This window comes from Bradyrhizobium canariense, from assembly GCF_900105125.1.
Taxonomy (GTDB): Bacteria; Pseudomonadota; Alphaproteobacteria; order Rhizobiales; family Xanthobacteraceae; genus Bradyrhizobium; species Bradyrhizobium canariense_A.
The window spans coordinates 1183269-1239699 of sequence record NZ_LT629750.1 but is presented as its reverse complement, the minus strand read 5'-3'; the positions used below and the strand labels follow the sequence as shown (position 1 = coordinate 1239699).

The window sequence follows — 56431 nt, the reverse complement described above, 5'->3', positions numbered from 1 at the left end:
CCACGAGGGACAATCTAGGCCTCGGGCTGCGAAAAAGGGAGAGCAGCATGAGCAAAGCGGGTCTCGACAATCGCCACCGCAACAAGGATGGCGAAATCAGCGGCAAGCACGGAAACACGCTTATACGCACGTTGCGCAAGATTTACGGACAGAGCTTTGCCGCCGGCTATCCCGAAACCGAAAAGCTGAGCGAAGTTTTGCTTCACTTGAACGAGACTTCGCTGAGCCAGCTCCGCCGTGATCATGAGACCGGGCATCTGGAGCACAAGATCACCAACGCTTCCAAGTAAGTTTGCAGGATCCACCCGCAAAGCCCCGCTTTCGATGCAGGATTGGCGGGGCCGCGCGCTAGCGGAAATCCGTCATCAGCTACGGAAGTCGATATTGGACTAGACGTCCGGGGCCTCTTCATCGTCAAGCCGATACATTCGAAGGCGATCGCAACACCGGCGCTCAGCTTAGCGAGCGGATGTTCACTCGCGATCAGATTTTCAGACCGTGGCAGACGGCTCTAGCGCGTGATCACAACGACCGATGTCAGCAAGCTTTACGTGGCATTCCGCGATGCTCTTCGAACGCAACGCTTTGTCGGCGTCCGCACCTTCCGAAATTTAGGTCAACTAAATAAGTCTGCGTAGCGAATCTAAAGGTTCGAATGATTTGTGGTTCGATCGCCGCCCCTCATCCGGCTGCGTCCACAAATGCGGATCGATCTCGCGCGCTTTCATGATCCTTCGTGCCCGCCGAAAGTGACGCAGCGCCCCGGCATGATCGATCGTTAGCATCGAGTCCGTTGTCAGAACTAAATGTCAGCCACGCTGTCCCAAGGCAGTCTTCCGAAAGATCTAACTTTTTGATAAAATTATGTTATTATATCATCTTTCATTCCCTAGTTTTTATATTGAGTATGACGATGAAATTTGTAGCGAGAGTCGTTTTATTTTTATTGGTTGCCGTTGCGCTCTGCAGTTCAAGCATTGCGCAAACTCGTCGAGCGTTGAGAGACTCTCGGCCTCTGTCGGACAACTCGACCGAGGCTCAGCTTCGAGATCGCCTCAACGCCTGGACCATAGGTCTGGCCGGCGGTCTTCTCGAGGGCGCACCAATTCACTTCGCGACAGAAATGGCACGCGTCGTGAACGATGGCGGCGCGATGCACGTTCTTCCGATCGTAACCCGTGGCCCGACCGAGAACGTCAATGATCTCCTGTATCTCAGGGGAGTTGATATGGCCATTATCAACAGTGACTCTCTCGAAGAGTACAAATCCCAGGTCCCGCAAATTCAGCAGCGCATCACTTATGTACTAAGCTTGTTTCCCTCCGAACTTCACATCTTCGTCCGACCGGAAATTCAATCACTCGCGGACCTGGCCGGCAAGAAAGTCAACTTCAATACGCAAGGCACCGCCGCCGCTTATTCCGGCCCGCTGATTTTCAGCCGCCTTGGGTTCGATGTTGAGAAGATGTTTATCCCGCACCCCGCGGCGCTGGAGCAAATGAAGCGCGGAGAGATTGCCGCCGTCGTCTTTGTAACTTCAAAACCGGTCGACGCGTTCGTGAAAGGAAAGTGGGAGGAAGGATTCAAGTTCCTGCCTGTTGAATACGGTCCGAAATTTTCTGATTACTATGTCGAGTCATATCTCGATTCTGCGGATTACCCGAACCTGATCCCCAAGGGTGAACGGATCGCCACGATTGCGGTTCCTACAATCCTGGCTTCGTTCAATTGGCGCCCTGCCTCGCCGCGCTATAATCGGGTGGCGCGGTTTGTCGACGAGCTTTTCGGCCGCGTCGACAAGCTGCGGTCGCCCGGCTTCGACCCCAAATGGAAGGATCTCAATCTGGCGACACCTGTCCCCGGCCTTGAGCGTTTTCCGGCCGCTCAGGCCTGGCTGGATGGTGCAACCAGGCAAAGCGGGAGCCGATGATGGGCGCCCGGCTCATCGTGATGGCGCTTTCGATTGCAGGCGGCGCCGCTTGTGCTCAATCCCTGGAGGAGAGCGTTACTGGACTGGATTCGTGCTTCCAGGCAGCTCGCCTTGCAAATGGCATCTGCGCCAACCTCGCCAATGATCCTGCTCGGCGATTTGAATGTTATCAGAAAGTACGCGATGACCATCTTGCATGCCTGGAGCATGTCCCGTCCCCAAGTTCGGCCGGGCTGGCGGCGCCGGAAACATCTTCGGCAGCAGCCGGAACAGGACCGCTCCCTAATACTGCGGCGCCCGAGGTTTCTTCCGGGAGCGTTCCGCCCGAGGAGCCGAGATCTGCTCGAACAGGTTCATTAGAAAGTCCCTCTGGGGATACCTCAGCCGATCAACCCAATGGGACGCTGCTGGCAACTCCCGAGACAGTCCCGTCGGCCATGCCCGCGCCCCTCCCACGCGACAGGCCGATCGAGGCTGCCCGGCCAGACATGCCCCCCAAAACGGCCGCCATTCCCGCAAGGCAGCCACAGCCGAACTGGGTGGTGAGCGAGACCACGTCTCCGGTGGATTATAGTCCGCTGGTCAGGGCCGTGATCCGCGCAACGACGAGCACGAAAGATGGACCCGACACGCTGACCGTTCGCTGTCGCGGACAACGCACCGAACTCCTGGTTCATACCGAAGGCGCATGGGTCACGCCGCGTCCAGGCCAACTTCAGGTCGACTATGAAATCAACGACCAACCCTTCGTTAGATCGCCTTGGACTTCCTCCGCGGATGGAAAGACCGCGACCTACAGTGGTGATACCGTCGGGCTTTTGCGGTCGTTAACAGATGGCGCACGACTGACGATTAGCGTAGCCGATCGGGTCGGTCCCCGCCATGAAGCCACATTCCAGCTCGGCGGATGGGACCCCATCCGGAGAAAAGTTGAAGCGGCGTGCAAATGGGCGCCTGTGGCAGCAGACAATATACCGCCAGAGAAACAGAGCGCAGTTACGGCCGGACGTAGCTCCAGCCCTTCTCCTGCAATTCCATTAACCGAACGACGCCCGACGGAACGATGACGGCCTCTGACACCACGGTGATCGGGTGGCCTTCCTTTTTTTCCATGCCTTCCTTGGTATTGTTGCACGCCGAAAACTGAATCTTGCTGGGAAAGGCGTGGTCCTTCAAATTCCTGATACGATCCTTCACCGGCGATGTATCGGCGCGCAGCATATGCAGACCAGGGCCATAGGTAACGACATCCACATCGACGTCCTCGCCCTTGGCGCGGTAATAATCGATCACATTGGTTGCGTTATTCAGCGCGAGATTCATAACCGCTGGATCATCCTGATCGACCTGAATGACCATGCGATGAGGATGAGATTTAATGACGGCCTCATGAGGCTTTATGGAATGCTGTGCTTTGGTATTCGCTGCAAACCCTTGGGAAATGAGCGACAACGAGACGAAAGCAACGATTGCTGCCAGACGAAATTCGGTACGCATAATATCCTCCCTAAAAAAATCAAAAATTACTTCCAGGAAATAACTTCCAACTGAACGAGTGTAACATCGGTCCAGTCAAACCAAAATGCAATTCGTGCGGACTAAGTGTCATTCGGCTCGCTACGCAATGTCGCTTGGCGACGATCTAACGTCAGATCGCCTTGTGTGGCGGCCCGCCATTGTGTCGTACAAGCAACGCTATCCTTGTTCCTTAGTTTGCAACCGGCTTTTTAACTTCACAGACTGCGCGGGTGCTGCATAGATGAAGCGCGCCAAGGTGACTGGGGATTATGATCGGCGGAGAACGGCGCGCATGCGCGGCTTGATGGCAAATCTTCATCAAGCCCGGAGAGACCGCCTTCGGGCGGTCTCTCGCTGCGCCTTCTAAGAAACTATAGTGGGTTACCGCCGACTTTCATCGTCGCAGCAAACTATTTTGTAAGCATTTGCTCGGAACTCTGCCGCCGTCTCAAGCAAGGCGCGGCGGAGCAGTTTATGAAGCGCGAAGAAGCGAAGCGTTTGATAATCCACGAGTGGGAAAAATGGATCAAAACGCAGCCGATCAAGCCTGACCAAGCAACCGGCAGAGACTCTCTAAAGTTCTATCTTGAACTGAAGGACGCGCAATCGCCTCTTTTGAAGTTCCAAGGAAGGGGGCGCGACAAATGGCACATCGTCCACGGCTGGTTAGTCAGCGACGGTCGTATCTCCAACTGAAATTTAGTTCGGATTTCGTTTTGACCGCCGCGCTGACAAGGGAATTCTCAGCCCTGCCCGTCCTCAAGGCCGTATTCGTGATAGATGGTCAGCGGATCGACGCCGGGGAACAACCTGCACTTTGCCTGAGCCAAATGCAGGTTGACCGTCCCGGGCTGACAGCCGGCGGCCAGGAGTTTCCGCACGTCGTCCATATGAGTGCGGGGCTGGTGTTTCGGCGGAAGCTGTTCCAGGGCGACCAGCGCCGTCGCCAATGCTTCCGTGACGACCCATTCGTCGTGGCCCGTAATTCCCTTTTTTGCCATCAGACCATCCCGCATGGTTGTGAAGCTCCGCCTGCCCTCTCATGCCGGCTGGGCTTTTTAACGGCGTTGCAGCCGGTACCGAAGGAGCCGAGCCGATAGCGTATCAGCAACGGTTCGGTTCAGGCGGGGTCTCGAAGGCCCAAGCCAAGACAGCCGGCAACGCAGCAACGCTTCGCTCGCTGCTCCCGGGAGCAACGAGCGGAGCGTTGCTCCCGGGAGGTCTGACATCAGGCGGTAATCCGCCAGCGATATGCCGATGCTGATATTCCACCATTTCAGCGACGGAGACGGCCTTGCAACACAGTTTTATCCTCAGCCTTCGCCTGCCCCCTCCCAAACGAGGAACAGGGGTCGTGATGAGCCTTGTCCTGGTTGGCAGTCTGGGTCTCTGCGGCATGACATCGTCGGCGCAGGCTGCGCCGAACTGCAGCGAATTTTTCTACAATATGGACGGCTCATGGAGCCCAACCCACCCCATTATGATGACGAGCCCGACAGCGGAAACCATGGTTGGCCCCAGCGATAAATTCCGTCCGGGAATGCCGGGGTTGGCCGGACGCATCGGTGGCTATCTCAATGTGCATTGTCGTAATATGGGCCTGTCGACGGGACCGAGAATTCCGCGCTCACCATAGAGCGTCAGCCCGGTGGGAACGTCACATCCTGTTCGGCGTGAAACATGCTGGATTGCACAGAGGATGCCTGCTCTCTTGTCGGGTTTTACGTGCGCCGCACCATCGCTCCGAGAACGCCCGGATCACCTTTTTAGCCGGGCTGATGCGATCTCACCCAACGCAAAAACTGCTCAAAGAGCCGCTCGCGTGTCTCAGGCGCCGGCGTCGTATCGTGTCGCTCGGCCGTTGGCTTTATGCGCAGGCGCAGATCCGCGGCATCCGCGTTCTCCGGCAGAAGTATCGCACAAGCCAATAATGCCAAGAGTCTCCCGACCTGCTTGAGGGCAGCCACTGAAGGCCATTTGCCAAACATCTTGATCCCCAGCGAACTGAGAGTTGGCCGACCAACTCGGCGACGCGGCGGTCCTGAATTCAGCCTGCCGATTTATGGTAAATTTTCCCCTAAGGGTTCCTTTTGACCGCAGCCCAAGCAGCAATCGCGAGCGGCGCGATGATCTATCGTTCGGTCAGCGAACGAAGGCGACCGGCGAGAGCTGCGATCACAAATAGCCGGGCGCACGCTGCCTGGGGTAGGTTGAAGGCGCGGCACCCGGCTATAGGCCGCTCGGCGGTGTGCGGCCCTTTCATAAAATCATCAAAGATTTAAAGAACCATCCTCGCCTTAATTGAAAGCCGGCGGAAAACCGTGATTCGCGGCCTTCGCGTGTTTTGCGATTGCCGATTGCGCTGATCGCTTTTTACCCTGCGAGGGCGCACGGCAACCTTAGCTGCGATGGCGTTCGCGTGCTGCGCCAGCTCGAGCAGACAACCGCAAAAAGGAAGCAGCGAGCCAGCAAGGCTGTCACCAAATTGGCGGGCTTGGCATGGTATTTTGCGGATTGAAGCTATCGGCCCGGCGGCCACATCACCTTCAATTGGCATAGCGTACACGTTCAGAAACACTTAAGTTGTCCATGTCACAGTGGAACACGAAAGCGTTAGTTGGCGCGGCGGCAGGCCAAACGCTTTCGACGTGGCTAGCCGATCGCTCCGATTGGTGCTGCCCACAACGTCCAGACCAGCGCGACCACCCCGAGCCCTCCCCGGGCTTGCCCTCCTTCTGAGGACGCGCTTTGCATGAAACAGAAAGAAGTAAGAACTCTGATCGTTCGGGAATGGGATCGCTGGCTTCAGGCGCAGTCCATTGAACCCGGCGGCCCAACTGGCAAAGACTCATTAAAGTTCTTTTTTGAGCTACAGGATGCCCGGTCTCCACTGCTCGATTTCCAATCGCGGGGGCGAGACAAATGGCGGGTCATCCATTCTTGGTTGCTGAGCGAAGAGCGCCTGTCCGAATGATGCTACCGCACCCCCGCCGACAACTTGGACCAGCTCGCAAGCTTGCAGGCGACGAGGCAGTTTCTTGCAGGGAATGCGGTCTATGTCGCTGATCCAAAAAACACACGAGGCCTGGAGTGCCTAGGAGTCCGGACCTCGTGATCTGCCCCTCCCCGGGGACGTAGAGTCGATGTCGTTAGAGGATGCAGGCAAAGCCCGCTCTCGAACCTAGGCAACGTGATCGGTGAATTTCGACCTGTCTCCTGCACCGTACGAATACCGGTGCATCAGGAACGCATTTTCCGCTTAAGATCGTCGTCCAAGACCAAGAAGTGCGCATGCCTGATCGTGGCGGTCGCAGGCCGCGAGGCGACGCAATCCACGCGACCGGCTCCCAAAAGAGAAATGTCGCGACCGCCAAATGACAAGCCGCCATAGAGCTATCTTGGCTGATCCAGGCGGGCCAACGATGTTATGGCGCGGATCGAAGGCCAAAATCGAAAATAGGGATCGGGAAACCCCGTTACCGGTCAAGTCATCCGCAGCATATCCACACCCTCAAAACCTGAGAATGTGATCCGTTAGCAGAGGCTTGCTGCACACGAATTCACAGAATACAGCGCTGAGCCCCCTGATCGGTAATCTTTTGTGGTTGAGATCAAGACGAGTATTGTTTGCCGCGATATCTTGATCGGATAGGTGCAGGTTCCATTGCTGGAACATTTCCCGAAGTCAGGGCTCCCTCCATGGCACAGCCGAGCCCGCCAAGGATCAAACGCCAGCCAGAGGGCACGGGATTGAGCGCAGAATTGGAACTGTCGCCCGAGGGCGAAGCGATCGCGGCATATGGTACTGCGACCATGGCAGCGTTCAAGATTTTGGTGGCTTGCCTTCAAAGCAACGGCGCACTTGAACACGGCCAGTTCGCAGGAGCGCTGCGGCTATTCACGGAAACAGCAAGGTCCGAGGTTGATAGTATGCCGCTCTCGATTCTGCACAATCTGCAGTCGGCGATATCGGATTAATTGGGATTCCGGCCGCCGGGTTCGATCATTTCGAAGAAAACCCGCCGCAGTGACCCTGCCGTCTGATCGCCTATCGTAGCGCCTGGGCAGCGCGAAAGTGTCTTTCAGGAAAGCTTAAGTTCGATCTGTCACGCTGGCTTCATGAAAGCGATGATCGGTGCGGCCGCTGGCTGGATCGCCTTTTATACCGCCGACCAAGCCCTTTTTGGAGGACGGCTGGTTCCAGCGTTACCGCAATTGGCAAAAGAAATACTCAAGGGCTTCGGCGTCTATTTTTAAGACGCGGATTGCGACGTCGCATTTTCAGCCTGCACCTCAAATTTTGAAATGCGTGTCACGCGACCGGCGAATGGCATCGAACGGCAGGCCGGCCGCGGCATATGGTTTGCATTTTATGGCTCGTATTGCAGTCTTTTCAGGAGGCAAAATTGAAATTTGTTATTCGCGCCGTGCTGATTGCCCTGATCCTTACCCCGTCCGTTTTTGCTCAGAAGCTCGTCGATCCGACAAAGGTCGCGCCCGAATACCGCGAGGCCGCGGAAAAGCGCCGGGCGGAGCAGATCAGGCAGAACGAATGCGCGCACAAGGCCGATGTCGAGAAGGTCGTGCCGCGGGACCGGACCGCCTTCCTGGTTCACTGCCTGGACGCGGACGCAGCGAAGTAAGAAGGCCATCCCTCTAAAGGCGCCAGATCGGCTGGCTGCCGAGTTATCCGCAGCATATCCACAACATATCCACACCTCGCACATCCCGAATGTGTTCGTTCGGACAACGACTTGCTGCGCACAAAATCACAGCCGTCGGCGATTGAGCGTAAGCCCAGCGAGCAGAGGAATACGCCGCCGAAATCAGACTCCCCGCCCTGGGCTGACGGAGCCGGTCCGGACCACGGTCATTGCGACTCTCAGCGACAGCGGCTTATACGTCTGAACAGGCCGTCCGGCCCCCCGCCGATTCTCCAGCCATCAACCGGCTCTCCCTTCGAAAGGAATTGACATGCGCGCGCTCGGAATTCGTACGACCCTCGCGGCCCTCGTTGCGATCGCCGGTGTGAGCTTATCGTCCGCGGCCCAGGCCGACAGCGGCACCATCCGCATCTCGGTGCTCAAGGGTGGCTGGTTTATCGGTGCGTCCGGCGGCAGTGGGACGCTTACGTTTCACGGTCGACGCTACCCGCTGTCGATTGGCGGGCTGAGCGCGGGCCTGGTGTTCGGCGCAGCGGAGACTTACCTGGCCGGCACGGTGACCAATATCCGCGGCCCGTCCGACGTGGCGGGCGTATATGGTGCCGGAGGCGCAGGCGCCGCAGTCGGTCGCGGCGTAAGCGGGATCGTCCTCAGCAATGAAAAAGGCGCCGTCCTCTCCCTGCAAGGCCGCCAGACCGGCCTGATGGTGAATGCCGATCTGAGCGGGTTGGCGATTTCGCTTCGATAAATCTCTCGAAATCATAATCCTCGGCCGGTTACGCGGAGGATCTTGCGCGCCGCCAGTCCGGTCAGAACTCGAACAGATCGGCGCTGCGCCGCGCAAGGTCTTGCAGGGCTCCCACGGTCCCGCGGACGGCGCCGCAACGTCTGCACTCGACCAGCGTGGTGACAGGGCAGTTCGCGGGATCCGCGACCTTGATCGAGAGCCCGCCGCAATCGCTGCAGACAATCTTGAATTCAGGCCGCTCGCGCGCGGGAAGTTGGTCGACGTTCATCGGTGCACCCGGCTCAGCAAGCGATAACCGAAGCAAAATAGATAACGTTGCGCGCCTTCCATCCGAGGCGATCAGCGGCCGCATGCACCGGCTGCCAAAATTGCGCCGCGGAAAAAGTCGCGCGGCCCTCGATGTAGGGGCCGTACAGAACGTCCATCCGACGCTCATAGGTCACCGCGGCAAACGTGGCAGCCGCAAAGACCGCGCCAGGAATTGCGATTGTTTCGATCGTCATTTTGAGCCCCCGCCCGTTTCTTCGACGGAGACTTGAATAAACCCAAACTTTTAAGGTTGGGATCGTGAACGGCTGGGCAATTGAGCGATCATGTTAGAGAAGTTTGAACCATTAGAAATAGCGCGTTGGCGGCGCGAACCCGCCCAAGCCCACGGCCAAGAACGGATCATAATAGAGCCCCTCCGCCGACAGCGACCGGCGAAGTATCGTCGTCACCGGTCGAGCCAAGAAAGGTCTGCCGGCGGTACCGGAGACTTCAGGCCGCGCGGACGGTGTTCATGAACTTTCCGACCTCGCGCTTCAGCCGATTGCTCTCGTTCGACAGCGACTGCGCGGCTGAGAGGACCTGTGACGATGCCATCCCGGTCTCGGACGCACCGCGCTGGACGTCGGAGATATCGGTCGCGACCTGCGACGTGCCTTCCGCGGCGCGCTGCACGTTGCGGGAAATTTCCTGGGTGGCAGCGCCCTGCTCCTCGACGGCAGATGCAATCGTGGAGGAGATTTCCGAAATCCGGCCGATGGTCGCACCGATTTCCTTGATGGCCGTGACCGATTCCTTGGTTGCCGACTGGATATCGTTGATTTGCTGGCTGATCTCGCCCGTGGCCTTGGCCGTCTGCTCGGCGAGCGTCTTCACTTCCGCGGCGACGACCGCGAAGCCTCTGCCGGCCTCGCCGGCGCGAGCCGCCTCGATGGTCGCATTGAGCGCGAGCAGGTTGGTCTGTCCCGCGATGCTCTGGATGAGATCGACAACGTCACCGATCCGGGCCGCCGCCTGTGACAATTGACTGATACGGGCGTCGGTCTTTTGTGCCTGCTCGACCGCCTCGCCGGCAATACGGGCGGACGCATCGACCTGGCGGCTGATTTCGGCAACCGAGGACGCCAGCTCTTCGCTGGCCGCAGCAACCGAGTGGACGTTCGCAGAGGCATCGCCCGATGCGTTCGCCGCCCGGTGACTGACCTTTTCAACGGTATCCGCCGTCTTGCTCAGGGTGCTGGACGAAGACTCCAACTGGCCGGCAGCCGTCGAGACCAGGGTGATGATTTCGCCCACTTCGCTCTCGAACTGATCGGCGAGACTATTCATATCGATCTTGCGTTGCTGCGTTTGCCGCTGCTCGACCGCCACCTGCTCCTCGCGCAAGCGGTTGGTTTCGATCATGGCATCCCTGAAGACCTGCACGGTGCGCGCCATCTCGCCTATTTCATCGGGACGATCGGCGTTGGCGACGGGCGCATTGAGTTCACCCGTACTGAGGGAGGCCATGCGCTCCTTGAGGCCGAACAGCGGCTTCACGACGCTGCGGGTAATCGCCCAGGCAATAGCGATTGACAGCAGCATCAAGACGACGATGACAATTGAGGCCGTCCGAGCCATTGACCAGAATGACGCGTCCACGTCCGACATGTATTCGGCCGTTCCGATCATCAAATGCCACGGCGCGAAACCGCGGGCGAAAGCGACCTTGTCGAGCGGGGTGGGATCCGTGCTGCTCCTGAGGAAAGTATAGCGAACGCTGCCCTGCCCCTGCCTTGCGATATCGATCAACATGGATGCGAAGGGAAGTCCATTGGCATCCTTGACCTGACGCATATCCTTGCCGAGCAGCGTCGGAACGCCGGGGTTTGAGATACAGATCCCGGTCTCGGTGTCATAGATGAAGACGTAGTTGGTGTGCCCCTCATACCAAACGGCGCTGGCGGCAGCGAAGAAGCTCGCCTTCGCCTCCTGCTCCGTCATCTGACCTGCGGCGGCCGCACGTTGGAAACTGTCGGCCATCTGCCAGACGGCGTCGACGATGGCATGGGCCTTTTCGACGCGCTCGGTGACCAGTTGGCTACGGGCGATCAGGAGCACGGTGGCAGCAACAAGCGCCATGCAAACGGCCCCCACGATGGTCATGGTGGCGAGCTTTGCGGCGATCGAGCGGTTCGAGAATATATTGAGCAGCTTTGGCATTCGCCATCCATCCAGTGAGTGCTATGCGCTGAACTGCGGCCTAAGCAGTTCGTGATTCCAGCAAGAAAAATTAGAGTGGAATCGTTAATATCTTAGCAACTCATGCTTGTGGCGTTGAAGCGGTGGAACCGCACCGCCGGGCGTTCGGTACCGCTGCTTACGGAGACCATTAACGAGTCTTTAAGCATAAGGAGGCAGGCTGAACGGCCTACTCTCCAGAGCGGACCGCTGATATGACCGAGCCGGATGTTTTAGAGCGCAGCATTCGTGAGCATCAGGAATGGCAGAGAGTTGCCTGGCAACATCTCAGCAGGCCATCGCTGACAACCTTCGAGAGCCGCGAACTTCGAAATCAGATCAAGCAGAGCGGCACCGAGTTGCGGCGATACCTCGCCATGAGATCGGAGCGCTTTCGCTTTGGAATTAAATCTCGCGAAAATGACGCGTCACCTTCGATCAACCTGAACTGAGACGAGGCTTGCGGCAAAAGCGTCAGCCAACTTGCCGCGCGTGCTGCAGCCGCTCGGCATAGTGCGCCTCATAATGAGCGATGGTGAGAGAAACGGCGCAGCAAGCAAATGCGACCGCGAGAACGATTCCTTTCATCATGACGACCTCCGTTTATGCTCAGATAGGTCGGCATTCTCTCCCCGCCAGTTCACGCTACCTCATTGTAATCCGCCGGTTCCACGCCGTCCGAGCCGTCGCTATTCCAACTGCATGCGGACGCCCTTGGCGCCATTGAGCAAACGCCGCAGGTGAAAGCCGGCGAGGCTATCTTCGGCATGAAGCCCGACGAGGGCGGCGAAGGCCGGCATTGCCGCGGCGTCCCCCGCTTCCAGCTTGGCAAAAGCTTCGGAATATTGCGCCGTTACCGGCCCCTCGAATGTCGCCGCAGGCAATGGTTCAAAGGCGCGCAGCGGCTCGCGGCGCCCGCGCAGCACGAGATCGCCAACCGGCCTGCCCTGAAAATTTTCTGCGCTATTGGCAACCGTGGCGCTGACGCAAATGCGTGTGCCGAGAAACTTGTTGGCGGCCTCAAGCCGCGCCGCCGTGTTGATGGTATCGCCATAGGCAGTGTAGTCGAAGAAACGGCTGCCGCCGAAATTGCCGACCAGCGCCGGTCCTGCGTGAACGCCAATCCGGGTGGTACCGAAATTCACCCCCCTCGAGTTCCAGCGCTCGCGGAAATCCTCGGCCCATCCATCGAGATCGCGCGCGCAGGCGATCGCGCGCGTCGCATAATCCAGTTGCTCTTCGGGGGCGTTGAACAGAATCTGGATTGCGTCGCCAATGATCTTCGCGACCGTCCCCTCATGGGCGAACACAACGTCGGTCATGCCGCCCACATACTCGTTGAGCAGCGTTCCCAGCACTTCGGGCGTGGCACTCTCCACCAGCGAGGTGAAGCTGGTGATGTCGGTGAAGATGGTCGCGACCTCGCGCCAATGCACCGCCATGCCGTCGGCTTCGCCATCGGCCGCCAGCCTGCTTGCGATCTGCGGCGAAAAATACCGCGAAAGCGATGCATGGGCGCGCTCGGCTTCGATCTGGCGGCGGCGGGCCTCCCGTATCATCTCGACATGGCGGATGGTCTTGTCGATGGTCAATTCGAGATCACCGAAATCGATCGGCTTGGTCAGAAAATCGAATGCGCCGCGATTCATCGCGGTGCGAATGTTGCTCATGTCGCCATAGGCCGAAACGATGATGGTCGATTTCTTGTCCTCGGCCTCCTGCAGTTTCTGCAGCAGCGACAGCCCGTCCATCCGCGGCATGTTGATGTCGGACACCACCATGTCGACATGGGGGTTCTGCTCGATCGACTGCAGAGCCTCGATTCCGTCACGGGCAAACATGAAATTGACCGCGCCGTCGCGGATCTGCCTGCGGAATTTCTGCAGCACCAGAGCCTCGAGATCGGGCTCGTCATCCACGAATAGGATCGTTGCGGTCGTCATGCGGCTTGCTCGAGCCTGGTGTCGATCTCGTGACGCAGCAGCGCAAAATCGATCGGCTTGGTCAGCAGGCCCACCGCGCCGCGCTCGATCGCCTTCCGGCGCGTTTCGGCATCACCATAGGCCGTGATCATGATCACGGGAACATCCGGGCGTTGCGCGCGCACCTTCGGCAGCATCTCGAGACCACTCATGCCGGGCATGTTGATGTCAGACAAAATCAGGATCAGCGACGGGTCGGCCACGTTGGCGGCACGCATCAATGCCGCGGCCGCGGAAGGCGCAAACTCCATGGTAAAACGGCCGGAGCGGAGATCGCGCCGGAACTGCTGCCGAAACAAGGCTTCGACATCGGGCTCATCATCGACGACGAGTATGTAAACGCTCAAGTCGTGCCTCCAGTATTGCCCTTTGCCGCCGCTGTGCGCGGCAACGTAATGATGAATTCGGTGAATGCGCCAGGCTCGGTATCGACATCGATCGTGCCGGCGTGCTGTTTCACCACGATGTCGTGGCTCATCGACAGCCCAAGACCGGTGCCCTCGCCGGCCGGCTTGGTAGTGAAGAAAGGATTGAACATTTTCTCCTTCACCTCCAGCGGGATACCAGTGCCGTTGTCGCGGATCCGGATTTCCACTTTGTTTCCCAGGTTTTTCGTGGTCGCGCGCACGATCGGCTCGAACGCCTCGCCATCCGTTTCCTTGCGTTTGGTGGCGGCATAAAAACCGTTTCCAATCAGATTGAGAAACACCCGCGTGATCTCCTGCGGGTAGACGTCGATCATGCCGGCCTTAGGATCGAGGTCGCGCTGCAGCGTGATATTGAAGCCTGACCTTTCCGCGCGTGCACCATGATAGGCAAGGTTGAGGCTTTCCTCGACGATCGCGTTGATATCGGTAAGGCGGTGCTCTCCCGATCCTTCGCGCGAATGCAGCAGCATGTTCTTCACGATAGAGTCGGCGCGCTTGCCGTGCTGCACTACTTTTTCGAGATTGCCTTTGAGCATGTGCGTCAGTTCGTCAATTTCTTCCCGGGTCTTGTCGTCGAGCGCGGCGGGCTTCAGCACATCGTTGAGTTCGTCGATCAGTTCGGCCGAGACCGCCGAGAAATTATTGACGAAATTAAGCGGATTCTTGATTTCATGCGCGATGCCGGCGGTGAGCTGGCCGAGCGAAGCGAGCTTTTCGGTTTGCACCAGGCGATCCTGCGCGGTTCGCAACTCGTCCAGCGAAAGCGACAATTGCTTCGTGCGCTGTTGAACCTGCTCGAACAGCCGAACGTTCTCGATAGCGATCACCGCCTGGTCGGCGAAGGTCTCGACCAGATCGATCTGGCGTTGGGTGAAAGCCCGCACCACCTGTCTTGCCAGCATGAAGACGCCGATGGTTTCGCCCTCGCGCCTCAGCGGCACGCCGAGATTGGTCCGGTAACCGCCCAGGCGCTGATATTCCCGGGCAAGCGCGCTTCGCGTCTCGTCGGCCAGCACGTCGACCACCTGAATCGCACCGCCGGATTCTACCGCGCGAGTCGTCGTGCTGCCGCCGTCGGTGGGATATGGGTTGGCCTTGGCAAAAGTCTCGAACTCGGCGGAAAAGCCGTAATTGGACACCAGGCGATAATTATCCTGCTCGTGAAGAAAAATCACGCCCTTCTCGGCCTCGCAGAGTTTTGCGGCGGAAGCGAGCAGGGTTGCAAGCACCGAGTCGAGATCGAAAGCCGAGCGGCTGATGACCTTGAGCACATCGGCGGTCGCGGTCTGCTGCTGCAGGGATTCGCTCAATTCGGTGGTTCGCAGTTCGACCTTCGTCTCCAGGTCGGTGTAGGATTCCTGCAGCCGCGCGCCCATGTCGTTGAACTGGTCGGCGAGGCCTTCGAGTTCGTCTCCGGTCTTGATCGAAATCCGCTGGCTGAAATCGCCGCCGCCCATGCGCTCGGCGCCAGCCCGCAACGCCTGGATCGGGCCGACCATGCGGCGGGCCAGGAATATCCCCGCAAGCACCGCAAAAATGGATGCTGCCGCCAGCACGATCGCAAGCCGCTGCAGCGCGGCGTAGAGCGAGGCGTAGGCCTCCTCGACCGGCAGCTCGACGAACATGGTCCAGCCTAGCGGCGCAATCGGCGCGGACGCCGTCAACACCTCCTGGCCCTGGATGTTTTTCGCGCCGTCCAGGTCGTCAGACACACCGCCGTTCGCCTGCGCCGCCTGCACCTGCAACAACTTCGACATATCGGTGTTGCGCAGCACCAGGCTGATGTCGGGATGCGCGATCAGCCTGCCCCCGGCGCCGACGACATAGGCATGGCCGTGCTCGCCGACCTTGATCTGGGACACCACGTCCCAGATCAGCTTCAGATTGACCTCGGCAATGCTGACGCCGGCGTCCTTCCGGGTGCCGGCCAGCGCCAATGTCATGTACGGTTCGGACTCCCGGCGGAAGTAGACCGGTCCATAATAGACCTTGTGGGCGACGGCTTCGGTGAACTTCGGATCCTTGGAAAGGTCGAGGCCGCTATCCACCACGTCCATCGCTAGCCGCGATACCCGCAGCCGTTCTTTACCAGTCGAATCGACCTGCGCCAGTTCAGTGATGGCTGGCACCTGCCGCAACAGCCGCAAGGCGTCGAACCGGCGCTGCTCGATCGAACCGGCCGACCACGGCAACTGCGTTGTCCACCCGACCTGGCTTTCGATTTCCTTGATGAACTGGCTGATTTTGGCCGCCGCCGCTTCAGCCTGTTCATGCTGAATGCGGATCAGGGCCGCCTTGTGCTCGCGATAATAGAAGAAAACCTCGAAAATCCCGTTCGACAACAGGGCCACACCGACCACCGCGACAAACAGCGCGACATATTTGGTGAACAGCCGGCTGCGGATCGTCGTTCGCGGGGCTCCCGCCTCCTGCACCCCGTCCGCCACCGGCGACGCCGCCAGCGTACGGCCTTCAGGTGCGTCGGAATGGAGGGAAATCGTCATCCCAGCCAATTTAGCAATAACGGACAGCGTTGTCTCTGCCGCAGTGCGAGAGGTCGACCGGTTGCCGGGCCTTTGGTATGTTAAATCAGCCTGGAGAACGTGGGGGACTTCTTGATTGGGGGGCGTGTCGAACGGCGGCTGGTGACGGACGTCGCCGGATGCAGCCAGTGATCGGCCGTCGGCTCGTCAAGATCGGCAACAACTTGCCGATCGCATTCGCAGGGATCGTCAACGCCGACCCGCTTGCGCTTCAGGGAATTCGCTGAATGACCTCTCCCCAAGATGCGGAAACCAATCTCAGGCAAACCGTTGCCGAGCTTGAGCGGTTGCTGCAGGCAAGCCGATCCGAAACCCGGGAAGCGTTGGACCAGCAGGCCGCGACCGCCGATATCCTGAAGGTGATCGCCAGTTCGCCGTCGGATTTGCAGCCGGTATTCGAAGCCATCGCGACCAGCGCCAACCGGTTGCTGGGTGGTTTCTCAAGCGCCGTATTTCGCTTTGTCGACGGCATTGCTTACCTGACGGCCTTCACACCGACCAGTCCGGCCGCCGATAAATTTTTGCAGGCTTCGTTTCCGATCCCGCTTGCCGATTTCGAACCCTTCAAGCTGGCGCAGAGCGGCAAGCCGGTCCAGGCCACGGATATCGAAAGCCTGACGCATATGCAGACCCGGGACATCGCGCGATTGCGCGGATATCACAGCATGCTGTTCGTGCCGCTGATGAGTAGTGGAGTGTCGATCGGCATCATCGTGGTCACGCGGGTTGATACCGGTTCGTTCGCCGACCATCACGTCCAGTTGCTGCAGACCTTTGCCGATCAGGCCATTATCGCGATCGAGAACGCACGGCTGTTCAAGGAAGTGCAGGAGAAAACGCGCGACTTAAGCGAGTCCTTGCAGCAGCAAACGGCTGTCGGCGATGTTCTCAAGACCATCAGCCGCTCGACTTTCGACCTGCAACCCGTGCTCGACACGCTGGTGCAGACTGCTGCCCGGCTGTGCGACGCCGACATGGCCTACATCATGCGCCGCGACGGAGATCTTTATAAGGCAGGCGCCGCCGTCGGATTTAGCACCGAATATATCGAGTTTCTCAAGGACCACCCGATTAGCCCCGATCGGGGGACAACCACGGGGCGTGCTGTACTCGGACGACATACCGTGCAAATCCTCGATGTCGCGGTTGACCCTGAATACACCTTGCGGGAATCGACCTCGCTGGCCGGTCAACGGACCGCGCTCGGTGTGCCACTGTTGCGCGAGAATGAACCGATCGGAGTCATCGTTATCGCGCGTCAACGGGTGCAGGCATTCACCCAGAAGCAGATCGATCTTGTCACAACCTTTGCCGATCAGGCGGTCATCGCGATCGAGAACGTCCGCCTGTTCGATCAGTTGCGCCAACGCACCGATGATCTCAGTGAATCTCTCCAGCAGCAGACAACCACCGCCGACGTGCTCAAGGTCATCAGCCGTTCGGCGTTTGACCTGAAATCGGTGCTCACGACGCTGACCCGGTCAGCCGTCGGACTTTGTGGGGCGAGTTTTGGGGTAGTCTTCTTGCGCGACGGCGAGGTCTTGCGGGTTCGGGCGGAATCGGGCAGTTCACCGGCCCTGTTTGATTTCCTGAGCGCCCATCCGATCCGGGCTGGCCGCGAGACGTTCACCGGCCGCGCCTTTTTGACCGGCGAAATCGCACATCTGCCGGATGTGCTCGCCGACCCTGAGTTCAACTTCGCTCTGGCGCCGCAGTTGGGAGAGTTTCGGGCGGGACTCGCCGTGCCACTGACGCGTGACGGTCGCGTCGAGGGCGCATTCTCGCTTGCCAGGCGAGAGGCAGGTCCTTTTACCTCCCGCCAGATCGAACTCGTTAAAACCTTCGCCGATCAGGCAGTGATCGCCATCGAGAATGCGCGGCTGTTCGACGAGGTGCAGGAACGCACCAGGGAATTGTCGCAATCACTGGACCACCTGCGCACCGCGCAGGATCGTCTGGTGCAGACAGAAAAGCTGGCGTCGCTCGGCCAGTTGACCGCCGGCATCGCCCACGAAATCAAAAACCCGCTCAACTTCGTCAACAATTTCTCTGCGCTTTCGGCAGAGCTGACCGACGAACTGAATGACGCGCTCAAATCCGCGACGCTCAGCGACAATGTCCGCGAAGAAGTCGAGGAATTGACCGGCCTCTTGAAGGACAATCTCCAGAAGGTCGTGCAGCACGGCCAGCGCGCCGATTCCATCGTCAAGAATATGCTGCTGCATTCCCGCGAAGGCTCTGGCGAGCACCGAACCGCCGACATCAATGCGTTGGTCGATGAAAGCCTCAACCTCGCCTATCACGGCGCGCGCGCGGAGAAGTCACAGTTCAATGTCACGCTGAAACGGGATTTCGATCCGAACGCCGGTCTGATCGAGGTGTTTCCACAGGAAATCACCCGCGTCTTCCTGAATTTGATCGCAAACGGCTTCTATGCGGTGACCAAGCGCAAGACCGGCAATGACACGAGTTTTGAACCGGTCGTGAGCGCAACCACGAAAGACCATGGCGACCATGTCGAGATCCGGATCCGTGACAACGGCACCGGCATCCCGCCGGAGGTGAAGGAAAAGATGTTCAACCCGTTCTTCACCACCAAGCCGGCAGGCGAAGGCACCGGGCTTGGGCTGTCGATGAGCCACGATATCGTCGTGAAACAGCATGGTGGCACGATCGAGGTCGATACCGAACCCGGAGAGTTCACGGAGTTCAGGATCATCCTGCCGCGGACAAGCAATCTTTCGAATAAAACCTAGGGGTTAGACGTGGGTGTTTTAGTTCTTGTTGTGGATGATGAGCCCGACGTTGAGGCTTTGTTTCGCCAGCAATTTCGGCGCGACCTTCGAGCGCAGCGCTTCGTGATGGATTTTGCCAATTCAGCAGCGGACGCGCTGTCGCGCATCGCCGGCACCATCGAACAATCGTTGATCCTGATCCTGTCCGATATCAACATGCCCGGAATGACCGGGCTCGAGATGCTGCCCAGGGTCAAGGAAATACGCCCGGACGTTCCCGTCATCATGATCACCGCCTACGGCGATCCCGATACCAAGCGCAAGGCGATGGAAAGTGGCGCGTCGGGTTTGTTGACCAAGCCGATCGACTTCAGCCTGCTCCGCGAAGAGATCGACACGCGCCTGCAACAGGCTGACTGACAGATTCTCATCGGCGTCTCGGCGACAGCCATTGGTGGCGCGGTAATTGCTTCGCTGCCGAGAGAAGCGATGAACTCACGCCGCAGCATGGACGCTCCTGACACGACGCCTTCTCCGAGAGCAAAGCTTGGCACCGCTCATGACAGCGGGAAAGAACGCATGGGTCCTTCCGATCGAGTTCAATCGTTGAAAACCGTTGGCCCGGCCAATCAGGGGAATTCATCCGTTCCCGCGAATGGCCGGCTCGTAGGCATCCAGGCGCCCCCTGTTGATAACCCGCCGCTCACGGATGCGGTCGGCGTGACAGGGCCTCCCGGCATGTTATCGACGGCCGACACTTGATCAGGACGGAGCAGACCTCATGCGCATCACCCTCGTCGGCTCCCGCCATTTTGGCGTGACGACACTGAACATGCTGCGCCAGCATGACACGGACATCGTCAGGGTGGTCGTCGCCGACGCCGAGGACCGCCTGGCCACGGCCGCCCGTGCCGCCGGGATCGAAGTCACCGTGCAAGCCAGCCCGAAGCTGGTCACAGCCTCCGAGATCGCTCCCGGTACCGACCTGATCGTGACAGCCCACAGCCACGCCCGCATCAGCAAGGAGGCGCTGGCCGCGGCGAAACTCGGGGGCATCGGCTATCACCCCTCACTGCTGCCGCGGCACCGCGGTATCGCGGCGGTCGAATGGACGATCCGGGAAGGCGACCCCATCGCGGGGGGCTCGATCTACCATCTGGCCGACCGCATGGATGCCGGCGCGATCGCCGCCCAGGATTGGGTTTTCGTCAAGAAGGGCGAGACGGCTCGGGAATTGTGGGAGCGCGCGCTGGCCCCTCTCGGTCAAAAATTACTGGCAGAGGTAATCGGGTATGCCAAAACGCATAAAACCCTGCCAGCCAAGCCCCAGGACGAGCAATTCGCCACCAATGCGCCAAAGCTCCCGCATTAACCAAAGACGCGGCGAAACGACGGACCGAATCCCTGTTCCGGCCTGGGAACTAACCTCACCGTTATGTGTTTGATTTGCAGGAACAATCCGCGCTGACGCGGCGCAGCAAATTTTGAACACATTCTATCTAAATAAGCCGCGTTATCACACACATCGAGGGATATTGTTTTATGCGCTGCAATCGCATTCGTTTGGCCCTTTTCGGCTCCTTTCTTGCTGCTGCCGCAGGTCTCACTGCCGCTCCCGCCACCGCCCAGACACCCTATGACGGACTGTGGAATGTCACGGTTGTGACCAAGACCGGCAGTTGCGAACCGTCGACGCGAACCACACTTAACGTCACTGATGGGAAGGTCTCGGCCCCCGGCGCCGATGTTTCAGGCAGCGTCGGACGTGAAGGTCTTGTACGTGTCTCAATCAATGGTGCATATGCGAATGGCCAGCTCAGTGGCAACGCAGGATCGGGGAAGTGGAATGGGGCATCAGCGGGCGTACCTTGCAGCGGTCGGTGGGAAGCGTCGCGATAATCAGACGAACCAGACGACAAGCAAGTTTTCAGTCGTCAGGGCATTGCTATTCGGGGCTATCGCGATGTGCGCGGCCTCGATCTTCAGCACAGCAACCTACGCCCAATCGGGACCGTTCACCGGCATGGCCGGTTTCTGGTCCGGCAGCGGCACCGTCACGCTCGACGATGGCTCGAACGAGCGAATTCGATGCCGCGCCTCCTATGCCGTCGGTGCTGGCGGCAATGGCCTTAACCAGACCCTCACCTGCGCCAGCGACAGCTATAAATTCGATCTGAGAACCAATATCGTCGCCGAGGGTGGCACGATTTCCGGAACCTGGAGCGAAAGCAGCCGGAACGTTAACGGCAGCATCCAGGGCCGCGGAGGCAACGGCAATTTCCAGGTCGAAGCCAACGCTCCGGGCTTCAACGCCAACATCTCCTTGACGACGCGTGGCAACAAGCAGTCGGTCGTGATCCGATCAGAGAGCCAATTTAAGGCCGCCACGATTGCGCTGACACGCTCCTAAGAACCCCTCGGTTCTGATTGAATCAGAACCGAGACTCCCGTCCTTTTTGACACGCTTTTTTGATGCGAGCCGGTGCGCTGCCCGAATCGCATCAAAGGCAGGATTCCGCTCGAAAAGCTCAGGGCGATCGGCTCTCAATCAAACCGTTTTGGGCTTCGCAAGCCGCGCCGCTGTGTCCTTCATGGTCTTTGCGATCAAGAGTGCCTGTTCCTTGTTCAGCGCAAAATCCTGGATGCCTTTGTGCGTGGTCAGCGAGAGCACCATGATATCGGGCTGGTTCTCCGGCCAGCCGGTGGCAAAGGCGGTCACAAAATCTGCGGATGTGGCTCGATTATTCATCGCAAGACGTCCTCTTCGAATATTTGAAACGGTGGTTGAATTCGCAGCAGCTTGCACGGAAACCTGCAAGCCGGAATCGGCTGCGACGCAAGCTATGCCGCAGGAACGAACGCGGTGACTTCGATCTCGACCTTGGCGCGGGCGTCGACCAGGCCATCGATATAAAGCAGCGTCGAGGGTGGAAAGTTGCGTCCTAGCGTTTCCTTCCACGCCGCACCGATGCCGGCGCCCGCCGCCTCATATTCGTTGCGGCTGGTCAGATACCAGGTCAAGCGAACGACGTGTTCCGGACCAGCCCCGGCCTCCGCAAGCAGCTTGATGATCCGTTTCAGCGCGACGGCGACCTGCCCGGCCATGTCGGATTGATATTCCCCCTTCTCGTCGCCGCCGGTCTGCCCCGCCAGGACGATCCATCGGCCGGGGCCATCGACCACAACGCCGTGCGAAAAACCACGTGGCTTCGACCATTCGGCTGGTTGCAAGATGCGCATCAGCGGTTCTCCAGATTTGTTATCGGCGTCATCCCGGGTTCGCGTTTCACGCGCGCCCGGAATGACGGGAACGGCAAGATCCTTAGCACCAATTGGGCGGCCGCTCCCACCTCGAAATTGAACCGGGCGCAGCGCTGCGTCGGCGCATTTGCGCGTTGCAAATCGATGCGAGGTCGCCGATACCGGCCGCTCGCCCGCCCCTGCCCGCCGAACTTTCCATGACCCGCCTGGCTCTCCGCTGATGGACCGAACACCCTCCAAACCGAAGGCCGCACTGTGGATGGCCGGCTGGCTTACCCTGATGTTGATCGTCGCGGTCGCCGGCCGCGAGGCAACGCGGGAGCTGAATGTATTTCAGCTGATGGAGCTGCGTACGGTCATCGGCTTCTTCATGCTGTACCCGTTGATCCGGCTCAATGGCGGGTTTGCGAAACTGAAAACAACGCGGCTGCCGCAGCATATCGGGCGCAATCTGATCCACTACGGCGCGCAGCTCGGCTGGTTCTTCGCGCTGACGCTGATCCCGCTCGGTCAGGTGGTGGCGATCGAATTCACCATGCCGATCTGGACGGCGATTCTCGCGGCGAGTTTCCTCGGCGAGCGGATGACGGTCTGGAAAATCACCGCGATCGTTCTCGGGCTAATCGGCGTCTTCATCATCGTCCGGCCCGCGACCGGCGTGGTCAATCCGGGTCAGTTGATCGCACTGGCCGCTGCGGTCGGATTCGGCATTTCCGTGGCGATGGTCAAATCCCTGACGCGGACGGAACAGGCACTTGCGATCATCTTCTGGATGCTCGTGGTGCAATCGGCGGCCGGATTTTTCCCTTGTCTGTACGTCTGGAAATGGCCGTCCGCCTATATCTGGGGCTGGACCGTCGTCATCGCGTTCTGCGGCACGTTCTCCCATTACTGCATGGCGCGCGCGATGCTGCATGCCGATGCGACCGTGGTGGTGCCGATGGATTTCCTGCGAGTTCCGCTGACCGCCATTGCCGGCTGGCTGATCTATTCGGAGCGCCTCGATGTCTTCACCGTGCTCGGTGCGATCCTAATCCTCACCGGCAACCTTCTGAATCTGAAGCCTACGCCGGCGCCGGTTCCCGCACGCGTTGCAGTCTGATCGTTTGTCTTCCACCGCGTGGATCAGCCGGAGTTGCGCGCGGCTGTCCTAAATTGTGATCTAAATCACGCAAGCCTGGTTGCCGATCGAATACGGTGATCGCATCAGGAATGGCGCCGCCAAAATTCGGGCAACAGCCCGTTTTTTGTGGCGAGAAGTTGGCTTTTTTCGTGTATGCTGAAGCCGTGTGTTGCAGCCGAATATTGCTCGACTCAGCCTGGGGATTTCACATGCGTTATCTCACGATTTTTATTTCCCTGATTTGCATGTTGTTCGTCACCGATGCGGCCAAGGCTGACAAGCGCGTTGCCTTCGTCGTCGGCAATGGCGCCTACAAGAATGTGGCGGCGCTTCCCAATCCGCCGATTGATGCCAAGGCGATGGCGGCGGTGCTCCGCAATGTCGGTTTCGACGTCGTCGAAGGCAGCAATCTCACCCGCGATACCATGACCGAGCGATTGCTCGAGTTCGGCAAAAAAGCGCAAGGCGCCGACGTCGCGGTGTTCTTTTATGCCGGTCACGGCATCGCCATCGACGGCACAAACTATCTGCTGCCGGTCGATGCCGACATCAAATCGGAAATGGACGTCAAGCTGGGCGCCGCGATCAATATCGACCTCACGCTCGACCAGACCATGAGCGACGCCAAGGTCAAGCTGGTGTTCCTCGATGCCTGCCGCGACAATCCCTTCGCTGCCAAGATCAAGTCGACCTCGACCCGCAGCGTGTCGGTGCAGTCGGGCCTTGCCGAAATGAAATCCGGCGAAGGCACGCTGATCGCGTTCGCGACCGGGCCCGGCCAGACCGCGCTCGACGGCCAGGGCGGCACCAACAGCCCGTTCACCCGCGCGCTGATCGCCAACATCACCCAGCCCGGCGTCGAGATCCAGCAGGCGATGACCAAGGTGCGCGCCCAGGTCAACGACGAGACCAACAAGGGGCAATTGCCCTGGGGGCACACCAATCTGACCGGCTCGGTCTATCTGAACCCGGTTGCTGTGCCTGTGGCCGACGCCGCAGCGCCCGCCCCCGCTCCGGCCGCCGTTGCTTCCAACACCGGCGGGACGGATGTCGAACTGGAGTTCTGGCGCTCGATCAAGGACTCCAACAAGCCGGAAGAGCTCAACGCCTATCTGACGACCTATCCCAACGGTCAGTTCAGGTCGCTGGCGTTGGCCCGGATCGCTTCGCTCGATCCCAATGGCAACAGTTCCTCTACCCAGACCCGCAACCTGACCAGCGTCGATCCCGGGACTTTCAACGCAGAAGCCAACCAGGTCACAGAAGACCAGATCGGCCTCGACAGGGGGCAGCGCCGCGACGTACAGCGCCGGCTGAATGGTCTCGGCTTCGACACCAAGGTCACCGGCAAATTCGACGAGGCGACTCGCGCCGTGATCACGCGCTGGCAGGCCGCCCGCGGCTATCCCACCAGCGGCTATCTCAACAAGCTGCAGCACAAGGCGTTGTTGGCTGAGATCGTCACGTCCACCCAAACCAGCTCAAGCGAGGATTCCGACGATCATCCGTCGCGCCATCATCGCGGCGGCGGAGGTGGCGGCGGACACCGCTATTACCGCGGCCCCAGCGGTCCCGGCGGTTTCATCGGCGGCGTGATGGGCGGACTGTTTCGCTAGGAGCCGCGAAACCTGCGGCCACCAAACAAAAGCCCGGCCTGCGCCGGGCTTTTCAGTTGGGACTTTTCTAGTTCCGAACCCGCCTGAGTTCGTGAAGGCGCGTTACTTACCGGCAGCCTTTCGCAGCGCGTCGTTGATCCGCTCCTGCCAGCCCGGGCCGCCTTCCTGGAAGTGCTCGAGAACGTCCTGATCGATCCGCAGCGAGACCAGTTCCTTCACACCGGGCAGCGCGGCCTTTTTGGTTGGCACCTCCGGCACCTTGGCTGTGGTCTTCTTGAACGCAGCCTCGGCTTCGGTTCGGGCGTCGTTAAGCGTCCTGGGGCGTCGCGGTTGGTCCGACACGATTAGATCCCTTCAAACAATGCTGTCGATAGATAGCGCTCGGAGAACGACGGCACGATCGCCAGGATGGTCTTGCCGGCGTTTTCCGGCCGCTTGCCGATTTGAAGCGCTGCGGCGATGGCGGCGCCGGAGGAGATGCCGCCGGGGATGCCCTCATTGCGCGCCAGCGCACGCGAAGTTTCGATCGCGGTTGCGCTGTTGATCTTGACGATCTCATCGATCACGGAACGGTCGAGGATGTCAGGGATAAAGCCGGCGCCAATCCCCTGGATCTTGTGCGGGGAATGCTGACCGCCTGATAGCACCGGACTTTCCTCGGGTTCAACGGCAACGACCCTCAGCGACGGCTTGCGTGGCTTCAGCACCTGCCCCACGCCGGTAATGGTTCCCCCGGTACCGACACCGGCCACGAAGAAATCGATATTGCCGCCGGTGTCGTTCCAGATTTCCTCCGCCGTGGTGCGGCGGTGAATTTCGGGATTGGCGAGGTTCTTGAACTGCTGCGGCATCACGGCATTGGGCGTGGTGCGGACCAGTTCTTCCGCCGTCGCGATCGAGCCCTTCATGCCTTGCGCGGCCGGCGTCAAAATAATTTCAGCGCCGAGGAATGCCAGCATCTTGCGCCGCTCGATCGACATCGATTCCGGCATCACCAGCTTCAGCCGGTAACCGCGCGACGCAGCGACGAACGCCAGCGCTATTCCCGTATTTCCGGAGGTCGGCTCGATCAACACCGTGTCGGCATTGATCACGCCGGCCTTTTCCATCGCGATGACCATCGCCGCACCGATGCGGTCCTTCACGCTCGCGGCCGGATTGAAATATTCCAGCTTGGCGAGGATGGTCGCATGCGCGCCGTGCTGCTGCGGCAATCTGCGCAGGCGCACGATTGGCGTATCTCCGATCGCGTCCACGATACTGTCGAATACGTGACCCCGGCCGGGACGGTGCAGTGCACTCGCGGGTAAAGGCGCGTCCATGGTTAGCTCCTGTGCAAGCGGCCTGGGGGAACTCTGTCGAGCTTATCTCATAACGCATGATCGGCTAAAATGTGAACGATTTCCCGATAAGGTCATGCGTGAACGAATAATTTAGCATCTGCAAAACGCAAAACGAAATTCCCGTTGCTGGTCATAACTGCCGCAGACGTGCGACGTTCGCGCGCAGGCCATCATATCGAGAGTCACAAATTCGTTGCATTGCAATAATTTGAACAACGCTCAACCAACTTTGCGCGAGCTGGAATAATTTAAAACCAACGCATTTGTGTTGCGACATCGTCAAAGAAATCGGTGTATGGTTTTGTCAGGTTCAGATCGCTTGGAGGTCACGATGCCAGCAGCTGCTGAAGTCCTGTCGACCGTCGCGCCCAGACCCGCCCCGCGCGGAAGTGACCTGCCGACCTGCCCTGTTTGCGCTGACTCGATGGTGGCTGCGGAAGCGTCTGCGTTTGTTGCCGAAGATATCGTCAGCTATCTCTGGACCTGCGACACTTGCGGTTACGGCTTCGTTACCAAACATGCAATCAAGCGCTTTGCGTGCAACTGAATTTCACCAAGCCGTTTTGAGAACATATTTCATCGCGCTGTGATGTCGCCTTTCGCCCATCCTGCACGAATATGCTCACGCAAATCTGCAAACCTTCCCTCTGAAACCGCGCTCCTGATGTCGTGCATCAGTTGCTGGTAATACGCGATGTTGATCTCCGACAGCAGCATCGCGCCCAGCGTCTCGCCTGACTTCACGAGATGATGAAGGTAAGCGCGCGAGCAGTTGCGCGCGGACGGCCAGGGGCTTTCCTCGTCGAGAGGCCGCGGATCGTCGGCGTGGCGGGCGTTGCGCAGATTGACCTGACCGAACCGCGTGAACGCCACGCCGTGACGGCCGTTGCGGGTCGGCATCACGCAATCGAACATGTCGATGCCGCGCGCCACCGCCTCCAGGAGGTCATCGGGCGTGCCGACCCCCATCAGATATCGCGGACGGTCCGGCGGCAGGATCGGGGCAACCTCCTCGATCATCGCCAGCATCACCGATTGCGGTTCACCGACCGCAAGGCCTCCGATCGCGTAGCCGTGAAATCCGATGTCGACCAAACCTCGCGCGCTCGCCTGGCGGAGTTCGGGGATATCGCCGCCCTGCGCGATCCCGAACAGCATGTAGCCGGGCGGCGCGGTTTCGAACGCACGCTTGCTGCGTTCGGCCCAGCGCAACGAGAGTTGCATCGCCCGCTCGATGTCGTCACGCTCCGCCGGCAGCCGAACGCATTCGTCCATCTGCATCGCGATGTCGGAGCCAAGCAGGCGCTGCACTTCGATGGAGCGCTCCGGCGATAGTTCTATTTTGGCGCCGTCAATATGCGAGCGAAAGGTGACCGCTGCTTCGCTCACCTTGCGCAGTTCCGACAATGACATCACCTGGAAGCCGCCGGAGTCGGTCAGCATCGGGCCTTGCCAGCCGGTGAAGACCTGCAGGCCGCCAAGTGCTGCGATACGCTCGGCGCCCGGCCGCAGCATCAAATGATAGGTATTGCCGAGCACGATATCGGCGCCGGCATCGCGCACCTCGCGCCAATGCACGCCCTTCATCGCCCCCGCCGTGCCGACCGGCATAAAGACCGGGGTCCGCACCACGCCATGCGGCGTCGTCAACCGGCCGGTGCGGGCGGCGCCGTCGGTCGCCACGAGATCAAAGTGATTGGGAAGGCTCATGCTCCAGCTTATTGCTTAACAACCCTGCCTTGTTCAACCTCGCTGAGGCCGATTTTCGGTCCGAAAGCCGTTGACGCCGGTCGAAGTTTTCAGCATAAGTTCCGCGCCATGATCACGACCACCAAACGCACCACCAAAACCGCAAAGCCCTCTGGGGCCTCGGGAGGCGTGCGCGCGTAGTTGGACGATCGCATGATCTGAACCGAAGCCCCGCCTGAAAAGGTCCGGGGCTTTTTTATTGCCTGATGGAGATGAAAGTGAAGAACGATCCCGTAGTAGCCATCGCCGGCGTGACCGGCGCCGTCGGCGCCGAATTTATCGCCACCATGGATAGGCGTGGATTTCGCGTCGGCCAGCTCAGGGCGCTGGCAAGCGCGCGCTCGGCCGGCAAGACGATCGACTTCCGCGGACAAAAGGTTGTCATCGAGGAGCTTAACGACAAATCCTTCGAAGGCGTCGATATCGCGCTGTTCTCGGCCGGCGGCGGCATTGCCAGGAAGTTTGCGCCGATCGCGGTGAAGGCCGGCGCCGTCGTGGTCGATAACTCGTCTGCCTTCCGGATGGATCCGAACGTGCCGCTGGTGATCCCCGAGATCAACGCCAGCCGCATCAGGGAGCACAAGGGCATCATCGCCAATCCGAATTGCGCGGCGATTACCGCCCTGGTGCCGCTGTGGCCGATCCACCAGCGCAACCGCATCAAGCGCCTGATCCTGTCGACCTATCAGGCGGCAAGCGGCGCTGGAGCGGCGGCGATGGAGGAACTGATCGAGTCGACCCGCGCCAACCTCAAGGGGGAGGCCTATCCGCCCAAGGTCATGCCGCACCCCTACGCGTTCAACCTGTTCAACCACAACACGGCGATCGATCCGGAGACCGGCTACAACGACGAAGAGACCAAGGTCATCAAGGAGACCCGGAAAATCTTCGAAGACGACAGGATTGCCGTCGGGGTGACCTGCGTGCGGGTGCCGGTGCTGCGCGCGCATTGCGAAGCGATTACCTTCGAATGCGAAAACCCGATCACGGAGGACCAGGTGCGCGCGATCCTGTCGAATGCGCCGGGCGTGAAGATCGTCGACGATCGGACCAAGAATTACTTCCCGATGCCGATCGATGCGTCAGGGCAGGATGACGTCATGGTCGGCCGTATCCGCAAGGATCTGAGCGATCCCTCCGGCCATTCGATCTCGATGTTCGTCGCCGCGGACCAGCTCCTGAAGGGAGCCGCATTGAACGCGATTCAGATCGCGGAATTGGTGCCTCAGCACGCGATGGCGTGAGGTGAGCTGTAGGGTGGGCACGCTTCGCTCCGCCCACCCTACGCATTATTCGTGCGCGCGAAACAACAGACAGGCGTCGCCATAGGAATAGAAGCGGTAGCCGCTGGCGATGGCGTGGGCATAGGCCCGTTTCATGGTGTCGAGGCCGCTGAATGCCGATACCAGCATAAACAGCGTCGAACGCGGCAGATGAAAATTGGTCAGCAGAATATCGACCGCGCGAAAGCGATAACCCGGCGTGATGAAGATCGAGGTGTCATCCGCAAACGGTTCGATCGTGCCGTCTTCCGCCGTAGCGCTTTCCAAAAGCCGCAGCGAGGTGGTTCCGACGGCGACGATGCGGCCGCCCCCGGCCCGTGCCTCATTGAGCGCGGCAGCCGTATCGCCGGTGATAACGCCCCATTCCGCGTGCATCTTGTGCCCGGCGGTGTCTTCGACCTTGACCGGCAGGAAGGTCCCCGCCCCGACATGCAGCGTGATCCGGTGCAGCCCGATGCCGCGATCGCGCAACGCCATCTCGAGCGCCGGCGTGAAATGCAATCCGGCGGTGGGTGCGGCGACCGCGCCTTCCTTTGCCGCAAACATGGTCTGATAATCCGCGGCGTCGCGCTCATCGGGGGTGCGCTTCGAGGCGATATAGGGCGGCAGAGGCGGGCTACCCAGATCGGCAATGGCCTGGTCGAGCGTGGGCCCGTGAAACGAAAACGACAGCGTGATCTCGCCGCTGTCGCCTTTGTGCTCGACCTCGGCATCGAGATGGCCAAGCAGGCATACCCTGCCCTCATTGCCGAAGCGAACCACGTCGCCTTGCGCAAGTTTCTTCGCAGGCTTGACCAGCGCCTGCCAGCGTGAACCGTCGAGGCGCTTGATCAGCGTCGCCTCGATCTTCGGTTCGGTGTCACGGCCGATGCGACGGCCCGCAAGCTGCGCCGCGATGACCTTGGTATCGTTGACCACCAACTGATCGCCGGGCTCGAGCCATTGCGGAAGATCGGCAACGCTGCGATCGCGCAGCACGGCTTCCGGCTGCACGATCAGCATCCGAGCGGAGTCGCGCGGGCTTGCCGGCCGCAGCGCGATGCTGTCAGGCGGAAGCTCGAAGTCGAAGAGATCGGTGCGCATGGCGCAATGCGTTCCAGCGTTGCCGCGTAACGTCATTCCGGTGGCGGCGCGGACGCGCGCCCCGGAATGACGGTTCGGCGATTATGCCGCGTCGGCGGCCATATGCGCCTTGACGATCTTGTCGGGATTTTGCACCGGCTCGCCGCGCTTGATCTTGTCGACGTTCTCCATGCCCTCGGTCACCTTGCCCCAGACCGTGTACTGGCCGTTGAGGAACGAGGCGTCGTCGAAGCAGATGAAGAACTGGCTGTCGCCGGAATCAGGATTGGCGGCGCGCGCCATCGAGGCCGTGCCGCGCACATGCGGCTCCTTGCTGAATTCAGCCTTCAGCTTCTTGCCGGAACCGCCGGTGCCGGTGCCCTGCGGACATCCCGTTTGCGCCATGAAGCCGTCGATCACACGATGGAACACGATGCCGTCGTAAAAGCCTTCGCGCACCAGCTCCTTGATACGCGCGACATGGCCAGGCGCCAGATCGGGGCGCATCTCGATCGTCACGGGGCCCTGTGTGGTTTCAAGGATCAAAGTATTTTCGGAATCAGCCATGCTCTTTTCTCTATGGGTTGGGGTGGAGGTTTCCGATTGTGAAATCGAATGGCAAATGGTCGGCCGGCCGAGGCGCCGGCCATTCCCGGGGTAAATGGTATTGGCGTGCAGCGTTGCAACGCCTCCATGACCGCGACGCGGTAGATCAAACGGTCATTATCGGTCGCTTGTTCCGATTCATAGGTAATTCTCGGGTGGCCCAGAATGTTGCCGTCGCGGTCAAAGCTTACGATAACGGTGATGTCGATCCCCGGATCGGCGCGCAACGGCGACGGCGGCTGCCAGCAGGTGCGCAATTTGAAGAACAGCTCTTTGAGGTTGTCGACCTGACCGGGTTCAGCCCGCGCCGATGCGGCCGACGACGCCAACAGCAGCACCGCTACAAACCAGACCAGTGGCCTGCGAAGCGCTGCTGCCATAACTCGCTTCCATGGTTCACTTGATGCAGTTCACTTGACGTCAGACGCGACTTGCACCTTCACCATCTTGTCGGGATCGGTGACGGCGCCGCCGGCCGAGCCCGGCGGGGCTTTCTTGAGCTTGTCGACGACGTCCATGCCCTGCACCACTTCGCCGATCACGGTGTACTGGCCGTCAAGGCTGGGTCCGTCCGCGAACATGATGAAGAACTGCGAGTTCGCGCTGTCGACGCTGTCGCCGCGCCGCGCCATGCCGACGATCCCGCGCTTGAAGTGAACGCTGGAGAACTCCTGCTTCAGGTTCGGATATTTCGATCCGCCGGTGCCGTTGAAGTTCTGGCCGTCACCGGTCTGCGCCATGAAGCCGTCCATGACGCGGTGGAACGGCACGTTGTTGTAAAAGCCCTCGCGCGCCAGTTGCTTGATGCGCTCGGCGTGCTGGGGCGCGATGTCGGTCCGCAACTTGATGACGATGCGGCCCTTGGTGGAGTCGATGACAATCGCATTCTGCTTGTCGAGATTGGCAGGCAGCGGCTGGGCGAGCGCGGGGGCCACGCAGACCAGCGCAGCAATGACGGCAAGAATTCGGATCATGACAACTCCGGACCAGTTGAAGGAAAAGTGCGTTAGGTGTTGCGCGCGTCGTCTCGCGAAGCCGGTTCCCAGTTTTGCGAAACGGCGCGCGATCAGGCGAATTTGATTTTCAGGCTGGCGGCCACCGCCGGCGGCACGAACGCCGAGACGTCGCCGCCCATGGCAGCGATTTGACGGACCAGTGTGGCAGTGATCGGGCGGACGGCAGCCGAGGCCGGAACGAATACCGTATGCACCTCCGGCGCCATGGTCTCGTTCATGCCGGCAATCTGCATCTCGTAGTCGAGGTCGGTGCCGTCGCGAAGGCCGCGAATCATGATGGTTGCGCCGAGCTTCTGGGCCGCCGTGACCGTGAGATTGTCGTAGGTGGTGCAGTCAAAGGCGCAGCCGGCCTGGCTTGCGATCGGGGCAAAAACCGCTTGCGCCATGTCGAGCCGCTCTTGCACCGAAAATAGCGGTTTTTTGCCGGGATGGACCCCGATGGCCACGACCAGCCGGTCGCACAGGCCGACGGCATGCCGGACGACGTCCAGATGGCCGTTGGTGACGGGGTCGAAGGAGCCGGGATAGAGCGCGATACGGAGCATAACTCCCTCTACCCCGCCCCGGGCAGCGTCGCAAGGCACGCCGGTTCCACCGCGCCGGGCGAAAACCCTCATTTTTATTTTGGGCCGTTATCTGAACCACTTGCGGGGTCACCGCGTCTGCTTGGCAGGACAAGTGTTTCGTCCTCGGAAGGACGACGAAACAAAACGACAGCGGATGAAACCATTTTCCGCCTTTCGCGAAGACGCCGCGAAACGGTCGGTGGGTATTCAGTCCGCCAACAGACAACGGGCCAGAACGGCCCAGCAGGGGACCGTCATGATCAAAGCTCTCTCAGCAATCGCTGTCGCTGCCTTCGTCGCTGCCGCCCTCACCCTTCTTCCCGGCTTCGCTCCGCAAGTTGAAGCCAGCGTCCCGCACGCCCTCGCCAAGGGCGACCGGCTGGACGTTCATCCGGTCGGCCGGGACTGCTCGCAGCAGGCCTGGCCCAATTTCGAAGCGTCCTGCCTTCGCTCCGCCGGTGCCAAGGGCACGATCCGGCAAGCGCGGCTGGTAACCGCTGACCGCACGCCGTAGTTTGCGTCTGTCATCAAAGTAATCCCATGGTAATTTGCGGCGGGTCGTCGCACACTGGCATTTGATCGCGCACCTGTCGGCACCTTGACTGGCGGGCGCGGTTGCCTTGCCCGGTTGCCTTGGGAGGCTTCGCCAGTGACCGACACGCCAGTCGCAGACTCGCTCAAGTCCAACGCGCTTCCCGTTACGGCAACGATCGGCGCCCTCGGCGTCGTCTACGGCGACATCGGCACCAGCCCGCTCTATGCGCTGAAGGAAGCGGCCAAGGCCGCCGCCCATGGCGGACCACTGACTTCGGACGCGATACTCGGGGTCGCTTCGCTGATCCTCTGGGCGCTGATCCTGATCATCTCGATCAAATATGCGTTGCTGATCATGCGCGCCGACAATCGCGGCGAAGGCGGCATCGTTGCCCTGCTGGCGCTGCTTTCGGCGCGCAACGCCCAGCCCGGAACATGGCGCGCACAACTTCTGATCGTAGGCCTCGTCGGCGCGGCCCTGCTGTACGGCGACGGCGCCATCACACCGGCGATCTCGGTGCTGAGCGCAATCGAGGGATTAAAGGTCGACGCGCCCTCGCTGACTCCAGTCGTGGTGCCGCTGACTGTGGTGATCCTGATCGGCCTGTTCCTGATGCAGAAGCAGGGCACCGGATTTATCGGCCAGATATTCGGACCCGTCATGCTCGGCTGGTTCGCCATTCTCGCCGCACTCGGCATCCACGGCATTATCAAGGCGCCGGCGGTGCTGGCCGCGCTGAGCCCGCTCTATGCTTTCGACTTCCTGATCCACGAGGATTTCCACATCAGCTTCGCCATTCTCGGCGCGGCCTTCCTCGCGGTCACCGGCGGTGAAGCGATGTACGCCGATATGGGCCATTTCGGCAGGGTGCCGATCCGTCTGGCATGGTTCACCGTTGCGCTACCCGCTCTCGTGCTCAACTATTTCGGTCAGGCGGCGCTCCTGGTCACGGATCCAACCGCGATCGATAACCCTTTCTACCAGCTCGCCCCTGACTGGGTGCAGTATCCGCTGGTGGCGTTCGCTGCGCTGGCCACCGTCATTGCATCGCAGGCGATCATTTCCGGCGTGTTCTCGTTGACGCAACAATCGATTCAGCTCGGCTTCTTGCCGCGCATGCACATCAAGCACACCACGAGCCATGCCATCGGCCAGATCTATGTGCCGCTGGTGAACTGGCTGCTGGCCGCAGCGACCCTTGGAGCCGTCATCGGCTTCGGCACATCGGATGCGCTGGCGGGCGCCTATGGCATCGCGGTGTCGCTGCTGATGGCGATCACCACGCTGTTGGCGGCGCTGGTTGCGATACAATGGGGCTACTCACCGCTCATTGTCGTCGCCGTGAATGGTTTTTTCCTGGTCATCGACTGCATTTTCTTCGCCGCCAACTCGACCAAGCTGTTCGAAGGCGGCTGGTTTCCGTTGCTGCTCGCGACGGTGGTTGCGTTTTTGATGCTGACCTGGCGCAGCGGCGTCAGGCTGGTGGAGCGGGCGCGTGGCAGCCTGCGCCAACCGGAAGAGGACCTGATCGAAACCGCGATCAGCAAATGTCACGCGCGGCTTTCCGGAACGGCGATATTTTTGGCATCAGCGCCGAACGGCGTGCCGCTCGCGCTGACGCAATTCGTCAAGCATAACCACTGCCTGCACCAGCGCGTGGTGCTGGTTACGGTGCTGATTGAGGAATCTCCGCGCGTTGCGGATGAGGAACGTGCCGAGGTGATCGAGATCATCCCGGGCATCACCCGCGTCATTCTGCACTACGGCTTCATGCAATATCCGACGATCTATGCGGGGCTGGTGCTCGCCTGCAATCAGGGCAAGCTGCCGGGCATCGATCTCACCGACATCACCTATTACATCGGCCGCGAAACCATCATCCCGCGCGAGGACATTCCGGGCATGTCGCTGTGGCGCGAGTCGTTGTTTGCGTTTCTGCAGCGTAACGCCGAGCGGACGGCGGCATTTTTCGACGTGCCTGCCCGCCAGGTCGTCGAGTTCGGCACCGAAATCGAGATCTGACTTTTGAACGTTATCGTTCCGATTGAATCGGAACCAGGCTCTGATTTTAGTTTGCTTGTTTTTTAAGCGAACCGGTCCCCACCGCGCCACCCAAGTCGGGACAGGCTTTCGCTCGAAACGCCATAGCAGCCGCGTTGTGCAGGCGTCGGTTCCGGTATCATCGTGATGCCAAACTTCGAATAGCCAGCATCTGTTACCGTTCTCACCATCTCCTGTCACGGTGGACAGAACATTTGAAGCACTCGCAAGCTCTCCGAAAAATTTCATAAACATTTTTGATCCGCGTCCGCAGACGTCGTGAAATTCTGTTCGATAGTGGCAATCAGGACACTACCAAACGTTGTAAGATGCGGACTCAGTTGTATTTCAGGGAATATTGTTCGCGCATATTGAGCCGCGATTTCATGACCAAGCCATAGGTTACGCAAGGACCAGCTGTTCTACGAGGGGAACAGATGCTTGGAACAGAGACTCGTAAAGCAACGCGCGCGCCGTTGGTGATCGGCTGCTCGCTCAGGCGAGGTCAAGCCGGCGAGCTCAGCCACGCACATCGTTTGGGCGATACAGACGACCTGCATGACGCGGATCGGAACTCAGCCCGCATGGTCCGGTCCATCGACCGCCGCGATGAGTGGCGGCGGATCGTGCGCGATGCGCTCGCTGTCTTGCTCGTTGTCCTGGGCGTCTGCGGCATATCCGACATCGCGGTCGGCCAGACCTGCAGCGTTTCCGGCAGTTCGGTCACGCTCACCAGCGGATCCTGCGCGATCGCTCCAAATACAACGCTCAACGGCACACCTGCGGTGCACGCCACCACAAGCGGCCAGATCACCACCAACAATGTCACGATCAATCCCTTCAACGGCGGCAGCATCGGCGGATTGGCCGAGACCAACGGCACGATCGTGTTCAGCTCCGGATCGACCATCACCGGTAACTGGAGCACCGCCGCGTCAGCGCAGACCGGCGGTCAGATCATTTTTCAGTCCGGATCGACCATCAATCCGTCATTCGGCGGCGGAGGAACCGCTCTGCTCGCCAATGGCGCGGGCAGCCAGATCATCGCGACAGGTCTGGCGGTAAATCTCGGCGGCGGGGGAAACAACATTGGCGCCGAGGCGCTCGCCGGCGGCAAGGTCACGCTGAACAGCGGAACCAGCATCGACTTTGTGCAGGGCGGCGGCCAGAACACCGGGCTGCTGGCATCAGGCGCCGGCAGCCAGATCATCAGCAACGGCGCGACGGTGACGATACCGAATCTCGGTGGCGCCGGCGGCAACGATACCGGCGTGCGCGCCGATGGCGGCGCTTCGGTCATGCTCAACGGAGGAGCCGTTACCGTAAATGGCAATGGCGGTGGCGAGACGGGTCTGCTCGCAACCGGCGCCGGCAGCAGCATCACGGGCGGCGGTGTGACCGTCAACGTCTCCAGCAACGGCGGGAGTGCCCGCGGCGGCTTTTTGCAGAATGGTGCGAACATCTCGCTGAGCGGCGGAAGCGTCACGACCTCCGGTGGTGCGGGCAGCTACGGATTTCTGCTTCAGGCACCGGCAGGCGTGACGAATACGCTGAGCCTTGACGGCACGGTGGTCAGTTCGGCGTCGGATGCGTTCGCAGCGCAAGGCGGCAACGCCGCCATCACCACGACGGATGCGACGGCGACCGGCAACAACGGAATCCTGCTGAGCGCCGCGAACAGCTCGGCCGTCACGATGACCAGCAATCATTCGACGCTGACCGGCGCGATGCTCACCGACGCCTCGAGCACGAGCAATGTCACGCTCGGCAACGGGACGACCTGGAACATGACCGGAAGTTCCAACGTCACCAATCTCACGAACAACGACAGCGACATCATCTCCACGCCGGCGTCATCCGCGTTCAAGACACTGACCGCGATGAATTACACCGGCACGGGCGGAACGATCACGTTCAACACCTTTCTCGGTGCAGACAACTCGCCGTCCGATCAGCTTATCGTCAATGGCGGCGCGGCGACGGGCTCGACAAATCTCAGGATTCTGAACGCCAACGGATCCGGGGATCAGACCGTGGCCAACGGCATCCTGGTCGTCAACGCGACCAACGGCGGCACGACAACTTCGGATGCCTTCATGCTTGTCGGCGAAGCACGTGGCGGCGCCTATGATTATTTCCTGTTCCGCGGCGGTCTCAACGGCGATGTCCCGAACAACTGGTTCCTGCGTTCGACCTTCGACGCGCCCGGTACGCCGTCCACACTGCCGGGAATGCCGCCGGAGTTGCAGGTTCCGCCGCCGACATTGCCGCCGGAAGCGCCGCCCGCCGTGCTGCCGCCGGGCACCTATCCGATCATCGGGCCGGAACTTGCAACCTACGGCGTCGTGCAGCCGGTCGCGCGCGAGTTGGGGCTTGCCACGCTCGGCACGCTCAACCAGCGCATCGGCGACACCATGACGCTGGCGAACGCCGGCAACGGCGCTATGGGATGGGATCGTTCCGACTGGGCACGCTTCTTCGGACAGCAGATCGACGATCACTACCAGGCGTTTGCCGATCCGCGCGCCAGTGGCTGGCTGGGAGGCTTCCAGGGCGGCATCGATCTTTGGCGCGGCAACCTGGTCTCCGGCCACCGCGACGCCGCCGGCGTTTATTTCGGCTACGGTCAGGCCGAAGTTAACGTGACCGGTCTCGTCACCAACGCCACGGCAACGGGCTATGTGCTGACCCATACCGGCTCTTTGAACCTCGATGCCTTCTCCGCCGGCGCGTACTGGACCCACTACGGTCCACAAGGGTGGTATCTCGACGCAATCCTGCAAGAGACGGCCTATCGGGGTAACGCCACGACACAGTTCGCAGATCTGCCGACCAATGGCTCCGGCTTCATCGCCTCACTGGAAGCGGGCTATCCCATACCGCTGCCACTTGGACCGCGCTTCGTGCTGGAGCCGCAAGCGCAGATCATCTGGCAACAGGTCACGTTCGACGATGCGAATGACGGTTTAGGTCCGGTCGGCCTCGGCTCGACTTCTGGCCCGACCGGACGGCTCGGCCTGCGCGGCCAATGGACCATCGAGGGCCGCAACGGAATTCTGTGGCAGCCTTATATAGGCGTGAATGTCTGGCGCGGCTGGGGCGCGGAAGCCACAACGAATTTCGGCATCGACCAGGTGCAGCTGATCGAGAGTTCGACGCGGACGGAAGTGCTGGGCGGCGTGACCGCCAGGCTCAACAACCGTCTCAGCCTCTACGCCCAAGGCAGCTATCTGTTCGCGATCGATCAAACCAACGAAAGCAGCCACGGCGGAGCCCAAGGCAATATCGGCGTTCGCTACAGCTGGTGAAGCGATTAAGCCGACAACGGCTAACCGCCGTTGCCGTTCTCGCCATTCTCTCCGTCATCGCCGATATGCTCGACCGACACCACGTGCTCGTCTTCGGCGGTGTCGAATACGATGACGCCCTGGGTCGAGCGGCCCGCGATTCGGATGCCCTCGACCGGACAGCGGATCAGCTGACCCTTGTCGGTCACCAGCATGATCTGATCGCTGTCCTCGACCGGGAATGAGGCCACCAGCTTGCCGTTACGCCCGTTGACCGACATCGCAACGATGCCCTTGCCGCCGCGTCCGGTGGTCCGGTACTCGAACGACGAGGTGCGCTTGCCGTAGCCATTGACGGACACCGTCAGGACTACCTGCTCCTGCGCCGACATCTCGACATAGCGCTCCTGGCTGAGCTGGATCGCGCCTGAGGTTTCCCCGGCGGTTTCCTCGCCCTCGGTATCGGCAGGCTCCTCCGATGTCGTCTCGCCGGCGACGGCGCGGCGCATTTTCAAATAGGCCGTTCGCTCGTCCGAAGTCGCCTCGACGTGGCGCAGGATCGACAGCGAGATCAGCTTGTCGCTCCCGGGCAGCGCAATGCCGCGCACGCCCATGGAGGTGCGGCCGGTAAAGACGCGGACATCGGTGACGGGGAAGCGGATGCACTGTCCGCCGGCGGCGGTCAGCAGCACGTCGTCATGTTCGGTGCAGATCTGGACGTCGACGATCGCCTCGTCATCCTCGAGTTTCATCGCGATGATGCCGGAATGGCGGACGTCGACGAAATCCGACAGCTTGTTGCGGCGGACATTGCCGCCGGTGGTCGCGAACATCACGTCGAGATTGGCCCAGGAGCTTTCATCCTCGGGCAACGGCATGATGGTGGTGATGCGTTCGCCCTGCTCCAGCGGCAGGATATTGATCATCGCCTTGCCACGCCCGTTCGGCGGCGCCACCGGCAGCCGCCAAACCTTTTCCTTGTAGACCTGGCCGCGCGACGAAAAGAACAGCACCGGCGTATGGGTCGAAGCCACGAACAGTCGGCTAACGAAATCCTCGTCGCGGGTCTGCATACCCGACCGGCCCTTGCCGCCGCGGCGCTGCGCCCGATAGGCCGACAGCGGCACACGCTTGACGTAGCCGGCGTGCGAGACCGTGACCACCATATCTTCGCGCTGGATCAGGTCTTCGTCTTCGACCTCGTTTTCCTGCTCGAGGATCATGGTTTTGCGCGGGGTGGCGAATTCCGATTTCACCGCGGCGAGTTCGTCCTTGATGATGGTCTGGACCCGGGCGCGCGAACGCAGGATTTCCAGGTAATCGGCGATTTCCACCGCGAGCTTGTCAAGTTCCTCACCAATCTCCTCGCGGCCGAGCGCCGTCAGCCTCGCCAAACGCAAATCGAGAATGGCTTGCGCCTGGTCGAACGACAGCCGTGCGGTGCCATCTTCCGCCAACCGATGGCGCGGATCGTCGATCAGCGTGATCATCGCCGCCACATCCTTCGCCGCCCAGTCGCGCGACATCAGGGTGTCGCGCGCGGTGGCGGGATTGGGCGAGGTCCGGATCACGCGGATGATCTCGTCGATATTGGCCACGGCAATCGCGAGACCGACCAGGACGTGGGCGCGGTCGCGCGCCTTGTTGAGCAGGAATTTGGTGCGCCGCGTGACGACCTGTTCGCGGAACGCGATGAAGATCGTCAGCAGGTCCTTCAGGTTCATCAGCAGCGGGCGGCCGGCGTCGAGCGCCACCATATTGACCCCGAAATTGGTCTGCAGCGGCGTGAACCGGTAGAGTTGGTTCAACACCACTTCCGGCACCGCGTCGCGCTTCAGTTCGACGACGACGCGCAAGCCGTCGCGGTCGGATTCGTCGCGGAGATCGGAAATACCCTCGATCTTCTTCTCGCGATGCAGTTCGCTGATGCGCGCCACCATGGCGGCCTTGTTCACCTGGTAGGGAATTTCCGTGATGATGATGGCTTCGCGGTCCTTCCCGTAGGACTCGATCTTCGGTTTGCCGCGCATCACGATCGAGCCGCGGCCGAGGTGGTAGGCCGAGCGGATGCCCTGGCGTCCGAGGATAATGCCGGCGGTCGGGAAATCCGGTCCGGGGATGATGTTGATGAGATCATCGATCGAAAGCGCGGGATTGTCGATCAGCGCGACACAGCCATCGATGACTTCGCCGAGATTGTGCGGCGGAATGTTGGTGGCCATGCCGACCGCGATGCCGCCGGCGCCGTTGACCAGCAGATTTGGAAATTTCGCCGGCAGCACCCGCGGTTCGCGGAAGGAACCGTCGTAGTTATCCTGGTAATCGACGGTGTCCTTGTCGATGTCGTCGAGCAGCAGTTGCGCAATCTTGGTCAGGCGGGATTCGGTGTAACGCATGGCGGCGGCCGTATCGCCGTCCACCGAGCCGAAATTGCCCTGCCCGTCGATCAAGGGCACGCGCATGGAGAAATCCTGCGCCATGCGCACCATTGCGTCGTAGACCGACTGGTCGCCGTGGGGATGGTATTTACCGATCACGTCGCCGACGGTCCGGGCCGACTTGCGGTAGGGTTTGTTCCATTCGAAGCCGTTCTCGTACATCGCGTAGAGAATACGGCGATGAACCGGCTTCAAACCGTCGCGCGCATCGGGCAGCGCGCGCGCCACGATCACACTCATGGCGTAATCGAGGTAGGAGCGTTTCATCTCGTCGAGGATCGATACGGGACGAATATCGGAAGGCCCCTTGGGCTCTCCGGGATTCGGATCTTCTGTGTCAGCCAAAGGGGGAATCCGGTCAATTCTTGGTCAGGAATCATATAGCCTATCGGAGGCTTCCAAACCACCCCCAACTGCCCCCGCCGAGCGGTTTTTCCTTTCGTTTTTCCAGAGACTTACGTCGTTAACTGAATTTTCAGCAATGACCTCGAATCCGGCCCCTGGAACCCCTCCCCCGGGGTCTATTTCGAGCCCCGGATTTCCGCTTCGAAAAGCGCGTCTCAGGCCCCGAATACGACGGCATGCATGATCCGCCCCGGCAGCAACGTAAACAGCCCGGCGATCACAAGCGCGCCCGTGAAAATAAGGATCATGATGCGGCGGTGACCGACGACTTCATGGCGATGCGCCTTCCACACAGCAAGCGGCAGCATCAGCAGCGTGAAGATCGACAATAGATGGATCGGACTCCAGGGACCGACGAGCCGGATTTGATGGATCCAGAATGAACTGACGGCCACGATCGCCATCAGCACGACCCAGATCCAGCCGAGCGTACGGTGAGGCAGTGTGCCCTTCGGAGCCGCAAGCTGGACGACGCCGAGCACGAAGGCGCCCATCGCCGCGAAGGCGTGGAGCGGTATTTGGGGCGCTGCATGGAGTAGCGGCGCAAGACTCACGGCGGCAGTTCCCGACTAAAACCCTGCGGAAGGCGTGGCGCGGGACACGCCACGCCTTCCGCTGATTTTTCGCCCGCCCTTAGAACGGAATGTCGTCGTCCATATCGCTGTTGCGCGCACCGGCTGCTACGGCGCGGCGGGGTGCGGGGCTCGACGGACTGCTGGAGCCGAAATCGCTGCCGGAATCCTCGGCCCCGAAATTGCCGCCGCCACCGCTGCGGCCATCCAGCATGGTCAGGTTCGAATTGAATCCCTGCAGCACCACTTCGGTCGAATATTTTTCGGCGCCGGCCTGATCGGTCCATTTGCGGGTCTGCAACTGGCCTTCGATGTAAACCTTGGCGCCCTTCTTCAGATATTGCTCGGCGACCTTGCAGAGCCCTTCATTAAAGATGACGACGCGATGCCACTCGGTCTTTTCCTTGCGCTCGCCAGTCCCCTTGTCGCGCCATGTTTCTGATGTCGCCACGCTCAAATTGGCGATCGGCCGCCCGTCCTGCGTACGCCGGATCTCCGGGTCCTTGCCGAGATTACCAACCAAAATAACCTTGTTCACACTTCCCGCCATCGCCGCTCTCCACGCTCGAAATTTACTGGACTGCCCCTCGCTCACATCCGCCGGATTGAGCTTTGATATCGCCTGTCGGCGCGTCGGGACCACCTTGAGATCGACCCTATACGTTCGCCGATCAGGCGAGCCGCATGATCCCGAGGTTATCCACATATAGCGTCCATTCCCAGAATGTTCCAGATTTGTTCTTTTAAAAGCCGCCGGAAAATATCCAGGCGGTATCTCAATGTGGGGATGCATGAGCTCCGAATACAACTGCCACAAAAAAGCCCGAAAAGTTCCATCGGGTTCCCGAATAGCCTAAACAAATCATTACGTTGTCATGGACGCACTTGGTCCGCGACTGTTGCATTTCGGCGACGGCTTTTTCGACTGAATCGGCATATCGTGTTTCTGGGAATGGATGGGTCGCGGCGCAAATGCGCGAACACAACAAGCTTCAAAAACACGTCGAAATAGCTGGAGATCGACAATGAAAAAGTTTTTGTTGGGTACGGTTGGTCTGATCGCACTGGGCATGGCGCCCGCATCGGCGGCCGACCTCGCCCCGCGGCCCTATACCAAGGCGCCTCCGATGGTCGCCCCTGTGTATGACTGGAGCGGGTTCTATATCGGTGCCAACGGCGGTTGGGCTAACCAACACAGTTGCTTCAATGCCGTTACCCCCGCGGGCACTTTCCTCGGCAATGAAGGTTGCCACAACGCAGACGGAGGCGTTGTTGGTGGTCAGATCGGTTATCGCTGGCAGGCCAGCCAATGGGTGTTCGGCTTGGAAGCCCAAGGCGACTGGGCCGATCTGCGTGGATCCAATGAAAGCCTCCTCTTTCCCGGTTTCACCAATCGTTCGCGAATGGATGCGTTCGGGTTGTTCACCGGCCAGGTTGGCTATGCCTGGAACAACGTCCTGTTCTACGTGAAGGGCGGCGCCGCGGTGACCGACAATCGTAGCGACATCATCTTTGACGTCGCGAACACAGTTGTAGGAACTTCCAGCAACAACACGCAATGGGGCGGCACAGTCGGCGCCGGCCTCGAATACGGCTTTGCCCCGGGTTGGTCGGTTGCCGTTGAGTACGATCATATTTTCATGAACAACCACACCACGACGTTTTTTGTTCCAGCGACGAGTACCGTCTTTGCTACTGATCGGATTAGCGGAGATGTGGATATGGTCACGGCCCGCGTGAACTATCACTTCAACTGGGGTGGTCCGGTCATTGCGAAGTACTGATCTCGGTACTCAATCTCAGGCCTTGGGGGGACTGAGTAACTTGGAAAGGCCGGCGCGTTGCGCCGGCCTTTTCTTTTGCGCCCAACCTGTCCCGATTGCGCCCTATCTTGGTTGCGCCCAGTGCCGTCATTTCACCGGCGCGGCAACCTCGGCCGCAGCAAACGGTTGATGGATTGAAAGCGGCACTGGAAATCGGCTCCCGTTCTTCCTATGTTCCGAAAAGCACCCATTGGCGTTCGCTCCCGGGTTTCCGTGATGCGCGCCCGAACACGCTTGCGCGTCTGGAATTGCCCGCATGGATGAAGTGATCAAGGCGAAGCGCCAACAAACCGCCGGCTCCGGCACACGCGCGATAACGATTCGCGGCGCGCGCGAGCACAATCTCAAAAACGTCGATCTGGAAATCCCGCGCGACAGGCTGGTGGTGTTCACCGGCCTGTCCGGCTCGGGAAAATCCTCGCTCGCGTTCGACACCATCTATGCCGAAGGCCAGCGCCGCTACGTCGAATCGCTGTCGGCCTATGCGCGCCAGTTCCTGGAGATGATGCAGAAGCCGGACGTCGACCAGATCGACGGGCTGTCGCCGGCGATCTCCATCGAGCAAAAGACCACGTCGAAGAACCCGCGCTCGACCGTCGGCACCGTGACCGAGATCTATGACTACATGCGGCTGTTGTGGGCGCGGGTCGGCGTGCCCTATTCGCCCGCAACCGGCCTGCCGATCGAGAGCCAGATCGTCTCGCAGATGGTCGATCGCGTGCTGGCGCTGCCGGAAGGCACGAGGCTCTATCTGCTGGCGCCGGTGGTGCGCGGCCGCAAGGGCGAATACCGCAAGGAACTCGCCGAATACCTCAAGAAGGGGTTCCAGCGGGTCAAGATCGACGGCACGTTCTACGAACTGGCAGAGGCGCCCGTTCTCGACAAGAAATTCCCGCACGATATCGACGTGGTGGTCGACCGCATCGTGGTACGATCAGACATCGGCCAGCGGCTGGCGGAAAGCTTTGAGACCGCGCTGAAGCTCGCCGAGGGCCTGGCGGTGATCGAATACGCCGACGCGCCCACCTCGGCCGGCAGCGACAAGAAGTCCGACGAGAAAAAGCCCGATAAGAAGACCGCCAAGATCCACGACAAGAGCGGACCGGAGCGGATCCTGTTCTCGGAGAAGTTCGCCTGCCCGGTTTCCGGCTTCACCATTCCGGAAATCGAGCCGCGGCTGTTCTCCTTCAACAATCCGTACGGCGCCTGCCCGGCCTGCGGCGGCCTCGGCGTCGAGCAGCATGTCGATGAGGATCTCGTCATCCCCGACAAGGAAGCGACGCTGCGCAAGGGCGCGATCGCGCCCTGGGCGAAATCATCCTCGCCCTACTACGTCCAGACGCTGACGGCGTTGGCCAAGTTCTACAAGTTCACGCTCGACACCAAATGGAAGGAGCTGCCGAAAAAGACGCAGAACGCGATTCTGCATGGCTCGGGAGATGACGAGATCAAGTTCTCCTATGAGGACGGCGTGCGCTCCTATGACACCAAGAAACCGTTCGAGGGCGTCATCACCAATATCAACCGCCGTTATCGCGAGACCGACAGCGAATGGGCGCGCGAGGAGTTGGCAAAATATTTTTCCGATGTGCCCTGCGATGGCTGCCACGGCTATCGGCTGAAGCCCGAGGCGCTGTGCGTCAAGATCGGCGGCAAGCACATCGGTGAAATCTCCGAGCTTTCGGTGCGCAACGCCGGCGAGTGGTTCGAGTCGGTGCCCAAGGTGCTCAACGCGCAGCAAAACGAGATCGCCGCGCGGGTGCTGAAGGAGATCCGCGAGCGGCTGTCGTTCCTGCTCGATGTCGGCCTCAATTACCTGACGCTGGCGCGCGCCTCCGGCACCCTGTCCGGCGGTGAAAGCCAGCGGATCCGGCTGGCTTCGCAGATCGGCTCGGGACTGACCGGCGTGCTCTATGTGCTGGACGAGCCTTCGATCGGCTTGCATCAGCGCGACAACGCCCGGCTGCTGGAAACCCTCAAGCGACTCCGCGACCTCGGCAACACCGTGATCGTGGTCGAGCACGACGAGGACGCGATCCTGCTGGCCGATCATGTCGTCGACGTCGGCCCCGGCGCCGGCATGCATGGCGGCAATATCGTCGCCCAGGGCACGCCCGCCGACATCATGAACAATCCGAAGTCGCTGACCGGAAAATATCTCACCGGCGAATTATCGGTCGACGTTCCCGAGCGGCGGCCGCCGAACCATCGCCGCACCATCAAGGTGGTCAATGCCCGCGGCAACAATCTGAAAAACGTTTCGGCGGAAATTCCGCTGGGGCTGTTCACCTGCGTCACCGGCGTTTCCGGTGGCGGCAAGTCGACGCTATTGATCGACACGCTCTATCGCGCCATCGCGCGCAAACTCAACAATGCCAGCGAAGGCGCCGCGCCGCACGATCGCATCGAGGGGCTGGAGCATATCGACAAGATCATCGATATCGACCAGTCGCCGATCGGCCGCACCCCGCGCTCCAACCCCGCGACCTATACCGGCGCCTTCACGCCGATCCGCGAATGGTTCGCCGGCCTGCCGGAAGCCAAGGCGCGCGGCTACGAGCCCGGGCGGTTTTCATTCAACGTCAAGGGCGGCCGCTGCGAAGCCTGCCAGGGCGACGGCGTCATCAAGATCGAGATGCACTTTTTGCCTGATGTCTACGTCACGTGCGACGTCTGCAAGGGCAAGCGCTACAACCGCGAAACGCTGGAGGTGCTGTTCAAGGGCAAGTCGATCGCCGACGTGCTCGACATGACGGTCGAGGAAGCCGCCGAATTCTTCAAGGCGGTGCCGCGGGTGCGCGAGACCTTCAAGACGCTGCACCGCGTCGGCCTCGATTACATCCATGTCGGCCAGCAGGCCACGACGCTCTCGGGCGGCGAGGCCCAGCGCGTCAAACTGGCAAAAGAATTGTCGAAGCGCGCGACCGGCCGCACGCTCTATATCCTGGACGAGCCGACCACGGGCCTGCATTTCCACGACGTCAAGAAACTGCTGGAAGTGCTGCACGAACTGGTGTCGCAGGGCAATACGGTGGTCGTGATCGAGCACAATCTCGAGGTGATCAAAACCGCCGACTGGGTGATCGATCTCGGCCCCGAAGGCGGCGACGGCGGCGGCGAAATCGTTGCCTGGGGTCCGCCGGAGGATATCGTCAAAGCGCCGCGGAGCTATACGGGCAAGTTCCTGGCGCCGGTGCTGGCGAAGGCGGGCAAGTCAAGGAAGAGCGGCACGAGCGAGGCGGCGGAGTGACTCAGGCGCTAGGCGAGGTCGTGCAAAGTACGACTAAGCTAAGGGCGCTCTATGCGCTCCATCCTCCGCTTCGGGTAGATTCCGAGTCGGCCTCAAATCTCTATCGTAAATTCTTGAAGGATTCGACAGCGCGAGCCGCGCGGCGCGCGTGAGGCTGCCGAAGTGCTCAAGAAAATGCTGGCGCTAGGTATCAGCAAGTTTGAACCGAATCCGCCCGCTGCGATTGCCGAGGCGAAGCACCAGACGGCTGCTACCTAAGGAGATCGAGCCCTTTCGCTCTCCTAACATTGTTTATGTAAGTCTTGCAGATTGCGAACAGCCCCTTGCTCAAAACTGATGAGGGCGGCAACGCCCAGCTATCTGGGTTCTGAGCGTAATTAGTCTCAACGAGCTGAACAAGCATCCCACTATCCAACTTCGATTGCTGGGTACATGAGCTGATGCCACGCGAGTTTGCCTCAGCATATGGATCATTCTCTGAAAACGTACCAAGCCCACCGTCGTATGCGCCCATCACATATCCCATCTTTTGTGCTTCGTTGAGAGCTCGCTAGCTCCCATAGTTCTCGATGTACCCGCAGAAGGCGGGAAAGCTCATGACCACAATCGAAGCCACTGTCAGCGATGTCAGTCGCATCGTGCCGCCCCAATCTCTCGATCTCTTCAGCCGCAGAAGATCAGCTCGCGCGAGATCGCGATCCATTCGCCAGTCAATCTGTTCAGGGTTTTTTTCCGCTCCCCAACCAAGGCGCTCGCAATACAAGATTGCGAGGTCTGCTTGTGAAAGTGTCTTGAGATATTCGATATCATTCGCGCCCTTCATCCACTCAAGCAACTTTTCACGAGGGGTAGATTTGTAGGTGTTGAGAAAAAATTGGGCTAGTTCCAGCCAGTTATTCGCCTTCTGCGGAAGCGGACGCACTTCTCCAAAGAACGTATCAGGATGGCGCTTCCACGCAGCTATCTCTGATTCGGTCATAGGCGTGCGCACGATCAAATGCACTCCGTCGAGAGTCTCGTAGACTCCCATGACTGCTTTCTCTTGCTCCAAAACCGAAGCGTCGCGAAGTCGAGCCGGGATTTCTTTCCCTTCTGCATCCGGGATTAAGTAGATCTCCCCAAATGTCAATCTTGGCGGCGGGTCTTCAGGCGCGAACGCAAACTCTGGATTTTCGCCGTCGAACGTTGATGGAATTTCGTAGTGTGTCTTCATTGAATCGAGGAGCGCGAGCATCTCTTTGTGGCGCACCTGCGAATCGAGAACGTCCTTCAATCGATTGAAGCCGACGTCAGGTCCGAAATCTGGAATTCGACACCCTGTTGCTATCACTTGAGTGCTGGCATTTATCACGCCCAGATTATTGTGGAACGTGTGGTTGGTCACCATCACGTATGCGCTCGGCTTTTCACTGCCATCCGGAGCGGGACTCTTCTCGATGGCTCGTATCTGATCGAGAGCAGCTCTTGGCCATCCATCAGTGGCTGAGGGGTCTGTCACCACGTCAGGCACATTGATCTCGATCATGACAACCCGCGTGTGCTCGGCACTTTTTGACAACGCCTTGTTCAGTTTGTTTCCAACACGTAATCGCTTAATCTCATCTACGGGTCCGTCCTCGATTGAGGACCGATTTCTCGTTTTCACCTCGACCGAGAATTTTGCTCCAGTGCGAGGATACGTGGCAACGAACTCCACATGTGATGACCGTCCATCTGACTCATTCTCATAAGCCAGAGTGAAACCAGCCTTCAAAAAAGCCGCAGCCGCATAAGTCTCAAATAATTTTCCAATAAAATCGTCGGCACGTTCGCTTTTCAAGCGGTCTACGAAACTCGCAGTAAGCCGAGCAACTTGTGTCGGCTCCGCGTGGTGAGCAATCAGGTAAAGGTTGTAGGCAAGATTAATGAATGCTCGCTGCGCTCCCGTCATTGGTCCAACGAGGAGATTGCCAACTTTGGTATGAAGCCGGTTCGAATCTGCGATGGCCTGATGATACCAGCGGACAATTGGATGCCGTTCCAAATTAGGTTTGTCGGATTCCGCCTGAAACCATTCCCTTCCCAGCAAGCCGATTAAGAACTCTCTTAGGAAGTCCTGGAAGGTTCTCCAGCTTTTGGAAAAGTATACCGTGTTGCCGACAGCAACAATTCGATGGTCATTCAGCGACGCGGAAATAATTCCTTTTCCCAATCCCTGTTGGTTCTCACGTTGAACGCGCTCGGCCTCCATTTTGCGCGCCGCTTGCTGAAACGCGCGGTCGTGGTCCGCATTATCGAACGGAGAAGGAGTGCCAGTATGTTTGCCGCAGCACTTTTTGAACTTCAAGCCGCTGCCACAGAGAGGACACGGCTGGTTTCGTCGGATCTTGGCCAATGCTGACCTACAGAAATTGGAATGCGTGCGAATCGGGAGCGCAAACGATGGCACAATTCAGGGTAGCAACATGGGGAATGGGGGCCGTTGTCCCGATTATTCACAGGGCTGCCTTGATCACTCAACGACCCGATAAGCCTTGGCGCGTTTCTGTCCCGGCGCTGGCGTCGCCTTCGCGGCCGGCATGAGCAAGAGCGGCACGGCGAATGTCGGCGAGATCCTTAATCAAGTCACGATGATGCTCGGACACGAGATCTTTGATCCAGAAACTAGTCGTCGCGTGCTGGTCGATCACGCATTTATTGTCGCTGGTGGAGAGATCACCAAGGCGGCGAGGAATTGGCTCGGCGAATGGCTCGACGCCTCCAAACGTAGCCAAGTTATGTTCATGGACCGCGAGGACATCATGAATCTGTTCATCGTGACTAATGTTTCCCTGCCCGCAGCAGCCCAGCCGCCATCCCGCAAAGGAACCCTCATTGAGGATGATATTCCCTTTTAGCTGTTAGCAAGTAGGGCGGAAGAGCGAAGCGTATTCCACTTCCCCTCGCCTACGCTCGTCTCAAAGGATCAGCTGATTTGCCCGTCGGGCCGGGCGGCGATCTCGATGTCCAGTCCTCTTTCTGAAAATATTTCGCTTCCTCGCTTCCTAAAATCAGCCATAGAACCCGCGCCGTCCTACACCGACAGAGGGGCGTATCGCGATCGTCACGGACGCGGGGTGGGATGCGGTGGACGCGGCAGCGTCGGCGCGCCAACGGCGATTGCAGGGCGGCTCCCAAAAGGACTCGTGAGCGATCAGCCCGAGCGCGGACGAACGGCGCTTTCGCGGACGGCAAAGCCGTGTGGTCCTGACGCCCCGACGCTGGCGTCAAGTTGGTGATGATGCTTCGCATCACACCGACGACGGTGACAATAAAGCCCGGTCACCGGGGAGAGCACGAAATAAGCCGTTAAAACCACTGCGCAGGGAAAGCCGGGTCTACCCGGTAACCTGTGGCGACTATCTCGTGTGCTTTTTATTTTGCACGCGAGGCTGCGGGTGCAGCGGGCACCCGGCTTTCCCTGCGCCCTCTGTTCTCTCTGGGCGGAAATTCATGCATCACCCGGGCGCTATCGTGCCGCGGGAATACGATTTCACGTTCTGTTGGCTGTTTGATAACTGAATCAGAAAGTGCATCGGCCTCTCAGCATCGTCATTGCGAGGGGTGCAACGACGAAGCAATCCAGAACTGCCGGCGCACAAATTCTGGATTGCTTTCGCTTTCGCTCGCAATGACGGTTTGACCGAGAGCTGTTCCCCTCTTCACTCCGCTATCGCTGCCTCCACAAACCCCGCGGGATCGTCGCAAAATTCGCGCATGACCTTGTAGTGGTCCGTCTGTTCGACGGTGACGGGCTCAAGCCCATATTTCGACAACCGCAACAGGGTCGCCCCGGGATAGGCCATCAGCATCGGGGAATGCGTGGCCATGATAATCTGGCTGATGCCTGACACTTCCATCATCCGCATCAGCTTCAGGAATTCCATCTGCCGTGCGGGCGACAATGCGGATTCCGGCTCGTCGAAGATGAAGATGCCCTGCCGCTGGCAGCGCTCTTCAAAGAAGCGCAGGAAACCCTCGCCGTGGGAATGGGACAGGAAGTCAGGCGGAGGCGGCCCAAAGGGGTCATCCAGGGCCGCCTTGTCCAGGTATCTCGCAATCGAGAAGAAACTCTCGGCGCGAAAGAACCATCCGTTTGTAATCTTGGGCAGCCAGCTTGCGCGAAGTGCCGTCGAGAGACTGCCGCCCATCTTCTCCAGTGCATCGGAATGATCGACCGGCATGTAACCCTTGCCGCCGCCGGCTTCGTCGTAGCCCGCAAGCACGGCGATCCCTTCGAGCAAAGTGGATTTTCCGGTGCCGTTTTCGCCGACGATGATGGTGATCGCGCGGTCAAAACTCAGTTCGAAATCGTCGCGCAGCAATGGAAGGCAAAACGGATAGGCCGCGCGGTCGGTGATACGCGATGGCTCAAGCCAGACGCGCTTGAGGTACGGCGCCGGCAAATTGATCGTGCGATTGCGTTTTGAGGCCATGCCAGACGGTCCAGCGGAACGAAAATGCCTGCAATGCTTATACAGAGACTATGCTGCAATCCCAGATGGCATAAAGCCAGGTCCGCGGAAAGCGCCCAAATGCCCTCCTCCGCATACACCCTGTTCCGCAACGCGATCCTCGGCGAGCGGCAGGTCGTGTGCAGCTATGAGCGCCGCCATCGCGAACTGTGCCCGCACATCATCGGCACCAACAGAAGCGGCGAAGAGGTCGTGCTGGCGTGGCAGTTCGCCGGAGAAAGCTCAGGCCCGCTGCCGCAATGGCGATGTCTCAAGCTCGCCAACGTCAAAAACGCGCGGGCACGCGAGGGCCGCTGGTACGAAGGCGAATCTCATAGGTCAACGCAAACCTGCGTCAGCCACATCGATCTCGATATCAATGTTCACGTCCGAAAATTGCGCTAGCGCGACCGGCGATCACAGGACTTCCAGCACCAGCTCCATCGTCATCAGCACCGGGTTGTCGCCGCGGATCAGCCGGCCCTCGGCGATCTCGCCGAGATAGTCGATGAGCGCGATGTCGAGCTGCGCTTCCGGCATGCCGCTTGCGCCGGGTGAAATAACGCCCGGTCGGATGGCAAGTTCGGTCGCGAAGGGCACGACGACGCGTCCGTCCGTAAAGCGCGCGCCGATGGTCGAGCCGACGCCGCCATGAAGCTTGGCGCTGATAACACCATGCTCGCGACAGAAAACCTCGAGCGCGCCCGTGAAATCCTGGTTCGGCCGCAGCCGCAGCGCGAAAGCACGGCTGGTGGTTTGGGCGTCAGTTGGTTCGCTGGCGATCGGGCCAAACAGTTTGAAGTTGGTCTCGGGATCGGGCTCCGCCGTGAAGACGGCGCCATCGATGCCGAAGGCATCCACTTCAAAGGATTCGGCGACAACGGTCTCTTCGGGAAGGATATGCCCGCCGCTGACACGCCCATCGGCTTCCGTCCAAAGGCCATGGCAATGGAAGAACGGCGCGCCGTCGCGGCGGCCGAACGTCATCGTCGCCATCTTCAGCCGCGTCACGCCCTTGGGCCGGAACGTGTCGCTGTAGAACGCGGCATTCTCGCCAGTCCTGGACAACGCCGGCATCACATAGGCAAAGGGGCCGAGCGCCCCGCCCCTGATGTTCAGCGTGCCGCTGGCAAATCCTTCCGCCGCAAAGCCGCGACGCGCGGCTTCCAGCAGCGGCAGGCCCGCTTCCAGCGTGAACGAGAAGGCGCGGCCGCGCGACTCCGCCCATTGGATGCGTTGGGGCGCAGGCGGGCCGGGCTGGTCGATGCTGCGCATCAGCCGGCTTGGTCTTTATATCTTGAGGCGTTTTCTTCACGCGAACCGGTGCCCACTTCGCTTGAAAACGCTTTGGATGGCGTGTCCAGCAGGCCCCGCGACTCCAGCTCGTCGCGGACCAGCCGCTTCGGCACCTTGCCGTAGCCGGATTTCGGCAAGGCCTCCCAGAAGAAGAAGCGCTTCGGCATCTTGTAACGCGGCACTTTGGTGGCGAGGAAGCCGGCCAGGTCCAGCTCTGTCACGGGACCCGCGCCCTCGCGCGGCACGCAGACGGCGATGCCGACCTCGCCCCAGACCGGATCGGGCACGCCGAGCACCGCGACCTCGCCGATCGCGGGATGGGTGAGGATCTTCTCCTCGACCTCGCGCGGATAGATATTGGAGCCGCCTGATATGTACATGTCGGAAGCACGGCCGGTGATGTAGACAAAGCCTGCTTCATCCATATGGCCGAGATCGCCGGTGCGAAACCAGCCGTCGCGGAAGGCTTTGGCGTTGGCTTCCGGATTGTCGTAGTAGCCGGCGAAAACGGCGGGGCCGATGACGCAGATCTCGCCGGTCTCGAAGGCTTTGAGTTCGCGGCCGTCATCGCCCTGGATCGAGACCTGCATCCCCGTGCGCTCGAAGCCGCAGGTGCCGATCCGCGCATACGGGCCGTCCTCTGGATCGTGCAGATCGGGCGGCAGCACCGTGATGTTGCCGGTGACCTCGCCGAGGCCGAAATATTGCACCAGCACCTTGCCGAGCTTGTTCAGCGCGGCCTTCTGGTCCTCGCGGTACATCGGCGCACCGGCATAGATGATATAGCGCAGCGACGAATGGTCGGTGCGGTCGACTGCTGGATGCTCGACCATCATCTTCAGGATGGTCGGCACCGTGAAAATGTTGCTGACGCGATGGGTCTCGATCAGCCGGAACGCCTCACCGATATCGAAACGCTCCGACGGCAGCAGGATGGTCGGAACGCCTCGCGCCGTCTGCACCAGCTGATGCACGCCGGCGCCGTGCGACAGCGGCGCAACCACCAGCGACGCGTCACGCTCCGTCGTGCCGGGCATGAGATCGGCGAGATGGTTGGTGACCACAAAAGCCATCTGGCCATGGGTCAGCACGGCCGCCTTGGAGCGCCCGGTCGTACCCGACGTAAAGAAGAACCAGCAGGGATCGTCATATTCGACCGCCATGTTCTCGACGCGCGCGCCCGCATGCGCGGCGATTGCCTCGCTCAGCGACTTCTCGCCGAGAGCGCCCTCGCCGATCCGCCAGGTGAATTCGAGCGCAGGGCTTGCCGCTTTGACCGCCGCGGCATGTTGAGGGAAATCGCCGTGGCACAGGAACGCTCTCGCACCGGAAGCCGTAGCGAGATAGGCGACCTCGTCCGGCATCAGCCTGAAATTGGTGGGCACCCAGACCGCGCCGAGCCGGAAGGCCGCGAACATCGACCAGAACATCTCGTCGCAGTTTTTGGAATGCACGAGGATGCGGTCGCCCTTGACGATGCCGCGCGCCGCAAGGGCTGCGGCCAGCGCCGAGACGTGGCCGTCGATCTCGCGCCAGGTCCAGGATCGCTCGCCCCAGATGAAGCCTGTGCGGTCGCCGTGCCGGCGCGCATTCTGGATCAACAGATGCGCCAGGTTCATCACCCGGCGCGACATCGGTGTCAGGCCGCCGCGCGGCGCGGTCGTGCTGTCAGTCCCGGTCATCTCGCACCCTCCAAATACGGGTTCGCCATGCCGCTCAGCGCGCCCCTCACCTTCGCCCCATGAACACGCCGGCCGCCAGCAGCACCACGCCCGCTACGCCTGCGACAATGCCGTGCTTGGTGTGTACATGCGCAACACCAGCCTCGTGACCCGGGAAAAAGCTGGGCAGCTGGTCGGCCGGCATCAGGAAGTAAACGGCCGCGATAACCAGCAGCACGATGCCGAGCAAGCTGACGATGAGCTTCATGAACCCAATCCTCCCAAATCGATACAAACCGGCGGGCTTATCTGCGCCAGCCTCGCCTATACGACCAAACTCAACCAGATTCACGGCCGCTTGTTAATGGCTCCCGGCCGATCATCTTCCATCCGATACCGTACCGCCATCCTGCTCCAGTCCATCAGCACCAACACCACTCATCCGAGGACATCCATGATCACCCGCCGAGCGCTTGTCTTGACCGGCCTGTTTGCCGCCGCCGCGGTTCAACCCGCCTGCGCCAAACCCCCTGCCCCGAACGATCCCGTTGCCATCGTCACCGCCATCTACGCCCGCGCGGCAAAGGGCAAGGGCGATGGCGGCGGCGCGTTCGTGATCGAGAATAAAGCGGCGAAGGCCAGATATCTGTCGAAATCGCTGATCGAGTTATGGGCCAAGGCCGATGCCCACACGCCCAAGGGCGATGTGGGGCCAATCGACTTCGATCCCGTCACTAATTCGCAAGAGCCTGACGTGAAGTCGTTCAAGGTGGCCACGGAAAAACTCGAGGCCGACAAGGCCGTGATCGCCGTCACCATCACCGGCAGCCGCCCCCGCTCAAAACCGGTCGGCCAGACGGTGGTGCGCTATGATTTCGTGCGGGATGGCGATAAATGGAAGATCGATGATATCAAGGGTTTTGGCGATGGCGAGCCATGGTCGGTCCGCGATATGCTCGCTGAGTCCCTGAAAACCTGATCCAGGCCGGCTGATAGAAACGGATAGAATGAGCGAAGTTACTGACAACACCACGCAGCATCGCTTCGAACTCGCGGTCGATGGCCACATTGCCGCGAGCTATTACAAGATCGCCGACGGCGTCATCACGTTTGTCCATACCGAAGTGCCGCCCGAACTCGGCGGCAAGGGTATCGGATCGAAACTGATCAAGGCCGCGCTCGACCAAGTTCGCAGCGACGGCTTAAAGGTAATCGCACAGTGCCCGTTCGTGAAGGCCTTCATCGACAAGAATCCCGCCTATCAGGATTTGCTGAAATGAGTTTGGTATGAATCAGGTCCGCGACAATAAATCCCAGCACCGATTTGAGCTCGATGTCGAAGGCGCGGTCGCGTTCGCGAATTATCGTCTCGCGCCGGGCAGCGTCATCATCACGCACACCGAGACGCCGCCCGCGTTGCGTGGCCGCGGCATCGCGTCGAAGCTGGTGCAAGGCGCGCTGGAAATGATCCGCGCCGACGGACTAAAAGTCGTCGCCGGCTGCGGGTTTGTCGTCGACTATCTGCAGAAGCATCCGGAATTTGCCGATCTGGTGGCCTAAATCCTTGGCATCGTCCCCGCCTTCGCGGCGACGATTGCGGAGTTTGGCGACGCTCTGGTGACTTCTAACGACCTCACACGATCCGGATCGACATGTCCGGCAGGCCTTCGAGCTTGGCGAGCAACACGTCGCCCTTCACCACCGGGCCGACATTCTCCGGCGTGCCGGAATAGATGATGTCGCCGGCCTTCAATTCAAACGCCTCGGACAGTTTTGAGATCTGTTCGGCGACGCTCCAGATCATCTTGTCGAGGTTGGAATCCTGCCGCACCTTGCCGTTCACGGCCAGCGAGATCGCACCCTTGGTGAAGTGCCCGGTTTTGGTCACGGGATGAATCGGGCCGAGCACGGCGGCATGATCAAAACTCTTTCCGATTTCCCATGGCTTCTTTTCGGCCGCCATGCCGTTCTGCAGGTCGCGCCGCGTCATAT

The 56431-nt window shown here is 60.2% G+C and carries 55 protein-coding genes (1 of these 55 running past the window's edge); 28 read left to right on the top strand and 27 right to left on the bottom strand.

The window, feature by feature from the left end:
* The first annotated feature begins 47 nt into the window (after window positions 1-47).
* Window positions 48-290 (top strand): hypothetical protein, encoded by a 243-nt coding sequence (locus BLV09_RS06145; protein ID WP_100381907.1) that lies wholly within the window; start codon window positions 48-50, stop codon window positions 288-290.
* Window positions 291-913: 623 nt separating this feature from the next.
* The gene (locus BLV09_RS06140; protein ID WP_433994384.1) at window positions 914-1930 is read left to right on the top strand and encodes a TAXI family TRAP transporter solute-binding subunit; all 1017 of its coding nucleotides are present in this window, start codon (window positions 914-916) and stop codon (window positions 1928-1930) included.
* A 996-nt stretch (window positions 1931-2926) separates the two neighbouring features.
* Here BLV09_RS06140 and BLV09_RS06135 read toward each other — a convergent pair.
* Window positions 2927-3427, bottom strand: coding sequence for a DsrE family protein (locus BLV09_RS06135; protein ID WP_146686651.1), 501 nt, complete (start codon window positions 3425-3427; stop codon window positions 2927-2929).
* A gap of 495 nt (window positions 3428-3922) precedes the next feature.
* Here BLV09_RS06135 and BLV09_RS06130 point away from each other — a divergent pair, with 495 nt between their 5' ends.
* Entirely contained in the window at window positions 3923-4144 is a 222-nt protein-coding gene (locus BLV09_RS06130; protein ID WP_100381911.1) for a hypothetical protein, read from the top strand.
* Window positions 4145-4191: 47 nt separating this feature from the next.
* Here the strand turns inward: BLV09_RS06130 and BLV09_RS06125 are convergent, their stop codons facing one another.
* Window positions 4192-4449, bottom strand: coding sequence for a hypothetical protein (locus tag BLV09_RS06125; protein WP_100381912.1), 258 nt, complete (start codon window positions 4447-4449; stop codon window positions 4192-4194).
* A gap of 356 nt (window positions 4450-4805) precedes the next feature.
* Between BLV09_RS06125 and BLV09_RS06120 the strand changes: the two genes are divergently transcribed.
* From BLV09_RS06120 to BLV09_RS06105, 5 genes are all read left to right on the top strand, one after another.
* Entirely contained in the window at window positions 4806-5084 is a 279-nt protein-coding gene (locus BLV09_RS06120) for a hypothetical protein (protein ID WP_157809918.1), read from the top strand.
* A 1116-nt stretch (window positions 5085-6200) separates the two neighbouring features.
* Window positions 6201-6422, top strand: a complete 222-nt coding sequence (locus BLV09_RS06115) for a hypothetical protein (RefSeq protein ID WP_146686649.1) — start codon at window positions 6201-6203, stop codon at window positions 6420-6422.
* Between the two features lie 1145 nt (window positions 6423-7567).
* Window positions 7568-7705 (top strand): hypothetical protein, encoded by a 138-nt coding sequence (locus BLV09_RS37010; RefSeq protein ID WP_157809920.1) that lies wholly within the window; start codon window positions 7568-7570, stop codon window positions 7703-7705.
* A 149-nt stretch (window positions 7706-7854) separates the two neighbouring features.
* Complete coding sequence (locus tag BLV09_RS06110) at window positions 7855-8091, top strand: hypothetical protein (protein ID WP_146686648.1); 237 nt, start codon at window positions 7855-7857, stop codon at window positions 8089-8091.
* A gap of 331 nt (window positions 8092-8422) precedes the next feature.
* Window positions 8423-8860, top strand: a complete 438-nt coding sequence (locus BLV09_RS06105; protein ID WP_100381915.1) for a hypothetical protein — start codon at window positions 8423-8425, stop codon at window positions 8858-8860.
* A gap of 61 nt (window positions 8861-8921) precedes the next feature.
* On the opposite strand, the gene BLV09_RS06100 is transcribed toward BLV09_RS06105, so the two are convergent.
* From BLV09_RS06100 to BLV09_RS06090, 3 genes are all read right to left on the bottom strand, one after another.
* Window positions 8922-9128: a hypothetical protein gene (locus BLV09_RS06100; RefSeq protein WP_100381916.1), complete on the bottom strand. Its 207-nt coding sequence runs from the start codon at window positions 9126-9128 to the stop codon at window positions 8922-8924.
* A gap of 13 nt (window positions 9129-9141) precedes the next feature.
* On the bottom strand, window positions 9142-9363 hold the full coding sequence (locus BLV09_RS06095; RefSeq protein ID WP_100381917.1) for a hypothetical protein: 222 nt from the start codon (window positions 9361-9363) through the stop codon (window positions 9142-9144).
* A 256-nt stretch (window positions 9364-9619) separates the two neighbouring features.
* Window positions 9620-11329, bottom strand: a complete 1710-nt coding sequence (locus tag BLV09_RS06090) for a methyl-accepting chemotaxis protein (protein WP_146686647.1) — start codon at window positions 11327-11329, stop codon at window positions 9620-9622.
* 233 nt (window positions 11330-11562) lie between these two features.
* Here BLV09_RS06090 and BLV09_RS06085 point away from each other — a divergent pair, with 233 nt between their 5' ends.
* On the top strand, window positions 11563-11799 hold the full coding sequence (locus BLV09_RS06085) for a hypothetical protein (RefSeq protein WP_100381918.1): 237 nt from the start codon (window positions 11563-11565) through the stop codon (window positions 11797-11799).
* Between the two features lie 237 nt (window positions 11800-12036).
* Here BLV09_RS06085 and BLV09_RS06080 read toward each other — a convergent pair whose 3' ends face one another.
* The 3 genes from BLV09_RS06080 to BLV09_RS06070 are packed head-to-tail and all read right to left on the bottom strand — an operon-like array spanning window position 12037 to window position 16261.
* The gene (locus tag BLV09_RS06080; RefSeq protein WP_146686646.1) at window positions 12037-13290 is read right to left on the bottom strand and encodes a response regulator; all 1254 of its coding nucleotides are present in this window, start codon (window positions 13288-13290) and stop codon (window positions 12037-12039) included.
* Window positions 13287-13676, bottom strand: a complete 390-nt coding sequence (locus BLV09_RS06075) for a response regulator (RefSeq protein ID WP_100381920.1) — start codon at window positions 13674-13676, stop codon at window positions 13287-13289. The genes BLV09_RS06080 and BLV09_RS06075 overlap by 4 nt, the downstream gene beginning before the upstream one ends.
* A complete protein-coding gene (locus tag BLV09_RS06070; protein WP_146686645.1) occupies window positions 13673-16261 on the bottom strand; it encodes an ATP-binding protein in 2589 nt (862 codons plus the stop codon). Before BLV09_RS06070 ends, BLV09_RS06075 begins: the two co-directional genes overlap by 4 nt.
* A 266-nt stretch (window positions 16262-16527) precedes the next feature.
* Here BLV09_RS06070 and BLV09_RS06065 point away from each other — a divergent pair, with 266 nt between their 5' ends.
* From BLV09_RS06065 to BLV09_RS06045, 5 genes are all read left to right on the top strand, one after another.
* Window positions 16528-19056: a GAF domain-containing protein gene (locus BLV09_RS06065; RefSeq protein WP_146686644.1), complete on the top strand. Its 2529-nt coding sequence runs from the start codon at window positions 16528-16530 to the stop codon at window positions 19054-19056.
* Window positions 19057-19065: 9 nt separating this feature from the next.
* Window positions 19066-19455 carry a response regulator gene (locus BLV09_RS06060; RefSeq protein ID WP_100381922.1) on the top strand — a complete coding sequence of 130 codons (390 nt, stop codon included), beginning with the start codon at window positions 19066-19068 and terminating at the stop codon, window positions 19453-19455.
* A gap of 361 nt (window positions 19456-19816) precedes the next feature.
* Window positions 19817-20407 carry a formyltransferase family protein gene (locus BLV09_RS06055; protein WP_146686643.1) on the top strand — a complete coding sequence of 197 codons (591 nt, stop codon included), beginning with the start codon at window positions 19817-19819 and terminating at the stop codon, window positions 20405-20407.
* A gap of 170 nt (window positions 20408-20577) precedes the next feature.
* Window positions 20578-20934 (top strand): hypothetical protein, encoded by a 357-nt coding sequence (locus BLV09_RS37910; RefSeq protein ID WP_100381924.1) that lies wholly within the window; start codon window positions 20578-20580, stop codon window positions 20932-20934.
* Window positions 20882-21445 carry a hypothetical protein gene (locus tag BLV09_RS06045; protein WP_146686642.1) on the top strand — a complete coding sequence of 188 codons (564 nt, stop codon included), beginning with the start codon at window positions 20882-20884 and terminating at the stop codon, window positions 21443-21445. The genes BLV09_RS37910 and BLV09_RS06045 overlap by 53 nt, the downstream gene beginning before the upstream one ends.
* A 138-nt stretch (window positions 21446-21583) precedes the next feature.
* Here the strand turns inward: BLV09_RS06045 and BLV09_RS06040 are convergent, their stop codons facing one another.
* Both BLV09_RS06040 and BLV09_RS06035 read right to left on the bottom strand, forming a co-directional pair.
* A complete protein-coding gene (locus BLV09_RS06040) occupies window positions 21584-21784 on the bottom strand; it encodes a hypothetical protein (RefSeq protein WP_100381926.1) in 201 nt (66 codons plus the stop codon).
* A gap of 92 nt (window positions 21785-21876) precedes the next feature.
* On the bottom strand, window positions 21877-22275 hold the full coding sequence (locus BLV09_RS06035) for a RidA family protein (RefSeq protein ID WP_146686641.1): 399 nt from the start codon (window positions 22273-22275) through the stop codon (window positions 21877-21879).
* Window positions 22276-22516: 241 nt separating this feature from the next.
* On the opposite strand from BLV09_RS06035, the gene BLV09_RS06030 reads away from it, so the two are divergent.
* Together BLV09_RS06030 and BLV09_RS06025 are read left to right on the top strand one after the other, a co-directional pair.
* Window positions 22517-23398 (top strand): DMT family transporter, encoded by an 882-nt coding sequence (locus tag BLV09_RS06030; RefSeq protein WP_146686640.1) that lies wholly within the window; start codon window positions 22517-22519, stop codon window positions 23396-23398.
* A gap of 230 nt (window positions 23399-23628) precedes the next feature.
* Entirely contained in the window at window positions 23629-25035 is a 1407-nt protein-coding gene (locus tag BLV09_RS06025) for a caspase family protein (RefSeq protein ID WP_146686639.1), read from the top strand.
* A 102-nt stretch (window positions 25036-25137) separates the two neighbouring features.
* Here BLV09_RS06025 and BLV09_RS06020 read toward each other — a convergent pair whose 3' ends face one another.
* Together BLV09_RS06020 and cysK are read right to left on the bottom strand one after the other, a co-directional pair.
* Window positions 25138-25377, bottom strand: coding sequence for a BrnA antitoxin family protein (locus BLV09_RS06020; RefSeq protein WP_146686638.1), 240 nt, complete (start codon window positions 25375-25377; stop codon window positions 25138-25140).
* Window positions 25378-25379: 2 nt separating this feature from the next.
* The gene (cysK, locus tag BLV09_RS06015) at window positions 25380-26357 is read right to left on the bottom strand and encodes a cysteine synthase A (protein ID WP_146686637.1); all 978 of its coding nucleotides are present in this window, start codon (window positions 26355-26357) and stop codon (window positions 25380-25382) included.
* A 352-nt stretch (window positions 26358-26709) separates the two neighbouring features.
* Here cysK and BLV09_RS06010 point away from each other — a divergent pair, with 352 nt between their 5' ends.
* Complete coding sequence (locus BLV09_RS06010) at window positions 26710-26925, top strand: hypothetical protein (protein ID WP_100386884.1); 216 nt, start codon at window positions 26710-26712, stop codon at window positions 26923-26925.
* Window positions 26926-26954: 29 nt separating this feature from the next.
* Here the strand turns inward: BLV09_RS06010 and tgt are convergent, their stop codons facing one another.
* Entirely contained in the window at window positions 26955-28088 is a 1134-nt protein-coding gene (tgt, locus tag BLV09_RS06005; protein ID WP_146686636.1) for a tRNA guanosine(34) transglycosylase Tgt, read from the bottom strand.
* A 245-nt stretch (window positions 28089-28333) separates the two neighbouring features.
* Between tgt and BLV09_RS06000 the strand changes: the two genes are divergently transcribed.
* Window positions 28334-29371, top strand: a complete 1038-nt coding sequence (locus BLV09_RS06000) for an aspartate-semialdehyde dehydrogenase (protein WP_146686635.1) — start codon at window positions 28334-28336, stop codon at window positions 29369-29371.
* A 45-nt stretch (window positions 29372-29416) separates the two neighbouring features.
* On the opposite strand, the gene queA is transcribed toward BLV09_RS06000, so the two are convergent.
* The 5 genes from queA to coaD all read right to left on the bottom strand — a co-directional run bounded on the left by queA (window position 29417) and on the right by coaD (window position 32639).
* On the bottom strand, window positions 29417-30493 hold the full coding sequence (queA, locus tag BLV09_RS05995; RefSeq protein ID WP_146686634.1) for a tRNA preQ1(34) S-adenosylmethionine ribosyltransferase-isomerase QueA: 1077 nt from the start codon (window positions 30491-30493) through the stop codon (window positions 29417-29419).
* An 81-nt stretch (window positions 30494-30574) separates the two neighbouring features.
* Entirely contained in the window at window positions 30575-31039 is a 465-nt protein-coding gene (locus tag BLV09_RS05990; RefSeq protein ID WP_100381934.1) for a peptidylprolyl isomerase, read from the bottom strand.
* Window positions 31015-31458, bottom strand: a complete 444-nt coding sequence (locus BLV09_RS05985; RefSeq protein WP_146686633.1) for a TonB C-terminal domain-containing protein — start codon at window positions 31456-31458, stop codon at window positions 31015-31017. The genes BLV09_RS05990 and BLV09_RS05985 overlap by 25 nt, the downstream gene beginning before the upstream one ends.
* Before the next feature lie 30 nt (window positions 31459-31488).
* Window positions 31489-32052 carry a peptidylprolyl isomerase gene (locus BLV09_RS05980; protein WP_146686632.1) on the bottom strand — a complete coding sequence of 188 codons (564 nt, stop codon included), beginning with the start codon at window positions 32050-32052 and terminating at the stop codon, window positions 31489-31491.
* A gap of 92 nt (window positions 32053-32144) precedes the next feature.
* Window positions 32145-32639: a pantetheine-phosphate adenylyltransferase gene (gene coaD, locus BLV09_RS05975; protein ID WP_146686631.1), complete on the bottom strand. Its 495-nt coding sequence runs from the start codon at window positions 32637-32639 to the stop codon at window positions 32145-32147.
* Window positions 32640-32916: 277 nt separating this feature from the next.
* Here coaD and BLV09_RS05970 point away from each other — a divergent pair, with 277 nt between their 5' ends.
* From BLV09_RS05970 to BLV09_RS05960, 3 genes are all read left to right on the top strand, one after another.
* Window positions 32917-33174, top strand: coding sequence for a hypothetical protein (locus BLV09_RS05970; RefSeq protein WP_146686630.1), 258 nt, complete (start codon window positions 32917-32919; stop codon window positions 33172-33174).
* A 135-nt stretch (window positions 33175-33309) separates the two neighbouring features.
* Window positions 33310-35217 carry a potassium transporter Kup gene (locus BLV09_RS05965; RefSeq protein WP_146686629.1) on the top strand — a complete coding sequence of 636 codons (1908 nt, stop codon included), beginning with the start codon at window positions 33310-33312 and terminating at the stop codon, window positions 35215-35217.
* Between the two features lie 602 nt (window positions 35218-35819).
* Complete coding sequence (locus BLV09_RS05960) at window positions 35820-38543, top strand: autotransporter outer membrane beta-barrel domain-containing protein (protein WP_146686628.1); 2724 nt, start codon at window positions 35820-35822, stop codon at window positions 38541-38543.
* 20 nt (window positions 38544-38563) lie between these two features.
* Here BLV09_RS05960 and gyrA read toward each other — a convergent pair whose 3' ends face one another.
* The 3 genes from gyrA to BLV09_RS05945 form a co-directional block, all read right to left on the bottom strand.
* Window positions 38564-41305 carry a DNA gyrase subunit A gene (gene gyrA, locus BLV09_RS05955; protein WP_100381940.1) on the bottom strand — a complete coding sequence of 914 codons (2742 nt, stop codon included), beginning with the start codon at window positions 41303-41305 and terminating at the stop codon, window positions 38564-38566.
* A 215-nt stretch (window positions 41306-41520) separates the two neighbouring features.
* Window positions 41521-41919, bottom strand: coding sequence for a DUF2306 domain-containing protein (locus BLV09_RS05950; RefSeq protein WP_100381941.1), 399 nt, complete (start codon window positions 41917-41919; stop codon window positions 41521-41523).
* Between the two features lie 79 nt (window positions 41920-41998).
* Window positions 41999-42487 carry a single-stranded DNA-binding protein gene (locus tag BLV09_RS05945; RefSeq protein WP_146686627.1) on the bottom strand — a complete coding sequence of 163 codons (489 nt, stop codon included), beginning with the start codon at window positions 42485-42487 and terminating at the stop codon, window positions 41999-42001.
* Window positions 42488-42962: 475 nt separating this feature from the next.
* On the opposite strand from BLV09_RS05945, the gene BLV09_RS05940 reads away from it, so the two are divergent.
* Complete coding sequence (locus BLV09_RS05940) at window positions 42963-43721, top strand: outer membrane protein (protein ID WP_100381943.1); 759 nt, start codon at window positions 42963-42965, stop codon at window positions 43719-43721.
* A gap of 295 nt (window positions 43722-44016) precedes the next feature.
* The gene (gene uvrA, locus BLV09_RS05935) at window positions 44017-47010 is read left to right on the top strand and encodes an excinuclease ABC subunit UvrA (RefSeq protein ID WP_100381944.1); all 2994 of its coding nucleotides are present in this window, start codon (window positions 44017-44019) and stop codon (window positions 47008-47010) included.
* 550 nt (window positions 47011-47560) lie between these two features.
* On the opposite strand, the gene BLV09_RS05930 is transcribed toward uvrA, so the two are convergent.
* Complete coding sequence (locus BLV09_RS05930) at window positions 47561-49438, bottom strand: YecA family protein (protein WP_283806836.1); 1878 nt, start codon at window positions 49436-49438, stop codon at window positions 47561-47563.
* 85 nt (window positions 49439-49523) lie between these two features.
* Between BLV09_RS05930 and BLV09_RS05925 the strand changes: the two genes are divergently transcribed.
* On the top strand, window positions 49524-49886 hold the full coding sequence (locus BLV09_RS05925) for a hypothetical protein (RefSeq protein ID WP_197685026.1): 363 nt from the start codon (window positions 49524-49526) through the stop codon (window positions 49884-49886).
* Between the two features lie 804 nt (window positions 49887-50690).
* On the opposite strand, the gene BLV09_RS05920 is transcribed toward BLV09_RS05925, so the two are convergent.
* Complete coding sequence (locus tag BLV09_RS05920) at window positions 50691-51464, bottom strand: AAA family ATPase (protein ID WP_146686625.1); 774 nt, start codon at window positions 51462-51464, stop codon at window positions 50691-50693.
* 99 nt (window positions 51465-51563) lie between these two features.
* Here BLV09_RS05920 and BLV09_RS05915 point away from each other — a divergent pair, with 99 nt between their 5' ends.
* Window positions 51564-51887 (top strand): hypothetical protein, encoded by a 324-nt coding sequence (locus BLV09_RS05915; protein ID WP_146686624.1) that lies wholly within the window; start codon window positions 51564-51566, stop codon window positions 51885-51887.
* A gap of 12 nt (window positions 51888-51899) precedes the next feature.
* Here the strand turns inward: BLV09_RS05915 and BLV09_RS05910 are convergent, their stop codons facing one another.
* The 3 genes from BLV09_RS05910 to BLV09_RS05900 are packed head-to-tail and all read right to left on the bottom strand — an operon-like array spanning window position 51900 to window position 54707.
* Window positions 51900-52757 carry a PCC domain-containing protein gene (locus BLV09_RS05910; RefSeq protein ID WP_146686623.1) on the bottom strand — a complete coding sequence of 286 codons (858 nt, stop codon included), beginning with the start codon at window positions 52755-52757 and terminating at the stop codon, window positions 51900-51902.
* On the bottom strand, window positions 52757-54460 hold the full coding sequence (locus tag BLV09_RS05905; RefSeq protein ID WP_146686622.1) for an acyl-CoA synthetase: 1704 nt from the start codon (window positions 54458-54460) through the stop codon (window positions 52757-52759). The genes BLV09_RS05910 and BLV09_RS05905 overlap by 1 nt, the downstream gene beginning before the upstream one ends.
* A 46-nt stretch (window positions 54461-54506) precedes the next feature.
* A complete protein-coding gene (locus BLV09_RS05900) occupies window positions 54507-54707 on the bottom strand; it encodes a hypothetical protein (protein ID WP_146686621.1) in 201 nt (66 codons plus the stop codon).
* Between the two features lie 186 nt (window positions 54708-54893).
* Here BLV09_RS05900 and BLV09_RS05895 point away from each other — a divergent pair, with 186 nt between their 5' ends.
* The 3 genes from BLV09_RS05895 to BLV09_RS05885 are packed head-to-tail and all read left to right on the top strand — an operon-like array spanning window position 54894 to window position 55999.
* Window positions 54894-55418, top strand: coding sequence for a DUF3828 domain-containing protein (locus BLV09_RS05895; RefSeq protein ID WP_146686620.1), 525 nt, complete (start codon window positions 54894-54896; stop codon window positions 55416-55418).
* Between the two features lie 28 nt (window positions 55419-55446).
* Window positions 55447-55719, top strand: coding sequence for a GNAT family N-acetyltransferase (locus BLV09_RS05890; protein ID WP_146686619.1), 273 nt, complete (start codon window positions 55447-55449; stop codon window positions 55717-55719).
* A 7-nt stretch (window positions 55720-55726) separates the two neighbouring features.
* Window positions 55727-55999: a GNAT family N-acetyltransferase gene (locus BLV09_RS05885; RefSeq protein WP_100381953.1), complete on the top strand. Its 273-nt coding sequence runs from the start codon at window positions 55727-55729 to the stop codon at window positions 55997-55999.
* Window positions 56000-56072: 73 nt separating this feature from the next.
* On the opposite strand, the gene BLV09_RS05880 is transcribed toward BLV09_RS05885, so the two are convergent.
* On the bottom strand, window positions 56073-56431 hold the final stretch of the coding sequence (locus BLV09_RS05880; protein ID WP_146686618.1) for a fumarylacetoacetate hydrolase family protein. Its footprint extends 433 nt past the window's final position; 359 of the gene's 792 nt are visible here — the last part of the coding sequence; its start codon lies beyond the right edge, outside the window; the stop codon is at window positions 56073-56075.

Excerpts from the sequence above, each read along its gene's own strand:
- BLV09_RS06010 (WP_100386884.1), top strand. The coding sequence starts at position 26,710 with ATGCCAGCAGCTGCTGAAGTCCTGTCGACCGTCGCGCCCAGACCCGCC.
- BLV09_RS06040 (WP_100381926.1), bottom strand. The coding sequence starts at position 21,784 with ATGAATAATCGAGCCACATCCGCAGATTTTGTGACCGCCTTTGCCACC.
- BLV09_RS05985 (WP_146686633.1), bottom strand. The coding sequence starts at position 31,458 with ATGGCAGCAGCGCTTCGCAGGCCACTGGTCTGGTTTGTAGCGGTGCTG.
- BLV09_RS05915 (WP_146686624.1), top strand. The coding sequence starts at position 51,564 with ATGCCCTCCTCCGCATACACCCTGTTCCGCAACGCGATCCTCGGCGAG.
- BLV09_RS06090 (WP_146686647.1), bottom strand. The coding sequence starts at position 11,329 with ATGCCAAAGCTGCTCAATATATTCTCGAACCGCTCGATCGCCGCAAAG.
- BLV09_RS06145 (WP_100381907.1), top strand. The coding sequence starts at position 48 with ATGAGCAAAGCGGGTCTCGACAATCGCCACCGCAACAAGGATGGCGAA.
- BLV09_RS37010 (WP_157809920.1), top strand. The coding sequence starts at position 7,568 with ATGAAAGCGATGATCGGTGCGGCCGCTGGCTGGATCGCCTTTTATACC.
- BLV09_RS06135 (WP_146686651.1), bottom strand. The coding sequence starts at position 3,427 with ATGCGTACCGAATTTCGTCTGGCAGCAATCGTTGCTTTCGTCTCGTTG.
- BLV09_RS05940 (WP_100381943.1), top strand. The coding sequence starts at position 42,963 with ATGAAAAAGTTTTTGTTGGGTACGGTTGGTCTGATCGCACTGGGCATG.
- BLV09_RS06085 (WP_100381918.1), top strand. The coding sequence starts at position 11,563 with ATGACCGAGCCGGATGTTTTAGAGCGCAGCATTCGTGAGCATCAGGAA.
- BLV09_RS05885 (WP_100381953.1), top strand. The coding sequence starts at position 55,727 with ATGAATCAGGTCCGCGACAATAAATCCCAGCACCGATTTGAGCTCGAT.
- BLV09_RS06055 (WP_146686643.1), top strand. The coding sequence starts at position 19,817 with ATGCGCATCACCCTCGTCGGCTCCCGCCATTTTGGCGTGACGACACTG.
- BLV09_RS06120 (WP_157809918.1), top strand. The coding sequence starts at position 4,806 with ATGAGCCTTGTCCTGGTTGGCAGTCTGGGTCTCTGCGGCATGACATCG.
- coaD (WP_146686631.1), bottom strand. The coding sequence starts at position 32,639 with ATGCTCCGTATCGCGCTCTATCCCGGCTCCTTCGACCCCGTCACCAAC.
- BLV09_RS06065 (WP_146686644.1), top strand. The coding sequence starts at position 16,528 with ATGACCTCTCCCCAAGATGCGGAAACCAATCTCAGGCAAACCGTTGCC.
- BLV09_RS05900 (WP_146686621.1), bottom strand. The coding sequence starts at position 54,707 with ATGAAGCTCATCGTCAGCTTGCTCGGCATCGTGCTGCTGGTTATCGCG.
- BLV09_RS06035 (WP_146686641.1), bottom strand. The coding sequence starts at position 22,275 with ATGCGCATCTTGCAACCAGCCGAATGGTCGAAGCCACGTGGTTTTTCG.
- BLV09_RS06100 (WP_100381916.1), bottom strand. The coding sequence starts at position 9,128 with ATGAACGTCGACCAACTTCCCGCGCGCGAGCGGCCTGAATTCAAGATT.
- BLV09_RS05990 (WP_100381934.1), bottom strand. The coding sequence starts at position 31,039 with ATGGCTGATTCCGAAAATACTTTGATCCTTGAAACCACACAGGGCCCC.
- queA (WP_146686634.1), bottom strand. The coding sequence starts at position 30,493 with ATGCGCACCGATCTCTTCGACTTCGAGCTTCCGCCTGACAGCATCGCG.
- BLV09_RS37910 (WP_100381924.1), top strand. The coding sequence starts at position 20,578 with ATGCGCTGCAATCGCATTCGTTTGGCCCTTTTCGGCTCCTTTCTTGCT.
- BLV09_RS06095 (WP_100381917.1), bottom strand. The coding sequence starts at position 9,363 with ATGACGATCGAAACAATCGCAATTCCTGGCGCGGTCTTTGCGGCTGCC.
- BLV09_RS06080 (WP_146686646.1), bottom strand. The coding sequence starts at position 13,290 with ATGACGACCGCAACGATCCTATTCGTGGATGACGAGCCCGATCTCGAG.
- tgt (WP_146686636.1), bottom strand. The coding sequence starts at position 28,088 with ATGAGCCTTCCCAATCACTTTGATCTCGTGGCGACCGACGGCGCCGCC.
- BLV09_RS06130 (WP_100381911.1), top strand. The coding sequence starts at position 3,923 with ATGAAGCGCGAAGAAGCGAAGCGTTTGATAATCCACGAGTGGGAAAAA.
- BLV09_RS05895 (WP_146686620.1), top strand. The coding sequence starts at position 54,894 with ATGATCACCCGCCGAGCGCTTGTCTTGACCGGCCTGTTTGCCGCCGCC.
- BLV09_RS06140 (WP_433994384.1), top strand. The coding sequence starts at position 914 with ATGAAATTTGTAGCGAGAGTCGTTTTATTTTTATTGGTTGCCGTTGCG.
- BLV09_RS05960 (WP_146686628.1), top strand. The coding sequence starts at position 35,820 with ATGGTCCGGTCCATCGACCGCCGCGATGAGTGGCGGCGGATCGTGCGC.
- BLV09_RS06105 (WP_100381915.1), top strand. The coding sequence starts at position 8,423 with ATGCGCGCGCTCGGAATTCGTACGACCCTCGCGGCCCTCGTTGCGATC.
- BLV09_RS05970 (WP_146686630.1), top strand. The coding sequence starts at position 32,917 with ATGATCAAAGCTCTCTCAGCAATCGCTGTCGCTGCCTTCGTCGCTGCC.
- uvrA (WP_100381944.1), top strand. The coding sequence starts at position 44,017 with ATGGATGAAGTGATCAAGGCGAAGCGCCAACAAACCGCCGGCTCCGGC.
- BLV09_RS05890 (WP_146686619.1), top strand. The coding sequence starts at position 55,447 with ATGAGCGAAGTTACTGACAACACCACGCAGCATCGCTTCGAACTCGCG.
- BLV09_RS06000 (WP_146686635.1), top strand. The coding sequence starts at position 28,334 with ATGGAGATGAAAGTGAAGAACGATCCCGTAGTAGCCATCGCCGGCGTG.
- BLV09_RS06030 (WP_146686640.1), top strand. The coding sequence starts at position 22,517 with ATGGACCGAACACCCTCCAAACCGAAGGCCGCACTGTGGATGGCCGGC.
- BLV09_RS05910 (WP_146686623.1), bottom strand. The coding sequence starts at position 52,757 with ATGCGCAGCATCGACCAGCCCGGCCCGCCTGCGCCCCAACGCATCCAA.
- BLV09_RS06115 (WP_146686649.1), top strand. The coding sequence starts at position 6,201 with ATGAAACAGAAAGAAGTAAGAACTCTGATCGTTCGGGAATGGGATCGC.
- BLV09_RS05920 (WP_146686625.1), bottom strand. The coding sequence starts at position 51,464 with ATGGCCTCAAAACGCAATCGCACGATCAATTTGCCGGCGCCGTACCTC.
- BLV09_RS06125 (WP_100381912.1), bottom strand. The coding sequence starts at position 4,449 with ATGGCAAAAAAGGGAATTACGGGCCACGACGAATGGGTCGTCACGGAA.
- BLV09_RS05905 (WP_146686622.1), bottom strand. The coding sequence starts at position 54,460 with ATGACCGGGACTGACAGCACGACCGCGCCGCGCGGCGGCCTGACACCG.
- BLV09_RS06045 (WP_146686642.1), top strand. The coding sequence starts at position 20,882 with ATGGGGCATCAGCGGGCGTACCTTGCAGCGGTCGGTGGGAAGCGTCGC.
- BLV09_RS06070 (WP_146686645.1), bottom strand. The coding sequence starts at position 16,261 with ATGACGATTTCCCTCCATTCCGACGCACCTGAAGGCCGTACGCTGGCG.
- BLV09_RS05980 (WP_146686632.1), bottom strand. The coding sequence starts at position 32,052 with ATGATCCGAATTCTTGCCGTCATTGCTGCGCTGGTCTGCGTGGCCCCC.
- BLV09_RS05945 (WP_146686627.1), bottom strand. The coding sequence starts at position 42,487 with ATGGCGGGAAGTGTGAACAAGGTTATTTTGGTTGGTAATCTCGGCAAG.
- cysK (WP_146686637.1), bottom strand. The coding sequence starts at position 26,357 with ATGGACGCGCCTTTACCCGCGAGTGCACTGCACCGTCCCGGCCGGGGT.
- BLV09_RS06025 (WP_146686639.1), top strand. The coding sequence starts at position 23,629 with ATGCGTTATCTCACGATTTTTATTTCCCTGATTTGCATGTTGTTCGTC.